The following is a 56,266-nucleotide window of genomic DNA, read 5'->3' as shown; positions in this document are numbered from 1 at the left end:
TCGCCAGGCCGGGAAACGTGGTGATCCACCACGCGGTAGTGATAAAACTTTGCCCCTCGGCGACCATCACGCCCCACTCGGCCACCGGCGGCTGAACGCCCAGCCCGAGATAACTTACCGACGCACCGCTCAGCAAAACCAGCACACAGTCGGACATCGAAAACACCAGCGAACTGGTCAGGGCGTTCGGTAACAGATGCAAAAGCAAAATGCGCGGATGGCTGTAGCCCAGGCTGCGAGCCGCCAGAATGAAATCGCGGTGTTTGAGGGTCAGCACCTGCGAGCGAACCAGACGTGCGTACGACACCCAGCCGACCATCGCCATCGCGATGTAAAAACTGCCCAGACCCGGCCCGAGAATGGCGATGATCGACAACATCAGCACCAGAAACGGAAATGCCAGCACCACATCAATTATCCGCATAAACAGCGTATCGACCGCGCCGCCGAGATAGCCGGAGAATGCGCCGATGAGCGTGCCAAAGATGAACGGAAAAATGACGCCAATCAGGCAGATTTGTAGATCAACCCGCGCCCCCCACATCACCCGTGAGAGAATGTCGCGGCCAAAATTATCAGTGCCGAAAGGATGCGCCAGATTTGGCGGCAGGAGCGTCGCGGCGGCGTCCTGCGTAATCGGGTCGTAAGGCGCAATCCACGGGCTAAGCAGCGCCACCAAAACCCACACCAGCAACATCAGGATCCCCAGTCGCAATGCCTGCTGACGCGGCAGCCAGCGCAGATGAAAGGTTGGCAGACGCTGTGTGGGAGCTTTATCGGTCATACTCATTTTCATAGTTTCACCCTCGGATCCAGCGCGACCGTCACCAGATCCGCAATCAGATTCACGCCCACCGTCGCCAATGCAAACACCAGCACCACGCCCTGCACCACCATGTAATCCCGGCTGATGATCGCTTTGACCAGCAACTGGCCCATGCCGGGAATGGCAAAGACGCTTTCTATTACAACCGTGCTACCAATCAGCCAGCCAATGTTTACCGCCAGCAGATTGACGGTCGGCACCAGCGAATTGGGCATCACGTGCCGCCAGAAAATGCGGTTTTCGTTTTGTCCGCGCGCCCTGGCGGCGGTGACATAATCATTTTGTAATTCCATCAGCAGGCTGGCGCGCAGATTACGAGTCAGCACCGCCGAGAGCGCCAACGCCACCGTCAGACACGGCAAAAACAGATGGTGCAGCCGTTCCCCCGCATCGCTGCCGTAGCCTGAGACCGGAAACCAGCCCAGCGACAAGCTGAACAGCAAAATCATCATGATCGCCAGCCAGAACGCGGGCAAACCCAGGCCGATGGTGGATAAAAGGCGGATCATCTGATCGGCCAGCCGTCCGCGATGTCGGGCGGCAGTGGCGGCCAGCGGCACGGTAAACAGTATCGCCAGCAGCACGCTGCCGAGCACCAGATACAGCGTGGGTTCGATGCGCGTCATGATGAGTTTCAGCGTATCGACACGGTAAATCAGCGATTTACCCATTTCCCCGTGCATCAGGTTGCGCAGGAAATAGAGATATTGCTGCCACATCGGTTCATCCAGCCCGTACTGCGCCCGGATGCGGGCAATCGCTTCCGGCGAACTGCGCACACCGAGCAGGATCCTCGCCGGATCGCCGGGTATGGCACGCACCATGATAAAAGTGAGAATACTGATCCCCAGCAGCACCGGCAGCAGTTGCAGCGGTCGCCAGAGCAGAAATCGATAACGGTGCATGGCAATCCTCTAAATGGCAGTTTCTGGTGCAATGTGAGCGTCTGTTTGCCAGTGGTTCTACGTTAGCCCCCGCACAACCTCGCCGGTAGTTAGCAAAAATACTAGGTTTGCACCCGCCGTGATGTGGCACTGCGATTGCATAACTTTTATTCAACAAATCAAGTTGAGCAAAATCGGTGCCCGATCAGCCAATTCATGCGGCAAAGAAGCCAGACGAGGATAAATTCATGAAACTCGCAGTGAAAGACAGTGCGCAATTGATGCGGGAAACCACGGTGGAAGGCGCGTTCAGTCAGCTTTTCGCACAGACATCGCGTCTGGGCTTCGATGCCCTGATCTACGATTACACGCCGGTTCCCCGTTCTCTGGAAGGAGAGTTGATCACTCCGTCGTTGCTGCACATGTGCAACGTGCCGGGGGACATGCAGAGGTTGTGGCTGGAGAGCGGGTATTATCAGGTCGATCCGGTGCAGCATTACGCGCTGGAGAGCTGCGCGCCGTTCGTCTGGTCATATCAGCGTCCGGACAATACCTCGCTGCACAACCGTCTGAGCGATCTCAATAAACCGGTCACCCATTACATGTGTGATAACAATATGCCGAGCGGCGCAACGGTTCCGCTGCATCTGCCCAACGGCGGGTTTGTCACCGTTACCGGTATCCATACCAGCGCCGGGCACGAGCTGGATATTCACGACGCGCTGGCCGATCTGAGCCTGCTGGCGATGACCTTTCAGGAGTGCGTATTGCCGCTTTTCGACAGCAGCGTTCTGACCTGTCAGCACGTGCGTTTAAGCAAACGCGAGCGCGAATGTCTGGCATGGGCGGCACAAGGGCTGACCGCGAAAGAAATCGCGCGCAAACTATGCCGTTCGGTTGCCACAGTGACGCTGCATCTCAACACTGCCACCCGTAAACTCGGTGCCAGCAACCGCGTACAGGCGGTGGTTCGCGCGATGCATTACCGCCTGCTCGACAGCTGAGCCTTGCCCTTTTCTATCTTTTTTACTAGCTGTGTAGCCCCGTCGCGATGTTTACCCTGAAAAGATTATTCACCGGCAGGGGAAACAACATGATTAACGTCACTGAAGGTTTTGCGCCATTTCAGGAATACCAAACCTGGTACCGCGTTTGCGGCGATTTGCACAACGGCGTCACGCCGCTGGTGGTCGCACACGGCGGGCCGGGCTGCACACACGATTACGTCGATGCCTTCCGTGATATCGCCCTCACCGGACGCGCCGTCATTCATTACGATCAGATTGGTAACGGGCGCTCGACGCACCTGCCCGACAAACCGGCAGAGTTCTGGCAACCTGCGCTGTTTCTGGCCGAGTTGGACAATTTGCTACGCCATCTCGGTATCGAAAAGGATTACGCGCTGCTCGGGCAATCCTGGGGCGGAATGCTGGGTGCCGAACATGCGGTGACACAGCCCGCAGGCCTGAAAGCGCTGGTCATCGCCAATTCCCCCGCCTCGATGACGCTCTGGCTACAGGCCGCCGCCCGATTGCGCAGCGAGCTGCCCGCCGACGTACAGCACACCCTGCTGGCGCATGAAACCGCCGGAACCCTTGAGAGCGATGACTACAAAGCAGCATCGCAGGTGTTCTATCAGCGCCATGTCTGCCGCGTCGACCCATGGCCGGAAGAGGTCCTGCGAACCTTCGCCGCGATGGACGCCGATCCGACCGTCTATCACGCCATGAACGGCCCAACCGAGTTTCACGTGATCGGCAGCATGAAAGACTGGACAATTATCGACCGCCTTCCCACCATCAATGTGCCGGTACTCTTGATATCAGGCCGCTACGACGAAGCCGCCCCGGAGGTTGTGCAGCCGTTTTACGATCTGATCCCGAAGGTAGAATGGGTGATTTTCGAGAGTTCCAGTCACATGCCGCACGTGGAAGAGCGCGAAGCGTGTATGACGTGTGTGGGAGAGTTTTTGGTCAGAATAGAGGGGTTTAAGGGCTAACACCTTGTCAAAAAATACTTCAACTTATTGATTTTACTTTAATACCCCACCCGCTCCCACCCCTTTACACGGGAGGGAGCGGAGCGAGTCATCATTAAAAGCCATCACAGGTGGCAACCCACCGGTTCTACCCCTGCCCAAAGATCTTGATCACTGCATCCAGATGATCTTTCATGGCTTTTTTAGCCGCGCGACCATCGCGCGCTTCCAGCGCGGTCAGGATTTCGAGATGTTCAATCTCGGAACGGTGCGGCATGTCCTGCGGCGTGTAATGCATTTGCAGGCTGCGAAACATCGTGCCGTAACGGTGGCCGAGAAGGTGAGCGATGATAAACGCGTAAGCAGGGTTGCCGCTGGCCTGCGCGATGCGGATATGAAATAAACGGTCACCGGGATGAGTCGCAGAACCCTGCCGGTTATCGCGACAGTTCTGCTCATATGCCAGCCGAATCGCCGCAAGTTCCTCATCTGTTGCATGTCGTGCTGCCAGCGCGGCGGTTTCCGGTTCGATTAATCGCCGTGTTTGTAGCAGAGAAAATGGTGGTAACTCGGCGGTAAAATCCAGCTCGATATTCAGCTCATCATCCACGTCTGCCCACTGATTGCGCCCTGCCTGAGACATCACCGGCTCCTTCGACGGAATCACCGCCGAGGCTGGCGGATGACAGACAATCACACCGTTGCCGACGCGGACATCCACCAGCCCGATGACTTCCAGCGCAATCAGCGCCTCACGTACCGACGCACGGCTAACCTGTAACTGACTGGCCAACTCTCGCTCTGCGGGAAGGCGGCTGCCGGGCGGAAATTCCTTACTCTCAATTAACGTTTTTAGCTGGTCAGCTATCTGCCTGTATATTCTGGGATTTTCTAATTTTTTTATCGGCATCGGACACCTGAGGTCAATTCTCATTAAGTGATTCAGCTAGCAACTTTAGGATAAAAATCTTGCTGAATTGTTTTATGCATGTAAAAAATTGGTTAATCGAAATCGTGTTTTTGGGTTGAGCTTGCCGAATATCTTAGCAAAAAGCATCTCCTATCACGCGTTTTTTTCACCCCCAATGGCCTGACCATTAGACCTATAACCGTAATTTTCTCAGGAGTTGCTATGAACCTGGCAGGGAAAAAAGTTCTGATTACCGCCGCCGGACAAGGCATCGGATTTAACACCGCGACGCTGTTCGCCAGTCAGGGCGCAGAGGTCATTGCCACCGACATCAATATCGATGCGCTGCAAGATATTCAGGGCATCCGTCCCCGCATTCTGGATGTGACTGATCCGCAGGCCATCGCCGCAGCCGCAGAAGAGATCGGCCCGGTCGATGTGCTGTTCAACTGCGCGGGCGTGGTACACAGCGGCGATATTCTGACGTGCAGCGAACGCGAATGGCAGTTTGCGCTCGACCTCAACGTGACGGCGATGTTCCACATGATCCGCGCCTTTCTGCCCGCCATGCTCGAACGCAGCAGCGGTTCCATCATCAATATGTCGTCTGTGGCATCGAGCATCAAAGGCGTGCCTAACCGCTTTGCCTACAGCGCATCAAAAGCTGCCGTCATTGGGCTGACCCGATCAGTCGCCGCCGATTATGTTACCCGGGGTATCCGCTGCAACGCCATCTGTCCGGGCACGGTGGAATCCCCTTCTCTGCGCCAGCGCATAGCCGCACAGGCTGAAGCGGAAGGCCGAAGCGAAACCGAGGTTTATCAGGCATTTGTTTCACGCCAGCCCATCGGGCGTATCGGGAAAACTGAAGAAATTGCCCAGCTGGCGCTGTATCTGGCTTCCGATGCCAGCTCCTACACCACCGGCACGGTACAAATTATTGATGGCGGCTGGAGTAACTGAGTCCTGACCGCCAAATTTAATACATTGAAGAGGGAGATTTGAATGAAATTATTACGTTACGGTAAAGCAGGATCTGAACGCCCCGGCCTGCTGGACAGCAAAGGTAATTTGCGCGATCTCTCTGCGCACATTGCCGATGTTCGCGGCGAATTTCTGCACCCGGAAACGCTGGAAAAACTGCGCCGTCTGGATCCGGAAAGCCTGCCTCTGGTGAGCGGTGAGCCACGCCTCGGCGCCTGCGTCGCTCAGGTCGGCAAGTTTATCTGTATCGGCCTCAATTATGCCGACCATGCGGCAGAAACCGGCGCGGAGATCCCGAAAGAACCGGTCATTTTCAGTAAATGGACCAGCGCGATTGTCGGGCCGAATGACGATGTGGAGATCCCGCGTGATTCAGTCAAAACCGACTGGGAAGTGGAGCTCGGCGTGGTGATCGGCACCGGCGGGCGCTATATCAGCGAAGCTGACGCAATGTCGCACGTTGCCGGCTATTGCGTGATCAACGACGTCTCGGAACGTGAGTTCCAGATTGAACGCGGCGGCACCTGGGACAAGGGCAAAGGCTGCGATACGTTCGGCCCGACCGGCCCGTGGCTGGTCACGGCGGATGAAATCCCCGATCCGCATCAGCTGAACTTATGGCTGGAGGTCGACGGCAAACGCTTCCAGAACGGCAATACCCGCACGATGATTTTTCAGATCCCCGAAATCATCAGTTATCTGAGCCGTTTTATGAGCCTGCAAGCCGGGGACATCATTTCTACCGGCACCCCGCCGGGCGTCGGATTAGGGCAAAAACCGCCGCAGTATCTGAAAGCCGGTCAGGTTATGCGTTTGGGTATCGAAGGTCTGGGCGAACAGCGCCAGAAGACGGTACAGGCGTAGTCCCCTAATTTCTGCTGATGGAAGATGAAATGACAAAGATTACGGCTTTACGGGTCGAAGATGTGCGTTTCCCCACGTCACTCTCGCTGGACGGTTCGGATGCGATGAATCCTGACCCCGACTACTCCGCTGCTTATGTGATTTTAGAGACGGACAATCCTGACCTGCGCGGTCATGGGCTGACGTTCACCATCGGGCGCGGCAATGAAATCTGCTGTGCGGCCATTAATGCGCTGGAACATCTGATCGTCGGTCGCGAACTGGCGGGCATTACCGCCGATATGGGGCAATTCTGGCATGAATTTACCAGTGACAGCCAGCTGCGCTGGATTGGCCCGGATAAAGGTGCCATCCATCTGGCGACGGGCGCGGTGGTCAATGCAGTGTGGGATTTATGGAGTAAAGCCGCCGGAAAGCCGCTGTGGCAGTTAGTGGCCGATATGTCGCCGGAAGAGCTGGTTCGTTGCATCGATTTTCGTTACATCACCGACTGCATTACGCCGCAGGAAGCGCTGACGCTACTGCAACAACGGGCGGACAACAAACCACAAAGACGGGAAAAGCTGCTGGCTGAAGGTTACCCCTGTTACACCACGTCGGCGGGCTGGCTGGGGTATCCGGACGACAAACTACGCCGTCTGTGTCAGGAAGCGGTCGACGCCGGTTTTGACTATCTCAAGCTCAAAGTTGGCCGCGATCTGGAAGACGATATCCGCCGCGTGCGTATCGCCCGTGAAGTAATCGGCCCCGACCGCAAGTTGATGATCGACGCCAATCAGGTGTGGGAAACCGACGAGGCCATTCCGTGGGTGAACGCCCTCGCCTTTGCCAAACCGTGGTTTATCGAGGAGCCGACCAGTCCGGATGACATCGAAGGCCATCGCAAAATCCGCCACGGCGTCGCACCGGTAAAAGTGGCGACCGGCGAAATGTGCCAGAACCGTATCATGTTCAAGCAATTCATCATGCGTGAGGCCATCGACGTGGTGCAGATTGATGCCTGCCGTATGGGCGGCGTGAACGAAGTCCTGGCAGTGATGCTGATGGCCGCCAAATACAACCTGCCAGTGTGCCCGCATGCGGGCGGCGTCGGCCTGTGCGAATACGTGCAGCATCTGTCGATGATTGATTATCTGTGCATCGCCGGAACCCATGAAGGCCGGGTGATTGAATATGTCGACCATCTCCACGAGCATTTTGTCCATCCGTGTGACATTCGCGGCGCAGCCTATATGCCGCCGAAAGCGCCGGGTTTCTCGATCGAAATGCATCAGGCTTCCATCGACAAATACCGTCATCACGCCTGAGCCTGAAAACACGCGGAGAACCTGAAGGATGCGAATCGACAGCCATCAGCATTTCTGGCACTACACACCGCGAGATTACCGCTGGATTAGCGACACCATGGCGGTATTAAAGCAGGATTTTTTGCCGGAAACGTTGCGAAACACGTTACAACGTCACGATATGCAAGGCACGATCCTGGTTCAGGCGTGTTCAGACAGCCGCGAAACACAGTGGCTGCTTGAAATCGCTGAAAAAACTGACTTTGTGTGCGCCGTCACCGGCTGGATAGATCTGCTGCCCCCTCAGCTGGAACAGCAACTGGAGGCGCTTTCTCATCCGCTGCTGCGCGGCTTCCGGCATCAGGTTCAGGATGAAGTCGCACCCGCACAGTGGCTCAGCAATACCGGCATCAACAGGGGGATCAGGCAGTTACAGCAGCGAGATTATGTGTACGAAATTCTGGTGACGCACCAGCATCTGGCCGACGCCGTGCAATTCGCCAAACGTCACGATAACTATTTTCTGGTGCTGGATCATTTTGGCAAACCCGACCTGAGCCTCGGCGCGGCGCACTGGGCAAAACATGTTGCGCCGCTGGCAGCAATGCCGCACGTCAGTTGCAAACTCTCAGGTTTGCTGACTGAACCGCGTCCGGCTGGCGTCACGCTTAATGACCTGTTGCCCTATTTCGACGCCGCGCTGGAGATTTTTGGCACTGAACGGCTGATGTTTGGCTCCGACTGGCCGGTGTGTCTGCTGGGGGAGAGTGACGAAGATCCCTGGTCGCTCTGCGAGCAGGCCATCGCGACGCTCAGTTCTGACGAGCAGGCAGCCATTTTTGGCGGCAATGCCTGCGCAGTTTACCGATTACAGGAAACGAGCAATGAATCTGCATTTGCAAAATAAAGTGGTGATAGTCACTGGCGGCGGTTCAGGCATTGGCGCAGCCATTTCACTGACACTGGCCGGAGAAGGCGCGATCCCGGTCATTATCAGCAACACGGAACCGGCGAATGAATTGATGCATCAGCTGCAGCAGCAGGTTCCACAGGCCAGTTTTATCCTCACCGAGTTGCGTGAGGAAGCCAGCTGCGCGGCGGCGGTAAGCGAAGTGATGTCCCGCTATGGCCGCATCGACGGGCTGGTGAATAACGCCGGTGCCAATGACAGCGTCGGGCTGGACGCCGGACGCGAAGCTTTTGTCCGCTCACTGGAGCAGAACCTCATTCATTACTATCTGATGGCGCATCTGAGCCTCGACGCCCTGCGCGCCAGCCGGGGTGCCATCGTCAATATCAGCTCTAAAACCGCGCTGACCGGCCAGGGAAACACCAGCGGTTACGCCTCGGCAAAAGGCGGCATTCTGGCGCTGACCCGCGAATGGGCAGCGGCGCTGCTTAAGGATGGAATTCGGGTTAACGCGGTTATTCCGGCAGAGGTGATGACGCCGTTGTACGAGCGCTGGATCAAAGGCTTCGAGAATCCTGAAGAAAAATTGCACCAGATAACTTCACATATTCCACTGGGGCAACGCATGACCACGCCGCAGGAAATCGCCGATACCGTGGCGTTTCTGCTTTCATCACGCACCTCTCATACCACCGGCCAGTGGCTGACGGTGGACGGTGGCTACATGCATCTTGACCGGGCGTTAACATGAGCCGCCGTTACGTTCAGGCACTGGATCTGGCCGACGATCCGCTGCTTATCGAAGAATATCAGCGTTATCACCAGCAAATCTGGCCGGAAATTTCTGCACACCTGAGACGTTACGGCGTCACGGAAATGGAAATTTATCGGCTCGGAAACCGGCTGATGATGGTGATGGAAACCACGGAAGATTTTGACGACGACCTGTTTGAACGCCGCAGTCTGGAAGACCCCAAAGTCTGTGAATGGGAAGCGCTAATGTGGAAATATCAGCGCCCCACGCCCTGGACACCTGCCGGTGAGAAATGGGTGGAAATGGAGAGGATTTTCTCCCTGAAGGATCAGCCGTAGTTTTCACCTCCCCTTCGCCGGGAAGGTGCGCCGAACACGTTTTTTCACGTTATCTGACATAAAAAAATTAGCCACCTGAGCTGAACCCCTACATGCTTCACCAGATACTGAGGAATACACTATGCTCGCTGACAAAACCGCTTCACCTGCCTATGCGGAGCGCAAAACAACGTCCGGTTTCCGGCTCGCGTTTATTCTGGTCACCACGCTGTTTTTCCTGTGGGGCTTATCCTACGGGTTGCTGGACGTGCTGAATAAGCATTTTCAGGAAGTGTTACACGTCAATAAAGCCCAATCGGGTTTACTTCAGGCAGCGTACTTTGGCGCCTATTTTATCATCGCTCTGCCTGCCGGTTTCTTTATGGACAGGTTCGGCTATAAGGCCGGGATCCTGGTGGGATTATGCCTGTATGCGCTGGGCGCTTTGTTATTCGTTCCCGCTGCCAGCGCGGGCAGTTTCGGCATGTTTCTGCTGGCGCTGTTTGTGATAGCACTCGGTCTGGGTTGTCTGGAAACCGCTGCTAATCCATTTGCTACCGTGCTGGGTGACCCTGCCGGTGCGGAACGCCGTCTGAACCTTTCCCAGTCATTCAACGGCTTAGGCCAGTTCATCGGCCCGGTTATCGGCGGCTCGCTGTTCTTCAGCGCCACGCAGGGAACGACCGCCGAGGGTCTCTCGTCAGTGAAAATGACCTATGTGGCCATCGCGGTGTTAGTGCTGCTGATCGCCTTTGTGTTTGGCCGGACAAAACTGCCGGATATTCGCGAACAGAGCACATCCGAAGCTCACGGGCTGGAAAAAGGTTTGTGGCAACACGGTCATTTCACCGGCGGAGTTATCGCGCAGTTTTTCTATGTCGCGGCGCAGGTCGGCGTCGGGGCATTCTTCATCAACTACACCACTGAGCACTGGCATACGCTGTCGAATCAGAACGCTTCTTATCTGCTTTCCGTCGGCATGATCAGTTTCATGGTCGGACGTTTTTTCAGTACCTGGCTGATGGGCTTCGTACGCCCGGCCACCCTGCTGGTGATTTACGCGATCATCAATATCGTTTTATGCGCAGTAGTGGTTGCGGGGATTGATAACGTCTCGGTCATTGCATTAGTGGCGATTTTCTTCTTTATGTCGATCATGTTCCCGACCATTTTTGCGATGGGTGTCAAGAACATGGGCAAACAGACCAAACGCGCCAGTTCTGTGATGATCATGGCCATAGTCGGTGGCGCGATCATGCCCTACCTGATGGGCGCAATTGCCGACCGCTACACAACGGCGGTGTCCTATGCGCTGCCGATGATCTGCTTCGCCGTCGTCTTGACGTACGCATTACGTCAGCGGGCGAAGTAAATCGTCAGCCGGGAGCCTTCCGCTCCCGGTTTTCCCTACTCTTTAACCAGCACCGGCTGTTCGCGGTAATTCGCCGGGAAATAATGTTGTAAGTCTTTAATCTTCGGCAAATCGTTCACCACGATGTACGGATAGTCGGGATTATCATTCAAAAAGTTCTGATGGTAGGCTTCAGCCGGATAAAAGTGCCCGTTGTTTTCGACCGTCGTGACCATAGGTTCGCTGTAACTTTTACTGGCGTTGAGTTGCACGATGTACGCTTTGGCGACCTCAGTTTGGGCGGCATTTTGCGGGAAAACCGCCGATCGATACTGGCTGCCAGTGTCCGGCCCTTGCCGGTTTAGCTGCGTCGGGTTATGGCCGACGGAGAAAAAGATGTGCAGCAGTTCGCCGTAGGTCACCTGAGTTGGGTCAAACGTCACCTTCACTGACTCCGCATGACCGGTTTCGCCGGTACTCACTTCCTCATAACTCGCCGTCCCCGCCGCGCCGCCGGTATATCCGGATACCGCGCTGGTCACGCCTTTCACATGCTGGAACACCCCCTGGATCCCCCAGAAGCACCCACCCGCAAACAGCGCGGTTTCACTGTGTGACGTACCTGCGGGCTCATCCTTTGCAGGCGCGGCAATCACCACGGCCTGTTCAGCGCCGCCCCATGACCACGCGTTATTCTGGAAAACGAACGCGGATGCCAGCACCAGACCGGCGATCAGACTGTAATTACGTAACGACTTCACTCTTTTATCGGTCATTTTCATAGTGGTCTCGCAGATGATTACGTGTTGGGAGTAAACGTCATTGCCAGCCCGTTCATGCAATAACGCAGGCCGGTCGGCTGTGGTCCATCGTCAAAGACATGGCCAAGATGCCCGCCGCAGCGGCGGCAATGTACTTCATCGCGCACCATCCCGAGCGTGGTGTCCCGGCGCGTCAGGGCGGCGTTGGGCAATGATTTCCAGAAGCTTGGCCACCCGGTGCGGCTGTCGAATTTAGTCGCAGAGGAAAACAGCGACAGGCTGCAACCGGCACAGGCGAATTTACCGTCCCGGTGTTCTTTGTTTAACGGGCTGGAATAAGGACGTTCGGTGCCAGCTTCGCGCAAGATGTAATACTGCGCATCACTGAGGCGCTGGTGCCACTGGTCATCGGTGAGTGTCACTTCGAAGTGTTCTGCGATTGCCTGCGCGTCCGCCTTACGGGCGAAAATCGCCGGAAAAAGTCCCATGGCCGCTGCGGCGGAAACTGCACCGCTGCCGAGCAGGAAATTGCGTCTGTTGATCATAGTTGCCACCGTGCCGGTTGGTATCGATGGAAACAGATTACAGGCAGGGGTGTTACGGAATCCTCGCGGAGAGTTAACGATTTTGTGATAAATCCGTTATCGCTGAGGGGGTTTGCTTTGCACCTCCCCCTGCGAAGGGGGAGGTCGGGAGGGGGGTTTAAGGACTGACACCTTGTCAAAGCACACTTCAACGTATTGATTTTATTCAATACCCCAGCCCAGCCCTCCCCTTCGCAGGGGAGGGAGCGGATCGAGTTATTTTGACGTTAAAAGCGGGGTTTTGCGGCAATAGCTGCGGATACTGGAACATATCCGGGATGTAGGGCACCTGCTAGTTCAAAACAATCTCCCCCTGCACCTGCGCCCCTTCCCTCACAAATACCGGTATACCTTCCAGCGGAGCGGCCACCGTTATCGTCGATCCCCCCGGATAACGCTCACCGTTAAGCGCGACCCACACCTCTGCGGCGGGAAGCCATACCGTGCGCTCTCGTTGCCCTGCATAGAGCACCGGCGCAACCAGGATATCTGCGCCCAGCATGTACTGGTCCTCCACCTGCCAGCTTTCAGCCTGATCCGGATATTGATAGAACATCGTGCGCATGACCGGATCGCCCTTCTCATGGGCTTCCTGCATTACGCGGCTGATGTAAGGCCGCAGTTTTTCTCGCAGGAATAACCCGTTTTTCATCAGCTCATAATTCTCTTCGCCATAGCTCCAGACTTCATTCGGAGCGCCGCTGTTGCACTGGGCGATGCCGTCGCGCCACGGTTCTGACGGCTGGATCTGCGGTTCGCGGTAGCCGTGTAAACGCATCACAGGACAGAAGACTCCCCACTGGAACCAGCGGATCAACAGCTCCTGAAACGCCGGATCGTTGACATTACCGCCCTGGAATCCGCCGATATCCGTCGTCCACCATGGAATACCGGCCAGCCCCATGTTCAGACCGGCGGCAATCTGGTTACGCAGCGCGTGAAAGGAAGAATGGATATCGCCCGACCACGCCAGTACACCATACCGCTGGCTGCCAGCCCAGGCGCAACGGACCAGATTGACGATCTCCGTCTCGCCTTCCTGTTGCAGCCCGTCGTAAAAGCCTTGCGCGAACTTCTGCGGATAGATGTTACCCACTTCCAGCACCGGCCCGAGATGATAGCGATAATTATCGAAATCATAAGCGCGGTATTCGGGTTCGGCTTCATCCAGCCAGAAGGTGCGAATACCCAGATCGTAATAATTTTGCTTCACCTTCTCCCAGACAAACTTACGGGCGTCAGGATGCGTGGCATCGAAGAACGTACAGTTGCCGAGAAAATCAAGATTCACCGAAACGCCGCGATCGGTATTCACCAGATACCCTTTGGATTTCATCTCTTTGTAATTGTCGGTGCGGCTGTCTACCGTTGGCCAGACAGAAACCATGGTTTCGATACCGAGAGATTTCAGCTCCGCGACCATTGCTTTGGGATCCGGCCAGTCCAGCGGATCAAAACACCAGGTTCCCTGATTCGGCCAGTGGAAGAAATCAATCACTATCACCGAAATCGGCAACTCACGGCGCTTGTATTCACGTGCGACCTCCAGCACTTCCTGCTGAGTACGGTAACGCAATTTACACTGCCAGAAACCGGTGGCGTACTCCGGCATCAGCGGCGCGGTGCCGGTCGTGCGACCATACTGATGCATGATCTCGGCAGGCGTGTCACCGGCGGTGATCCAGTAATCCATCTGCTCGGTCACCTGCGCTCCCCAGCGGGTAATGTTCTTGCCGAACGTGGCTTCGCCAATCGCCGGATTGTTCCACAACAAACCATACCCCAGACTGGAAAGCATAAACGGTACGCTGGCCTGTGAATTACGTTGCGCCAGTTCCAGCGTGCAGCCTTTCAAATCCAGACAGCTTTGCTGATACTGCCCCATCCCGTAGATTTTCTCATCGGGACGCGATTCGAATCGCACTGTCAGCTGATGCTTGCCGCCAGGGATGGCCTTAAACTCGCGGGCATCCATTTTCAGCGCGCTAATGTATTTGTCCTGACTCTTTTCCGTCGCGCCAATTCCCACGGTGGAGCGTTGCCGCCAATACTCTTCGAGAATCAGCTCACCGTGCTGATTGTAAAAGGCCAGCTGCCCTTTGATGTTAACAGTCGCACTGATGTTGCCGTTGCTGATGGTCAGCGTTTCTGTCCCATGGCTGATTTCCGTTTGCGGCTGTTCGCTCAGTGGCATCAACGCCCAAAGATGATCATTTAGCGCCGGACGACAGGTGGCGCGCACGCGCAGGCTGTGGACTCCCCAGGGTTCAATCACCAGCGTTTGCTGATCGAAATGCCAAAGGATACGGTTTTTCTCGGCGATTAATTCGCTCATGCAGACTCCTGTGTATGCAAGGTGGCCTGAGGTTCAGGCACGCGTTCAGGGGTAATTTTGGATTGGTTAATCTTTTTCATCGTGGCGTCGTTGAGTTTGTACCACCGCATCGACAGCGCACTGAACATCGACAACACGCCCGGCACCAGCGAGAACAGCGCGATAATCGACAACATCGCTGCCGGGTTTTGCTGGGTTGCATGCGGAACATAACCGCTCAGGCCAAGCGTCCAGCCGACCACCGCGCCGCTGACTGCCATCCCCATTTTGAGGATCGCCAGCAGCGTGGAAAACACGGTGCCGTCCATGCGTTTGCCCTGTTTGTATTCACCGTAATCGACCACGTCGGACATCATCACCCACATTAATGTGGTCGTGACCTGATAGAAGGTCGAGACCAGCAGCGTCATGCCGACCAGCAGTGAAATCCAGGCGGGAAGGAAGAAAATGGCCATGCTTAGCGCACCGGTTAACACGGCACACAGACTGAACGCGGAGAGTTTGCTGCGGTTTCGGGTCAGCGGTTTGACCAGCATACTGCCGAGACTTTTACCGATAATATGCGCCGCCAGCAGCCACATAAAGTAGCTGGCATGCCCGAGATAATAAGTGACGTAATACATCATCGCGCCGAGGCGGACGACGCCGAAAGAGATGTTAAAGAAGATCAGCGCCGCGACGACGCGCCACTGGTCGTTACGCACTAAATCACGCAGATCCGAGAGGAAATTCTCATGCGTCGGCGGCGCGCTAATACGTTCTTTAGTATTGAGGAAACACAATAAAAACATCACCACGGCGATTGACGCCATAATTGCCATCGCGCCGAAATACCCGTCCAGCTTATTTCCTCCACCCATCATTTCCGCCAAAGGCATCATTAAGAATGTGGACATCGCCCCACCGAGCGTGGCAAGGAAAAAACGGTAGGATTGCAGGGAAATACGCTGGGTATTATCCGGGGTAATAATTGCGCCCATCGAGCAATACGGAATATTGATGGCGGTATACATCAGCATCATCACGCAATAGGTCACGCTGGCGTACACCATTTTGCCGGTCAGCGAGAGGGATTCTGGTACGGCGTACACCAGTAAGCAACTGATCCCAAAGGGCAGCGCCAGCCAGAGAATATAAGGCCGGAATTTACCGAAGCGCGTTTGGGTTCGGTCGGCGATAAGCCCCATCGCCGGATCCACAATAGCATCCGCGATGCGTGCGACCAGAAACATTGTCCCGACGAATACCGCCGGTAATCCCACAACATCGGTGTAATAAAAGGTTAAAAATATAATGACGTTGTCCAGGCCAATATGGCTCGCCATATCGCCAAGACCGTAACTCACTTTTTCTTTTACGGATAATTTTCCACTCATAACTCGATCTGCCTTTTTCCGGTTAAACAAAAAAGTCAGTCCGTCCGATGGGCTGAGGATCTGTTATAGAGAGGTTAAAAGGCCGCTACAATTACGAGATATAATAATTTTCTTACGATATTTAGCTTCTGTGATACCGGTAACATCGAAAGGGAACATCTTGCAGGTTGTTGCGGGAAACTCCGGAAGATGTGATGGAAAATGTATTGCCGGTAACCGTGGCAACAAAACGGCTTCATGGCCGTATTTCAGGGCGGGATCCGGCATCGGATAAAAACGCGTTTTACCGCACCAGCCGCACAAAAAACCCTGTTTCAGCGACTCTCGCGGGTATTTCCCCCCATTAACGACTACACTGGTTGCCACTTTCCTCACAGGATGCGTTTCAAATGAAAAGACTGACACAACAAGATATGACGGAAAGCGAACAGCGGGAACTGAAAACCCAGCTGGATCGGGCTCGTAAAGCACAGGGCCGCGAGTTGACCAACTCTGAAAATAACCGCATCAAAGATGATTACATCGACAAACTGATGGAAGAAAAGGAAAAAGTGGCTGCGAAAGCCCGTGCGGAAAAACGCCGTAATAAAGCCGTTCCTAGTACTTCTGCGACCTACGACTGGACTGCACGCACCCATCCGCGCGGCCGCCGTTAAGCATTAACTGATCCTCTGCGTGCTTCACGCAGAGGCGTCAGCCTTCGTTCTGTATCTTATTTTAATAATGTAAAACCGTGCGAGCCGTCTTTTTCCAGCTGCGCCACCAGACCATATTCCCAGTCCAGATAATCCTGCATCGCCTGCGCACTGACATCCGTTCCTTCGTACGGACGGAGATATCTGTCCTGTGGATGGTCCAGATACGTGCTATCGCCCCGCTCAAGCGGCAGTCCTGCATCAATCCAGCCAACCGTGCCTTTCTCCAGCAAATAGGTATTTTTAGCCGTTAATGACGCCACTTCCGTGACGGCGTAACGTGCCAGTAAACCACTGGTGCAGGTCACCACCCACTGCTGTTTCTCAGGCTGAGAAGCTATTATCTGTGGAATATTGCCGCGCGTTGTCCACACTGCACCCGGAATACGCCGGTTGCGGAAATTCGCACTGGTGGTGAGATCAATGACACCGGTCTCGCCGTCGTCCAGCCAGCGTTGCAGCTGTTGTGGCGTCACGGATTCCACCGCCGGAGCCGGAGCGACCTGTGCTTTCCAGTCACCCTGTTCGGCGAAATCCTCTGCCGTCACATCAGCCACATACACTTCCCATTTCATCTGCGCCAGCCAAGACGCCGCCATGTTGGCTCGCACGCCGTCATCATCCACCAGCACAATTCGCCCACCACGCACCGTCGCGTAGTGATCCGTTTCCTGAACCAACTGACCACCTGCCACGTGGCGCGCACCCGGTAAATGACCAGCCCGGAACTCCTCCGCTGTGCGTACATCAAAGAGATATAAAGTCCGAGAATCATCCTGCTGCCAGTCGTGAATTTGTGACAACGTCACTGAACGCACGCCCGCACGAATAGCCAGAGCCTGCGCGCCTTTCAACGCTGCCTGACGGGATTTTTCGCTCAGTTCCGGGAAGGTTGCATCCTGCTGATGCGCCAAAGTCTGACCCGCCAGTGTCCAGCCGATTGTCCCGTTACGCAATGCCGCGACCGGTTGTTTGAAACCGGCGTTAATCAGCGACTGCGTACCGATAATACTGCGCGTACGCCCGGCACAATTGACGATCACCTGCGTATTTTTATCGGGAACCGCATCACGCAACCGCAGCGCCAGTTCGCCACCCGGCACACTGACGCCGCCGGGAATGCTCATCGCCTGATATTCATCAAAACGACGGACGTCCAGCACTGCAATGTTTGCGCCCTGCTGTTGCAGCGCCAACACTTGTTCAGCGGTCAGCGACGGGGTCTGGTAATGGTGTTCCACCCATTCGCCGAAGGCTTTGCTTGGCGCATTCACATCAATAAAGATCTCGCCGCCCGCCTCTTTCCAGCCAGCCAGATCGCCTGCCAGCACACCCACATTTTTATAGCCCAGCGAATGCAGCAAAGCCGCCGCCCGCGTAGTTTTACGCTCGCCGTGCTGCACATCATAGAACTCGCCGTTGTCATACAGCGTCACTGCTGTCTGGCGGTTGGGAATGCGATCCAGCACTTCAAGTTCGAGCTTGGACAGCGCCAGATTGGCGGCAAATAAAGGATGACCGGTAGCAAATGCGGCTTCCTCACGGACATCAATCAGCGCCAGTTCCTGTCCCTCGTGCAGGGACTGATGTAGCCGGGAGAAATGACGCAGCGGTAATGCATGAGAGTCAGACATGAGTTTTCTCTTTTGACAGGTCCCAGAGGTTGGGAAGACTGGAATTGGAATAGCCAGAAATAAAGGTTTTCTCGCGCCCGTCAGGGAGATACACAGCGCGTGAGACGGCGCCGATATTGCCGCCGTAGACGTGAATACTGACGGATACCCGGTCGCTGTAGAAATTGCTGACCTGATGAATATCCTGCACGTCCGGGGCGATCTTCTCGACGTCACCGGGTTGCAGCGTGACAGGTTCGCCTTCCGCTTGCAGTGTTCCGTCACCGTGGCGAGCAAAGTTTTGACTGATTTCCGCGCCGCGCAGCATACCGATCAGCCCCCAGACGCGGTGATCGTGAACCGGCGTGGTTTGCCCAGGCCCCCAAACGAAACTGACGACGGAAAATCGCGACAGCGGATCGGCATACAATAAATACTGCTGATAATGTTCAGCATGCGGCTGAGCGAATTCCTCCGCCAGCCAGTTATCCTCGCGGATCAGCGTCGCCAGCAGTTCACTGCCCTGTGCAAGTACTTCGGTCTGGCCATGAGGTGCCTGAATCAGCCGCGTAAAATCGGCAAGAAATTGTCGCAACGGCGCATTATGAAACGCTGTCATCGCCTTCCCCTTTTAATGAACATTCATGACAGGCTAGCACCGGTCAAACTCAACCAAAATTCATTTTATGGATAAGCTAATATGCAATTCACACATAAAAATGTGCAGTGCGTTCCAGCGTCATTCTGAAAATTGACTTATGCTGCGTGAATTGATTTCTGACTATCTGGACGGACATTGAGTGCCATGAAAATTGAAGATTTAACCGCGTTTGTCGCGGTGATCCGCCTGCAATCCACGCGTCTCGCCGCCGATGAACTGGGTCTGACGCAGCCCGCTATCACCCGCCGTGTGCAGAATTTCGAAGAGTCTCTTGGCATTCCTTTGCTTAACCGGCAGACCAAACCGCTGAAACCCACCCTGATGGGTAAACGCGTTTATCAGCAATGCCGCCATATTCTGCGCGAAGTCGATGCACTCAGCGATCTGGTGGCCGCCGACAGCCCACCTTCCGGCCTGTTGCGTCTGGCGGTTCCGCAAAGCCTCAGTGAAAGCAGCCTGCTGCCTGCGCTGAAAATGCTTTCGGCACAGTTTCCTGAGATCCAGCCCCGGTTATCCAGCGGCTGGGGAGAAGAGTTATTGCTGCGCATTCAGCGCCAGGAGCTGGAGGCCGCAGTGGTGCTCTTTCCGGCCAGTAAACAGTTTCCGGCAGGTATTGAGAATCAGCCTCTCGGCGCGGTGGATTTAGTGGTAGTCGGCCCGAAAGCCCCGGCAGAACTGCCGCAACGGCTGGAGGAATGTTATCAGCATGGCTGGATCCTCAATCCCGAGGGCTGCGGTTTTCGCGCCGCGCTGCAACGGGCGCTGATCGAGCAAGGTTTGCCGCTGTTAATCAATCTTGAGGCTTTCGGAGTGACGTTACAGCTCTCACTTATCGCCGAAGGACGGGGTCTCGGGCTGATGCCGCGCGCGCTGGTGGAACATCACGCGCTGCGCCCCGAACTGGAACTGTATGCGCTGAAGGATTTCGCCCCGCGCAGCCAGCTGTGGCTGGTCTATCCAAATGTCCCGGCGAGTCAAATCCCTGCAATTGATGCCTTTGCGGCGGCGATTGCGCACGGACTGGATTTACCGGTTCATACCGGTATCGAATATTAATGCCCTCCTGTTGTGCATTTCTGGAATTATCTGGTTCTTACCTGTTCGCTGGAGAAACACGCATTTTCTGCCATGCTTTTGAATACAAGTGTTTTGAAAACAAACAATCAAGGCAGAGGATCTCGCTATGAAAACATGGACTCTTATATTATTGGGCGCGTTTGCGATGAGCAGTCAGGTCATGGCAGATACTGGCGGTGGTTTCAAAAATGATGACACGCCACCGCCGCAGCACAAGCAAGACAGCGGCCAGCGCGGGACCAAGGATGCTCACGAAAATACCATCGAGCGCATCAAAAAAACGCAGTCGTTAAACTGGGTCACGCTGGAAGGTTTCATCATCAAAAAGAACGGTGCTGACTCTTATACCTTCCGCGATAAAACCGGCACGATTGAAACGCATATTCCTGCCACTGCCTGGGATGGGCAGGAAATTAATCCTTCGGATTTGATCAGTATCAGCGGTCAGACGGTGAAGAAAGGCAAAGAAATAGTGCTCAACGCGAAGTATGTGAGAAAACAATAATATTCACGCCATTCGCAGGGATAGCTAAAGCAAGCCTGTAGACGGCTTTAACAGGGGTAAGTCACTGAGAAACGACTGAGTCTCTTTGGGTGACCGCAACCGCACAAACCGGACGTGCTGCCAGCGGGCATCCGTCAGCAACGTCTCATACTGGCGACGGTTGTTGCGATAAGTTTTCAGTGTCCACAAGATGATCGAATCTCTGCTGAAAAAGCTTTTACGAAACGTCTCGCGGTTGCCGGTTCCTGCCCAGATTTCGTCCTGCTGCCAGGCCCGCACCGCTGCCCGCCGTACAGCCTGATACAGCGTGCGCAAAAATGAGTAATCCACCCAGACAATCATATCCACGTCACGCCACTTGATGGATTGCGTCCTTTTGTAATTTCCGTCAATCACCCAGTCGTTTTTACCCGCCAGCGCCGCTTCAATTTTTGCAAAAAAAGGTCATCCGGGGTGCCCTGCCAGTCAGCACGCCAAAACAATGCATCCAGCTGGATATAAGGAATATTCAGTTTCTGAGTAATTCCGCGCGCTACAGTGGATTTACCGCTTCCGCTGGTTCCAATGACATTGATTTTCACCGTCCCGCTCCCTATAAGCTGTTTTTTTGGGCGGGCATTCTGACGCAGCAAATGCATTTTGTACAGCGGTTAAAATGCAACCAGAATGATCATTACAAACTGAACTAAATCACTGCGTGAATGTATCGATCGTAATTCGAACAGTACAATTCGTGCTGTTTACGATTGCTAGCAACCTGTTATTCAGATATTTCTCAGGCGAACCTGTACAAATCTGTAATCTTTGTATAACTTCTTTATACCCCTGCTTTATCATTAGTCCGTCATTTACGGGCATATTCAGCCTGGTCTTTGGAGGAGAACGTGGATTTCCCCTCCTCCAAAGACATTTTTTCATGGCTGGTTTTTTTAGATTTGTGCCATAGCGTTGAGATGAAACAGGGAGGTTTATTGTGAAGCGTTGCTACACAATTCTATGTTCTCTGACTGGCAACAGACACTTCCCATGTCACCCTTTACATGCGAAGTTTAAGGAGGTCTACATGCAATTCGAAGAAGAACAAACAGTTACAGAAATTAGTGAATACTTCAATCAGCAAGAAACTCAGACCTTAAGCGAAGTGGAGATCCTTGGCAGGGTCGTTTCCAGCCTTTTGTACAGCCGCTACCCGGTGACCAACAAAGCCATTATTGAAGGGCTGATCCGTCAGCTTGAGCAAGACAGCAATGTCAGTAATCAGCAGGGTTGTCGCAATCTGCTGGAATTAGTGCTGTTATCCACGCAAGACGACGTGATTTAAAATAGAAACGGCCTGTTAAGCACATTGCTAACAGGCCGGAAACAAACATTATAACAATGCGTTAAGCTTTAAGCGTGGCAGCTATCACTTCTTTCGCCGGCGTTGTCGGGCGACCAATTAGCTTGCTCAATGTATGAGAATCATCAAACAGTGCCCCCTTCGCAGCGGCTGCATCAGAATCTGCCAGCATCTCCGCCAGCCAGTCCGGTAATCCCGCACCTTTTAACGCGTTGGCGAAATCTGCCTGAGTCATGTTGATGTAATCTACTTTTTTGCCTGACTGCTGCGCAATTTCCGCCGTGAATTCCGCCAGCGAATAAGACTCATCACCCGCCAGTTCGTACACTTTACCAGCCTGATTATCCAGACTCAGTACCGCCGCAGCTGCTTCGGCATAGTCCTGACGTGCCGCAGAGGAAATACGCCCTTCGCCCACCGCACCGATAAACGCATTGTGCGCCAGCGCCGGAGCGATGCTCGCCGCATAATTTTCGGTGTACCAGCCGTTACGCAGTAACACAAACGGGACACCTGATTCGCTTAAGGCTTTTTCGGTTGCGCGATGTTCTACTCCCAGGCCCAGCGGGGTTTTATCAGCATGTAGCACGCTGGTGTAAGCCAGGAGTTTCACGCCTGCGCGTTTCGCCGCTGCGATCACCGCGCCATGTTGCGCTTCGCGCTGGCCCACTTCACTGGAGGAAATCAGCAACACTTTTTCTACGCCTTTAAAAGCGCTGTCGAGCGTTGCGGGCTGGCTGTAATCCGCCTGACGCAATTCAACACCTAAATCCGCTAAATCTTTCGCTTTTTCAGGGCTGCGAACGGCAGCAATAATCTGATTCGCCGGGATTTTCTTCAACAATTCAGCGATAACAAGGCGGCCAAGCTGGCCGGTGGCACCGGTAATTGCGATCATGTTTTTTCTCCAAAAGTTTAAGACACAAGATTTATGTTCTGAAAGGCGCTAAAAGCGTCGCCGTTGAAACATCCTATGCGATATACTTACCTTTCGTAAGTACGTACCAAAAGGTAAGTATGAAAATAATTTCGTCCGATAAATCCACTGAGAAATTACCGCTCACCGAACAAATCCGTCGCGGAGAAGTACTGGATCCTAACTGCCCGTCACGCGAGATTTTGCGCCATATCACCAGCCGATGGGGTTTGCTGGTGCTGATAGCCCTGAGCGAAGAAACGCTGCGGTTCAGCGAACTGCGCCGCAAAGTGGGTGGCATTAGTGAGAAAATGCTGGCACAGACGTTACAGTCATTTGAAGAAGATGGGTTTGTCGATCGTCGTTCATTTCCGGTGGTACCGCCACATGTTGAGTATCGCCTGACGCCACTTGGCATTGAGGTGAAAGATCAAATCTCCGGGCTCGCCAACTGGCTTGAATCCAATCTTCACCGCGTGATGAAACAGCGGAGTCTGCGGGTGGTGGGAGAGAAATGATTCACAAAGGCCCGAATGTTCCTTCAGGCCTTTGTCGTTTTTCGTACTGATAACTCAGAGATCCTTAAAGGTTCCGAGCCGGAATCCGCGTTCCGCAATCGCCTCTTTAAGCGTCGGAGAGGTCAGTACATCAAGCTCGGCGAGGCGGGGATAACAGTATTTACTCGCCAGAATCGTATTATCGATAAACGAGGGATGGGTCATGATTTCCAGTGAGGAATCGCCACGTTTCAGCGCGCTGTCCAGCGTTTCCAGAAAGAGTGTTTGCGAAATCGCATCGCCATAAAATCCGCTTTCAAAACCTTGCGTACTTTGTGCACCGTTTAGCGCGATCTCACCTTTGCGGAGATCCTCGCGGTCAATGCGCACAGGAATGCCCTGCTCCTTTGCAAAGGCTTCCACAATCGGGAAGATTTTCGGGATCATATGCACGTGGTGGTGGCTATCAATGTGCGTCGGCATGCGGCCAAAAATTTCGGTAAAGCGTACAAACTGGCACTTCAGTTCCTGAGCAATTTCATCAAGTGGCAACGCCCCCTGCTCCGCCACTTCCCAGATCCACTTGCCCAGCTCGCCGTTTCGCGCCAGATTTGGCATTGGCGATAAAGGTTTTCCGAGCGTCAGTACAAAGTGCATTCCTACCGCAAGAGCCGGGTTCTCAGTGCTCAGTGCGGCGGCATGTTCAACACCGCCAGCATTCATCATTGCCGTGGTAGAAGTGACAACACCGTTTCTGAATGCTTCGATAATGCCGTAGTTTTGCGCTTTGCAAAGCCCGAAATCATCGGCGTTGACTATCAGTAATTTATCCATTTTTCCCCCTTGGCATTGCCTTCCCTTTCGGGAAGGCAGACGGGTTATTTCAGTGCTGCGATAGCTTCTGCGAAGTTGGGCAGATGTTTTTCATGCGCCAGCAGCAGTTCACGCGCCAGAATTTCGGCATCTTTGTCGGAATGGATCAGTGGGCTGAGGTTAAGCGCCAGCAACACGTCGTTGAATTTGCCGCTGAGCGCCGCTTCGCTGGCTGCGATTTCAAAGCCTTTGATGGTATGGATTAGCCCAAGGACTTTATCATCAAAGTGGGTCAGCCGCGGATGAGGCGTCGCGCCGTTGCGCCCGATGGTGCAGGTCATTTCGATAGCCCATTCCGCCGGAATATTGTCAATATGCCCGTTGTGCGGGAAATTAACGTACTGCTCAGTTTGTTTATCGTTGTAAATCGCGCTGATCACTTCGCACGCGGCGTCGGAGTAATACGCGCCGCCGCGCAGTTCCAGTTCTTTCGGTTTTACGCTCAGTTCCGGGTCTTTATAGAGATCAAACAGCTGCTTCTCAACCTTTTGCACCACGGTTGCGCGCGCGCCGCCTTTGTAGAATTCACCCATTTCAATCGCCAGCATTTCTTTCTGTTTGAAGTAATACAGCAGATACGAGCACGGCAGCAGGTTCAGGGAGCGGATCAGCCCTTCGCTGAACGGTAAATCAAAGATATTTTTGACCGAACCGGCGGTAAGCCGGCCAGACGCCACGCCGTCGAGCAATTCAGCAAAGCGCGATTCGCCGTTAACGATGACATCTTTGATAAACACCATGTGATTAAGACCGAACAGGTCGATGGATAAATCGTCCTGCGGCGCGAGTTTAAGTACGTCCTGAATGAACATTTTCATGCCAACAGGGATGTTACATACGCCGATGAATTTTTTGAATTTTGTTTGACGGAAGACCGCTTCCGTAACCATGCCCGCCGGATTGGTGAAGTTAATCACCCAGGCATTCGGGCAGATTTCTTCGACGTCTTTGATGATATCGAAAATGACCGGAATAGTGCGCAGCCCTTTGAATAAGCCGCCTGCGCCGTTAGTCTCCTGCCCCAGATAGCCGTGGCTCAGCGGGATCCGCTCATCCAGTTCGCGTGCTTTTAATTGACCTACGCGCAGCTGCGTAGTGACGAAATCGGCATCCGCTAAGGCTTCGCGGCGGTTCAGTGTTTTATGTATTTCAATAGGAACGCCCGCGCGTTTTACCATGCGCACGCAGAGGTCAAAAATAATGTCCTGCTTGTCTTTTCCGCCTTCGACATCCACCAGCCATAATTCGGAAATTGGCAATTCATCATAACGCTTAATAAAGCCTTCCAGTAATTCCGGGGTATAGCTGCTCCCGCCACCAATAGTGACGACTTTCAGTTTTTTGCTCATAGGAACTCCCGTGCAATCTATTGCACTGCAAATGAAAACAGAAATTTATTTAAGGTTAAGAGTTAATTAATACTGCATAATTTCTTTCGATAATGATTCGGTGTGAATGAGGTTAGCTTTTTAAAGTTCTTGATAAACATACTCGGGCTGCTATATCCGGAATCAAATGCAATATCTGCGACCGAGTAGTTGGTTATTTCAAGCTGCTTTTTCGCAAAATCAATCCGGATTTCATTGATAATCTGCATGGGCGTCATGCCGTAATGTCGCTGCGTGGCGCGGGTGAGATATTCCTGCGACTTACCGGACAATTCCACCATGTTCGATAATGCTTTTTCACCGAACTGCGCTTTATCATGCATTTTTTCAATGGCCGTCTTCAGCCAGACTGGCGCATCCGTTGTAGCTTCAGATTCCCGGTGGTGACGTAACCGGTTGACGATATAAAACGTCACCATTTCCAGAAACTCATTGAACTCCCCATTGCGGAAATTCAGAGAAGCTATCACCGACTCAATATAGGTCAGAAACTCAGTCTTAATTTTATACACTTGTGATGCGACAAAATGTGAAGGTAATAAAGATAAATAGTGCTGTTCAAAAAATGCTTTGCTGATCCCGACGTTTAATATCCGCGTCGCGCCAAATTCATAAAAGCTTTGATGATTGGAACCCAGCGGAATAAAAACGAAATCGCCGCGTTCTAAAAGCACCCTTTTCCCGTTCACATTCTGATAATACCGGCCAGTCAGTACGACCGTAAATTCGTAGTAGTCATGCTCATGCAGTCCGGAAATGCTTTCTACTTTGTTGTAGATAAACATATGGAAATTCTGACCGTCGAAAAGTTGATTCTCGCGTGCTGTCTTGATTTCCATACTCAGTACCGGTGGCTGCATTATGGCTTCCTACGTTATTTTATTTTCTCGTGAAGCTCAATGAGTTCCGTAATTAACTCTCGCGCCAGCATGGATGTCATCAGGTGATCCTGCGCGTGAACCAGAATCAGGCTGACTTTCATTTTGCCTTCGCCCATGTCGTCTTCAATCAGTTTGGTTTGCACCAGATGCGCTTCATTGAGCGAGAGACGGGACTGATCCATTAACGCTTTGGCCTGCTCAAAATCGCCTTCTTTGGCTTTTTTCAGTGCGCCATAAGCCAGACTGCGAGCCTGTCCGGAGTTAATTATCAACCCCATCACCACTTCTTCGAGTTCCTGCATGTCGTCTTGCGTATCAGTGATGCTGTCTAAATCAATCATCTTTATCTCTCCATGATTGCGGAAAAAACGCAGGGCCGGAGGCCCGCCCTGCACCGGTTCAGATTAGAATTTCAGTGCTGCAGCGATATCCTCTTCGCTCTCTTCTTCCTCAATAATCGCCTGCGCCTTGTTAGACAATATGACGAAAGGCATATACACCAGCGTGGCGATCCCGAGGTTGAACAACGCAACTAACAATGCAGCGATGCTGCCGTTACTGTTAAAGAAGGCACCGAGACCGGTTGGCATCGTCCAGGGCGCGAGGTTGGTCACCGGCGGAATAATCCCCATGGAATAAGCCGCCAGCGTGATAGCCGCCAGAATCGGCTGCACCAGAACGAACGGAATAAACATCACCGGGTTCATGATAATCGGCAGACCAAACAGAATCGGTTCGTTAATTTGGAAGATGCCAGAAGGCAGCGCCAGTTTCGCCACCTGGCGATGATCCGCGCGGCGTGACGCGATGAAAATCGCGATAATCAGACCCAGCGTCGCACCGGAACCGCCCAGCAGGATGTAGGAATCAAGCATAGGTTTGGCCCAGAAGTGGAAGGTTTTACCCGCTTCAATCGCCGCACTCACTGACCCGTATTCGGTGTAGAGAGCAATGTTTTCCAGTGCCCAGGGTGTCATGATGCCGTTGTCCAGCGCAGTCAGCGCCAGTGAACCGTGCACACCAAAGAACCACAGCAGGGAGTTGAATATGACGTAAGCCCAGCCCACGACGCTGCCCATCGAAGCCAGAGGCTTAGAGATGGAGTCCATAATAATCTGGTGGAAGTTATGACCGTATAATCCCAGCAGCCAGGAAATTACCCCGAAAATAAACAGGATAATAAAGCCCGGAATTAATGCGGAGAATGAACGTGCGACAGATTCGGGGACGCTTGCCGGTAAAGTAATCACCCAGTTTCTGCGAATAATAAAAGCGAACATTTCAGCGACGACGATACCGATAAGCATACCGGATATGATATTCGCACCGCCTAACCAGTTCGCGCCTACCGCGTAAGCTTCACCGACGCTATAAGGTGTAACAGTCATAAAGGCAGCGACCGCCAGCAGACCTGCTGACAACGAGTCTACTTTGCGTTCCTCCGCCATGGCCATGCCGATAAAGAACGGCGCCATCAGTGACATTATGCCTAATGTCCCGTTGTAGACATTCACACCGATCGTTTTTAAACCGTTCAGTGTTTGAATCGTAGAGGCATCTAAACGCACACCTAAAGAATAAAAGAAAGAACCGTCGCCAAAATTAAGGAAGACGTTATTAATTAAAACGAACATGGCCCCGGCAAGGGTCAGTGGCATTAATTTGATGAAACCATTTTTAATGGCGTTTATATGGGGTTGCTTACCAATTTTGACGGCAAAAGGAAGTAATATCTTTTCCAGGGAATCAATAGCTTTACTCATTCGATTTTTCCTTTAATGCCGCCATCCGGCGGCCAGGGTATGAAATTCGCTCTTTGACTGGATTTCTCTTTGACTTAAATAAACGCTAATACAAAAATTTAAAACAAAATAAAGCAAGGTCGTACATTATGCAGTTGCAGCTTTCTTGATCGACGCGACGGCAGCTTTCAGCACGCCCAGCCCATCAATTTTTCCGTACATGACTGAATCAATCACTTCGACAGGTTTACCCGGTAATACTTTTTGAATTTCTGGCAGCATATAAGCAATTTGCGGACCGAGCAGCACCAGATCAGCCGCACCGCCTTTTTCCCCCGCCAGCGTTTCCGGGAATGCTTCAATAATGACCGGCACTTCGTATTTCTCAGCCACGACTTTCATTTTCGAAACCAGCAATGAGGTAGACATTCCTGCGGAACAAAACAAATAGATGACTTTCTTATCCATAACGAAACCCTCATATCCTAAGTGATTGCAGGTCCGATAAGAGATCCTGCTTCGCCGACAATAGCGGGTACAAAAATGATGTAGATAGAATGCTGATTGTCTCTGCTTGAAGGGAGTATACGGCATGACTTCAGAGGGGGATAATTTTACGAACCAGAAAATTGTCTCTCCTTGACCATCGCTTATGACTCCCTTCACATTTTGGGCAAATAATTCGCGATGGGAAATAAGATAGCGCCCTGCAAAAGGGGCAGGGCCTGGGAGATGGATTGACGTTATGATGCAGAAAGATTGAGTTTAACTGTCACGCCGCCGCCGTCTCATGCAAATGCCGCCACAACAGGTTCCCCTGTGCGTCCACCTCAAACACAACTGTTGAATATCGTAACGTTGCCGCCTGCCCCGGTAATTGCTGGCGCTCCTGATAGGTCACCACGCCATGTTGTGCGCTTTCCGCGATTAAAACCGGCTGCCCGACGTCAATGTGTAAACCGGCTTTGGCTCCACGCTGTGCGGCGAAAAATCCACACAGTTTCGGATAATCAAGCAGGTGGCCAGTCAGTGTCACCATGGAATACGCAGGGCTAAAACGTGCCAGTAATTCGTCACAAACGCTTTGCGGCGCTGCGGCATCAGTAAACCAGCGCTGGATCAGCTCGTGGGCGTCGAACACTTCTTTGATATAACGATTCATCTTTTTTCCTTCAGATTGAATGCCTGGACAATTTCACGACCCGGCAATTTCAGGCATAACATCACCGGTAACAACACGCTGGCAGCGGCGATAATAAAGCTCAGCCGGTAAGCGTGCTGCGGGATATAAACCTGCAAAACGTTGAGCATGACGCTGACAACTGTCACGCCGAGACAAAAACTGAGCTGGCGGTTGATATTCCACAGCGCGCTGGCATCCGCCAGCGCATTCTGCCGAACCTGCAGGAATGCACAACTTTGCGCAGTACTGCTGCACAAACTGCTGCCAAATCCCATTAGCGAGAAAGCGGTAACGGCCAGCCACGGCTGCTGTGTCACGCTCAGCGCCGCCAGAAAACCTATACCCATGCCCTGAATCAGACATCCGGGAATGAATAATGCACGCGGCCCCGCGCGGTTAAACATCTTGCAGGTCACGCTGATGGCGACAAACGAGGCCAGCGACCACGGCACCATCAGTCCGCCCGCCTGCGCGGCAGAAAAATGCAGTTCCTGTTGCAGGTAAAGCATGGCAATCAGACTGATACCGGTAAAAATGCCGGGAATACACTGATAGATAAGCATAGCGGTTCGCAACAGCGGATCCTTTATCAGCGTTAACTCCAGCAGAGGTCGCGACTGTTGTAATGATTTGCGCACAAAAATCGTCATCAGGATCAGCCCGCAAAGCAATAAAACGACGCCCGTCGCAACATCCCCGGTTTCACCGAGCAGCGTCAGTCCGGGTAATACCAGTGCCAGCGCCGCTCCGGCCAGCAGAAAACCTGACAGTTCAAAACGTCCGGCGGGTTCCTTAACCTCTTCATCACGTAACCAGAAAAGGGCCAGAATCCACGTCAGCATCGCCAGTGGCAGGCTGGCAACGAACACCCAGCGCCAGCTGAAACTGTCGACAATCATACCGCCGAACGCCGGTGATAATGCAGGAGCCAGCAGACCGACCAGCATGATCATCGCCGAAAGTCTGGCGCGCTCATGGCTGCGAAAGAGTGAATAAGTGAGCGTCTGTCCGACCGGAATCAGTAATCCGCCGCCCAGCCCCTGCACAATTCGCCACACGATAAGTGACATCAGACTTCCGGCGGTGCCAGCCCCCAGTGAGGCGAGCATAAAGATGACCACAGAAACGATGAATATTCTGCGTGCGCCGAACCTCGCGGTAAGCCAGCGGCTGAGCGGGATAACCAGCGTCAGCCCGAGAATGTACCCGGTGCTGACCCACGCCAGCGCACTGACCGGCGCCTGAAAATGCCGCGCGATACCGGGATACGCCACGTTGGCGATAAACATATTGATCAAATCGACAAAGAAACCGAGCAGATACACCACGGCAACGCGCGTCCGATAATTCATACTTATAAATTCCACTTTCACCAGTCAGGCCGGGAATGTAGCGGATAATTTTTGCGGGATATACGCCCGGCACAGCGTTACACTGTCAAAATTAGTTTGACAATCAGGTTCCCGACTATGCTGAATTTGCAACGACTGGAGATTTTTGTCGCCGTCGCTACTGCAGGAAGTTTCACCGGCGCGGCTGCGTCACTGGGGCTCACTAAAGCGGTGGTGAGTTTCAATGTGAAATTGCTGGAAAGTGAAACTGGCGTTGCGCTGCTGACCCGCAGCACGCGGCGAGTGGCGCTGACCGATGCCGGTGAGCGCTTCTTTCAGCGCTGTCAGTTGTTGTTGCAGGAAGCCGAAGCCGTACTCGACGACGTGCGGCGCGATCACGGCGGCCTGAGCGGTCAGTTACGCATCACCAGTACGCCAGAGTATGGCGCGCGGGTGGTCGTACCGGCGCTGTCGGCTTTTGCCGCATTGCATCCGCAACTGCGGGTCCAGCATGTTGCCTCTTCTCATCATGATGATCTGATCAGCGGACGGTTTGATCTGGCTGTCCGTCTGGGACATCTGGAGGATTCCAGCCATCACGCCGCCACGCTCGGCCAGTTCGGCATTTTGCCGGTCGCCTCACCCGCCTTTCTCCGGCAAACAGGCACGATCACCACGCCTAAAAGACTGGCGCAGTTGAAATGGATTGCCCACAGTCGCCTGCCCCTGCCGATGAGCTGGAGGATAACCGACAATCAGGGCGTTACCCTCCCCTTTCGGGTCGATACGCCACCGGTCATTGCCGCTGACAGCGCCTCCGCGTTGCTCGCTTTTGCGCTGCATGATGCCGGTGTCGCGCTGCTGCCCGACTGGCTGGTACAGCCGGAAATCGACGCCGGTCGCTTGTGCCATTTGCTGCCCGATCACCATTTTCCGCCCCAGGGCATTTTTGCGCTCTATCCCAATACCCGCCACGTGCCGGAAAAGGTGCGACGCTTTATTGATTTTTTGCGTGAGAGGATGGCGGACTCAACCACTCAGGCTAAGATTTAACTCAGGTAACAGGAGGAAAACGTTCATTATGATCATTGAAACATCGCGGCTATTGCTTCGTCCGGTTGCGGACACTGACGTACATTCACTCTTTGCTATCTACGGCGATCCGCAGACCAATGAGTTTAATCCGCGTGGCCCCTATCCGAATCTGGAATTCGCGCGGGACAAGCTCAACGGCTGGTTGCTGGAATGGCCAACTTATGGCCACGGGCATTGGGCGGTCGCGTTGCACAGTCATCCGGAAGAGATCATTGGGTTTGGCGGGCTGGGTATCCGCGAAGGTTACGATAATCACCGGGTATTTCTCGGCTACCGGCTGGCGAAAGCAGTCTGGGGAAAGGGACTTGCGACTGAGTTTGCCAGCGCGGCGCTTAATGCAGGCTTTGAACGGTTAGGACTGGCGCAGATTTCCGCCACCGTGCGCGAAAATCATCTGGCCTCACAGCGCGTTCTGGAGAAAATCGGGATGCAGAAGATCGGTTTTCAGGGCGATCCGGTTCACGGCGTCGGCAGTTATCTTTACCGGCAAACGGACAGAAGAGCTTACCGGTAAAGCGGATTTATGCGCATGAAACCAGCGCGTCAATATCCCCGGAAACGATCAGCGACAGATTGCGGGAAATCTTCTCCACGGGCCAGTTCCACCACGCGATGTCTTCCAGCTTAGCAATGGTTTCAGCATCAAAGCGATAGCGGATCACTTTAGCCGGATTGCCGCCGACGATGGCATAAGCGGGAACATCGCCGGTCACAACCGACCGCGAAGAGATAATGGCACCGTGGCCGATTTTCACGCCGGGCATAAACAACGCTTCATACCCGATCCACACGTCGTTTCCGATTTCGGTATCACCTTTGTACGGAAGCTCTTCTGCGGCAGGCATGACGTTCTCCCAGCCTTGACCGAAGATATAAAACGGATAGGTCGATATACCCGATATCTTGTGGTTCGCACCGTTCATGATGAACTTCACACCGCGTGCCAGCGCGCAGAATTTGCCGATAATCAACTTGTCGCCGATAAAAGGGAAGTGATACAGAACGTTGCGCTCGAAGTTTTCTGAATCTTCAGGGTCATCATAATAGGTGTAATCCCCAATGATGATGTTCGGATTATCGACAGTATTCTTGATAAAGCACACCTGCGGAAAACCTGCCATCGGATGCTTATTTTTCGGATCAGGACCAAACATGGTATCTCCCTCTTGGCTATCAACAGATTCATCATTTCCTTCTGATTTCATCATGTAACATACAAGCCTGGTTCTCAACACTGCCCGTCGCGTTCTTTGAGTTACCACTAAGAGTTTGAATTACCATTAAGAGTTTGAATTACCACTAAGAGTAATAGCGCCCCCGGCAATTAGGAGGATAATCACGCGCATTCGATACAACTTATGAGGAAAACAGGGAATGACTCAGCAGCCCGCACCAGAAGATTACTATGCCGACAAATACGGCCTGTCCCGCACCCATTCAGAAATCATCAACGCAGCCAACTACGTTCAGCCCGGAAAGGCGCTGGATCTGGGATGCGGCAGCGGCCGAAATTCGCTGTATCTGAACCTTAAAGGGTTTGATGTGACGGGCTGGGACAACAATCCGCTCAGCGTCGCCAAAGTGCAGGAGATTATTGCGGCAGAGTCTCTGCACAATATTGACATCAGCGAGCAGGATCTCAACGCGCACCGTTTCAGTGGCGACTATGATTTCATCTTTTCTACCGTGGTGATGATGTTTCTCGAGCGAGACAGCATCCCCCACATCCTCGAAGACATGCACGCGGCAACGAAAACCGGCGGTTACAATCTGATCGTCGCGGCGATGGATAGCCCGGATTATCCTTGTCCGCTGCCCTTCCCGTTCACCTTCAGACCGGAAGAACTGCGTGACTACTATCGCGGATGGGAAATCGTGAAATACAATGAAGATGTCGGCGAATTGCATAAACGCGATGAAAACGGTGACCGTTACAAACTGAGATTTGCGACGCTTTTAGCCAGGAAGATCTAACGTTATCAGGGCTGACGACATCGCCGCCAGCCCTGCGAATTGCATTCGCACATTCCCTTCCGCGTCCCCCGGCCCACTCGGTCTTTCCTTCATGCTAAATTTACTCTGCCGTCAGTGTCATCATTCTTGCCAGAATGTTAGCGGAGTGTGATAATACAGCGCGTTATTTCAGGAAAAAACCAAATAAAATCAGTTTATTAGTATTTTGGTGACCATGTTCATCCCTCGCCCGAAGGGCGTCAGAGCATCGTTTAATATTTTATTCTTCAATGCCGGCAGCGGCAGCATTCAGAGAGTCGTATGAACTGGGACATCATGAAGTGGTTAATTGGTATTTATCTGGGGTGTTTTTTAGGCCTGCTTAAAATGGCGTATTCAGATCCTAAATTTTACCTTGAATATATTGATAGAAAATTCAGCTATGTTTGTTATACCTGCCTGATCGGCTTTAGCGCATTCTGGTGCGGCATTTATGTTGCCAGAGGTTACGTCATTGACAACATTGATTTAATTTCCGAACAGCTCACATTAATTGATAAAGAATATAATTATCTCACCTCGTATCTGCTCACCATTATAATTGGTGCAGGGATATCTTTTGCTGCCAGCATTCTCTTTATCGATATTGCACGCAAGAAAATTGCCACGTCAGCGACGGCATAAAACATCGCATTCTAAGAATACAGGGAGCATAAGGCTCCCTGTTTCATTTCAAAGAATACCGCGTAAAAAAACCGTTCTGATTAGGTGTGCTTAAACATCACATGGCGGATTGCCGTGTAATCCTCCAGCCCGTACATCGACATATCTTTTCCGTAGCCGGATTGTTTTTGGCCACCGTGCGGCATTTCGCTCACCAACATAAAGTGTGTATTCACCCAGGTACAGCCGTATTGCAGGCGGGCGCTGAGACGATGGGCGCGGCCAATGTTTTGCGTCCAGACGGAAGATGCCAGACCGTAATTCGATTCATTTGCCCAGGTCAGAACCTGTTCTTCGGTATCGAATTCCGTGACGCTGACCACCGGACCAAACACTTCGCGCTGCACGATTTCATCCTCCTGGCGCGCACCGGCAAGTAACGTCGGCTGGAAATAATAGCCCTCGCCGCTGACGCGCTCCCCGCCGGTAACAACCTGAATATGTGCGAGCTCTTTTGCCCGGCGCACAAATCCTTCAACCCGCTCCAGATGCGCAGCCGAAACCAATGGCCCCATTTCACTGCTTTCATCGGTACCGAGCGTGATCGTAGAAACCGCATCGCCAAGCGCCTCGACCAGCCGTGCATACACGCCTTTTTGCGCGTAGATACGGCAGGCGGCGGTGCAGTCTTGTCCGGCGTTGTAGAAACCGAAGGTGCGCACCCCTTCCACTACCTGAGCGATATCCGCATCATCGAAAACAATCACCGGTGCCTTGCCGCCGAGTTCCATGTGCGTGCGCTTGATACCGCTGGTGGCCTGCGCGACAATTTTTTCACCCGTGGCCACGGAGCCGGTCAGGGAAATCATTCGCACTTTATCGTGATGCGTCAGTGCGTTACCGACCGTTTTCCCCTCGCCAAACAGTACGTTGAGAACGCCCGCCGGGAAAAGATCGCGCGCCAGTTCGCCGAGCTTCAGGGCGGTCAGCGGCGTGATTTCGGAGGGTTTGATCACTACGCAGTTGCCCGCCGCCAGCGCCGGAGCAATTTTCCAAGCGGCCATCATCAGCGGATAATTCCACGGCGCAATAGAGGCCACCACGCCCAGCGGATCGCGACGCACCATGGACGTATGTCCGGCGAGATATTCCCCGCCCGCTAAGCCGTTCAGACAGCGGCTGGCGCCCGCAAAGAAGCGGAAGACATCCACCACCGCCGGCAGCTCATCATTGAGTACCAGATGATACGGTTTGCCGCAGTTGAGCGATTCCAGTTTGGCCAGCGCTTCGGCGTTTTCTTCGATGCGATCCGCCAGCGCCAGCAGCAGCTCGGCGCGGGTTTTCGGTGTGGTCTGGCCCCATTCTGTAAAGGCGTGATGCGCCAAATCGACGGTCTGCGTGGTTTGTTCTTCGCTGGCCTGCGCCAGACGTACAATTTCCTGTCCCGTATGCGGGTTGAAAACCGGCAATGACGCGCCTGCACCGGCAACCAGCTCACCATTGATCAACATGTTCGTTTGCATCAGTTTTTCCTTATTATTATTTGCCGTCACCGGCCACATCCGACCCATTTCTTGTGAGATACCACGCGCCCAGAATCGGGATCATGGTGAGCACCATCAGGCACAGCGCAACCACGTTGGTCACCGGCACTTCGCGCGGTCTGCCCAGCTGATTGAGCAGCCAGATCGGCAAAGTACGTTCGTGTCCGGCGGTAAACGTCGTAACAATGATTTCATCGAAAGACAGCGCAAACGCCAGCATTCCGCCCGCCAGCAGCGCGGTGCTGAGGTTCGGCAAAATGATGTAGCGGAAGGTCTGCCAGCCGTCAGCGCCTAAATCCATAGAAGCTTCAATCAGGCTGTGCGTGATGCGGCGAAAGCGGGCGATCACGTTGTTGTAGACAATCACCATACAAAAGGTGGCATGCCCGATGATGATGGTCAGCATCCCCGGCTCTATCTGCGCGGCGTGAAACGCATTAAGCAGCGCCAGCCCGGTGATGATCCCCGGCAGGGCAATCGGCAACATAAACAATAATGTGATGCTGTTTTTGCCGTAGAAGTTACGCCGATACAGCGCCGCCGCCGCCAGCGTGCCGAGCACCATCGCAATAAGGGTGGCGCAACAGGCTATCTGCACCGAAAGCCAGATGGCGTCGAGGATGTCGTGGCGCCTGGCCGCCACTGCAAACCAGTGCAGCGTGAAGCCCTTTGGCGGGAAACTGAACGCCGCGTCCTCGGTGTTGAAGGCGTAGACCGCGATAATCAGCAGCGGAAAGTGGAGAAAAACCAGCCCGCCCCACGCGGAGAGTTTGAGTAACCAGGGTGCGCGTTTAGAGTGCATCGAAAGCTCCCAGTCGTTTAACCATCGACAAGTACAGGGCAATCAACACGATAGGCACCAGCGTGAACGCGGCGGCCATCGGCATGTTGCCGATCGAACCCTGCTGCGAATAGACCATATTGCCGATGTAATACCCCGGCGGCCCCACCAGCTGCGGAATGATGTAATCGCCCAGCGTCAGAGAGAAAGTAAAAATAGAACCGGCAGCAATACCGGGGACCGCCAGCGGGAAGATGACGTAGCGCAGCGTCTGCCACGGCTTCGCACCCAGATCTTCAGAAGCCTGCAAAAGCGAGGGCGGCAGGCGTTCCAGCGCGGCCTGGATCGGCAGGATCATAAACGGCAGCCAGATGTAAACAAACACCCAGAAGCGCCCGATCCCCGAGGTCGACAGCGTATTGCCACCAATGCCCGGCAGGCTCAGCATCGTCGAAAGCAGCGGTTCCAGCCCGAGATGTTCAAGGAACCATTGCAGCACGCCGCCTTTGGAAAGCAGCAACGTCCAGGCATAAGCCTTGACGATGTAACTCGCCCACATCGGCAACATGATCGCGACATAAAAGAACGCTTTTTTCTTGCCGGTAATGTAACGCGCCATGTAATAGGCGATCGGGAACGCCAGCACCGCGCTGAAAAACGATACCAGCAGCGCCATGGTCACCGTGCGCACAATAATGTCGGCATTCACCGGGTCAAACAGCGCGCGGATGTTGGCGGTGGTCAGCGTCGAAGACACCGTCATTGTGAAGTCATCGAAGGTGTATAAACCCTGCCACAGTAAGGCAAACAGCGAGCCTAAGTAGATAGCGCCGAACCAGAGCAGCGGCGGTACCAGCAGCAGTGCCAGATAAAAACCCGGTCGGTGATGCAGATACGTTATCAGCGCACGGCCACGGCGGGCGCGCTTCTCGTAAGGAGTCATACTGATATCCATCGTTTAGCCCTCAAGCAGCGCAACCATTGCATCTCTGTCCCAACACGCCACCACCGGCTGACCCTGCCGGTATGTGGTCTGTGCGCTGGCCGCAAGATTGTTGGGTTCGCTGACGAACAGCTTTTCGCCCCCTTCCAAAGCCAGTTCGTAGCGGGTCGCCGCGCCCTGAAAATGGATGTCTTTGAGTATGGCGTTGACCTGCACCGCATGACTTCCTGCCAGCAGCTGCGGGGCAAGACGAATATGCTCGGGGCGAATAGAGCGGCTACCGGATACGCCGGTAATTTTGAGAGAGAGATCTGAAGTCAGCACGTTTGCCGTACCGACAAACTGCGCCACAAACGCGGTGCGCGGGTTGAGATAAAGCTCTCGCGGTGTATCGACCTGTTCGATGCGGCCATTGTTGAATACCGCGACGCGGTCGGACATCGAAAGCGCTTCACTCTGATCATGTGTCACGAAGATGAAGGTGATGCCCAGCTCGCGCTGCAGCTTTTTCAGTTCCCCCTGCATCTGCTCTCGTAACTTTAAATCCAGCGCACCGAGCGGCTCATCCAGCAATAACACGCTTGGCTGATTCACCAGCGCGCGCGCCAGGGCCACACGCTGACGTTGTCCGCCGGACAAAAATGCCGGTTTACGCGCTGCGGTAAAGCCGAGCGCAACCCGCTCCAGTGATTCCATCGCACGGATATTGCGTTCTTTTTTACCCACGCCTTTCACCATCAGGCCATACGCCACGTTTTCCAGCACGGTCATGTGCGGGAAGAGCGCGTAATCCTGAAACACGGTGTTTACATCGCGCTCATAGGGCGCGAGCTGTGAGGCTTCTTTACCGTGAATACGGACGGATCCTGACGTCAGCGTTTCAAAACCGGCGATCAACCGCAGGCAGGTCGTTTTTCCCGAGCCGGAAGGCCCCAGCATGGAAAAGAATTCGCCGTCCTGAATATCAATCGAGACATTATCGACGGCTTTTGTTTCTCCGTATAAACGGGAAACATTAATAAATTGCACGGCGGGCATAATATTCTCCTGAAAATAAATAAGGTATACGCTAATTCATTTGAGGCGTTTCAAGGCAGCCACTGAGGGAATGCCGAGAGCATACTTAAGTATGCGGCCGGCATTCCAGAAGGCAGCTAACGCAGAGACGGCTAAAAGGATAATGCGTATTTAGCGACCGCCCATTATTGCTATGTAGTCTTGCGTCCATTTACTGTATGGGACATATTTCCCGCCTTCAGATTGCGGTGTTTTCCAGAATGAAATTGCCGCGAATTTATTAAAGCCGTTGGTTTCACAACCTTCCGCGCCTAATAACGGGCTGGCTTTACAACCGGCCGGAACGCTTGGCACGGAACCGAACCACGCGGCGACGTCACCCTGCACTTTCGGCTCAAGCGACCAGTTCATCCACTGATAAGCGCAGTTGGGATGTTCAGCGTCGGCAGCCAGCATAGTGGTATCCGCCCAGCCGGTGACACCCTCTTTCGGGAAGACGGTAGCGATCGGTTGTTTCTCACCTTTCAGCGCGTTGGCCTGATACGGCCAGGAGCTGCTGGCCACCACGCCTTCATTTTTGAAGTCACTCATCTGCACCGAAGCGTCGTGCCAGTAACGGTGGATCAGCGGATGCTGGCCGCGCAGCAGTTTCAGCACGGCCTGATACTGCGTTTCGTTGAGCTGATACGGGTCTTCGATTTTGAGGTCAGGCTGCGTACTTTTCAGATACAGCGCAGCGTCGGCGATGGCGATCGGTCCGTCGTACGCCTGCACGCGACCCTGATTAGGTTTACCGTCAGGCAGATTTTGCGGAACGAAAATTACCGACCAACTGTCAGGTGCGGTCGGGAACGTTTTGGTGTTGTACATCAGCAGATTAGGCCCCCACTGATACGGCGTGCCGTACACTTTTCCGGCGACGTTAAACCATTCACCCTTGAGTAAACGCGGGTCGATACTCTTCCAGTTGGCGATCAGCGCCGGATTAATCGGCTGTACGCGCTTGCCGTAAATCAGACGCAGCGAGGCATCGCCCGACGCCGTCACCAGGTCGTAACCGCCCTTCGCCATCAGGCTGACCATTTCATCAGAGGTCGCCGCTGTTTTGACATTCACTTTGCAACTGGTCTGTTTTTCGAACTGCGTCACCCAGTCATAATTCTTGTCACTTTCGCCGCGCTCGATATATCCCGGCCAGGCGACAATATTTAACTGATCTTCGCCTTTACCGATACTTGTGAGGGTTTCTGCGGCGATGGCCGTATTTAAAAAACTGAGCAGTCCCAAACAAACAGCAGAAAACTTTCTGTTACGCGATAATATTTTCATGAGTTACCCCTGTCCTGTCGTCGTATTTTTCTGTTATTAGAATTGTGGTTTGAACTTCGCCATGATGTGTCTGACTACGCTGTAATCCTGTAACGAATAACTGGAAAGATCGTTGCCGTACCCGGAGCGTTTTAATCCGCCGTGGGGCATTTCACTGACTAAAGAAAAATGCGTATTAATCCAGGTGGTGCCGTATTGCAGATGAGTGGAAATTTGCATCGCTAAATCGATATTTTGCGTCCAGACCGATGACGCCAGGCCGTATTCGGATTCGTTGGCCCAGTTCACCACCTGTTCAATGGTGTCAAAACGGGTCACGCTGACCACAGGCCCGAAGACTTCGCGCTGCACGATTTCATCGCTTTGCAGACAGCCCGCCAGCAGCGTTGGCTGATAAAAGAATCCGGGGCCAGAGTGCGAGGCCGCGCCGGTGATGCGTTCGATATGTGGCTGGCTCAGTGCGCGTTCGACAAAGCTGGAGACGCGATCCCGTTGCCGGGCGCTTATCAGCGGCCCCATAAAGTTGTCGCTGTCATTCTTTCTGGCGAAGGACAGCTGCGAAACCGCCTCGCCCAGTTTTTCCACCAGCCGCTCGTAGATCCCGGCCTGCGCATAAACGCGGCAGGCAGAGGTGCAATCCTGCCCGGCGTTGTAATAGCCCCAGGTACTGACAGCCTGAACCACGTCATCAATATCGGCGTCATTGCACACGATAACCGGCGCTTTGCCGCCGAGCTCCAGATGCGTGCGTTTCACCGTTTTGACGGCGGCCTGCAAAATACGCTGCCCGGTGACAATATCGCCGGTCAGGGAAATCAGGCGCACATGAGGATGACTGACCAGCGCGTTGCCAACACCTTCGCCGCTGCCGGTAATCACGTTCAAAACGCCGGGCGGCAGGATATCCTGCAAGGCAGGCAGCAACGCCAGAATGGTCAGCGGGGTATGTTCGGAAGGTTTGAACACCACGGTATTGCCCGCTGCCAGTGCTGGCGCGATTTTCCACGCTGACATCATTAACGGGTAATTCCATGGCGCAATGGACGCCACCACGCCCAGCGCATCGCGGCGCACCATGGAGGTGTGACCGGGCAGATATTCACCGGAGAGTTGCCCCTGCTGACAGCGCACCGCACCGGCGAAAAAGCGAAAGACATCAATCGCCGCCGGAAGATCATCTTTCAATGCCTGATGCAGCGGTTTGCCGCAGTTAATCGCCTCCAGTTGCGCCAGCGACTGCGCCTGTTTTTCGATGGCGTCAGCGATACGTAAAAGCACGGTGGCGCGTTGAGCGGGCGTCGTGCGCGACCAGCGGGAGAAAGCAGAATTGGCGGCGTTAACCGCCTGAGCGACCTGAGCCAGTGAGGTTTCGGCGACTTCGGCAATCACTTCGCCGGTCGCAGGATTGAAAATATTCTGCGTTGCGCCCTCACCGTGCAAGAGGTCGCCATTGATCACGTGTTTTTCAGAGAAACCGGCAACGAACTCAGCATCCGACATCACACAACCCTCAGTTTTGAGAATCATCCTTAATTCATGTAATTGTTATCGGGACGTAACAAGAAAGTACATTACATTCACATTAGGTAATTTCACTGAGGGCAACAAATAGCAATTACTGAAGGCAGCGTTCGGATAAACCGAATGCCCGGCTATCAGGGTTTTCGTTTGGCGCTGTTTTCACGCGCGATGGTCAGAAACGGAGTCACCAGTTCAGGCCGCGCGCTGCCGCGACGCCATGCCAGCCCGATATCCAGGGGTTCGATGGAGTCTTCCAGCTTGCTGGCTTCGATCATATTGCCTTCCAGTGACCACGCGCGGTAGGCCATGTCCGGCTGTACCGAGACACCCAGACCGGCGGCGACCAGGCTTCGCACCGCTTCGGTCGACGCGGTTTTCATTGCGATATTCGGCTTCAGTCCGGCCCGTGCCCATAACCGCTGGGCGTGCTTCTCCATTTCATCAACGTTCAGCTGAATCAGCGGCTCATTAGCGATATCCGCCAGAGAAATGCTTTCGCGCTCGAGCAACGGATGCAATGGCGGCAGCCACAGGCGATAGGACGAATGGGTCAGGACTTCTGTCTGCAACGCGTCGCGGTCTTCAAGATTGGAGAGGATCAACACACCGATGTCGATTTCGCCACTGACCAGCAAATGCTCGATGTACTGACGCTCATCCTCGACGACTTTGACTTCCACATTCGGGTAGTAGGCGTTGAATTGTTTGAGTAAATCCACCAAAAAATACCCGGCCACCAGACTGGTTACACCAAGCGTAATCTGCCCGGTGACGCTTTCGGTGCCCATTTGCAGGCTGCGCTTGGCGTTATCCACCGTGGCGAGGATCAAATATGACTGGCGTAAAAACTGATGTCCCTGATGGGTCAACGTCATGCCTTTGGCGTGGCGGTCAAACAGCCGCGCTTCGGTTTCAACCTCCAGTTGCTGAATGGCCTGCGTCAGCGAGGACTGGGAGACAAACGAAGCTTGCGCCGCAGCGGAAATCGAACCGGTTTCAGCAACGGCAATAAAATGGCGGATCTGGCGGAGCGTCAGCATAAGATCATCTCATCATCTCAACAAAAAACCGAACTCATGCGGGCAGCATTCGGTTTAGGGGAATGATTGAGTTAAGGCATACGGGGATTTTTTGTCAAACCGGCGGAATAAAGGATTGAATATTTGGGAGCAGAAACACAAAAGCCATGCAAACTTTGCATGGCTTTATAGTCACTCAAACTCATTCAGACAAAGCGGATCAGTTTTCCAGCTTATAAGTCAGAGTGATTTCTGCGTTAAGCACTTTGGAAACCGGACATCCGGCTTTCGCCGCTTTGATGATTTCATCAAACTTGTCTTTATCGATCCCTGGCAGTTTAACGGTGCTGTCGAGCGCGATCTTAGTGATAGCAAAGCCGCCATCCACTTTATCGAGCGAAACGTCTGCGACGGTATCGATGCTTTCAGGGGTGTGCCCTGCTTCGCCGAGCATCAATGACAGTGCCATTGAGAAGCAGGCGGAATGTGCTGCGCCGAGAAGCTCTTCCGGGTTAGTACCGGGTTTGCCTTCAAAGCGGGTGTTGAAACCGTACGGCTGATCTTTGAGTGCGCCACTTTCAGAAGAGATGTAACCTTTTCCGTGTTTGATGTCGCCTTCCCAATGTGCCTGGCCTTTTTTATGAATGGTCATGTATTTCCTCCGATTTGTTTTACATTCGGGTTAAGTATAGACGCTGACGAGGGTTACGCGAGTTCTGCCAGCAAAGCAGGAACTTTCTTAAATGAGGCTTTACCAGACAGCACCACATGAATTATTATGCGTTTAATTCACATATAAATTCAAAGAAGGTAAGCTCATGAATGCAGCCACGCCCGTTGAAAAGCAGTTCGACGCCTATAACGCCCACGATCTGGAGGCTTTCGCCGCCTGCTATAGCGAAGATTTCACAGCCTATCGTATGCCCACGATGACGCCGTCTTTACAGGGTAAGGACGCATTAGTCACGTTTTACAGGAACCATCGTTTCAACAATAAAGCGCTGCGCGCCGAACTGCTGTCGAGAACCGTGCTGGGCAACAAAGTGTTTGATCACGAACTGATTCACGGCATCTACGATCAGCCAGTAAACAGCATCGCGGTGTTCGAAGTAGAAAATAGCCTGATTAAAACCGCGTGGTTCTATTTCGAGTGAGACCATAGTTTTAAAACCCCCGCTCAAAATATATCCTGAGATCATATGATCTCAGGATTGTATGATCTTTTGTCTTTTCAGTATTCATTTCCGCTTATTCAAAACATCAGGTGATGGCATAACCTGATGTTTATTCTGGCATCTGTATGACACAAAAAGAGTGATAAACGTATCTTGAGAATGGATAACAACAATGAAAAGAAGGCCGGGAGATACCCCCGACCTTCCAAAACAGTGATAACGGTTTGAAGGAAATTTGAGTTTAGTTTATATCCAGTTCAACCGCCCACTCTGATACCATCTCTCGTGATATATAATTTACTTCGTGCATACAACCACTTGAAGATAAAGTTAAATACCCTATACAAGGGAACGACTCAGGATGCAATTCATTAAGTACCTCCCTGATCTCTGCATCACTCATTAAAGGCGACACGGTAGCCTTAGACAGCTGAAAGTAGTTGTCGAACATCCAGGAAATATAGTCTGTTTCATTTTTCAGCACTTTCATTTAACGCCCTCCCGTCGGTTGTTTGCTAGTTCTTAGAAAGTAGCAGCGGACTTCAATTCAGGCGAATAATAAAATTAATAAAAGCACTTCGTCCTTGCTTTGTATCAAATTTAACCGGCGCTCTGACCGGTTAAATAACACCACAATGTATACGTGGAAACATTTCCTGTTCACAAATCACGTTATGCGTCGGATCCGCGCAACTGTGCAGGCTGCGGACGCGACAGAAAAATGGTGATGGTTGCCAGTAGGGTCAGCGCGCCGCCGAGCAGGAAAGCGCTGCTGACTCCGGCGTTATCTGCCAGTACGCCGCCGAACAGGGCGCCCAACGCCAGAGACGTCTGGAATACGCAGACCAGCAGCGCAGAACCGGTTTCGAACAAGGCGGGCGACGCCTGATAAGTCCAGATGTTCAGGCACACAGGCAATGCACCAAACGCCAGCCCCCACAGGATCACCAGCGCGCTGGCCACCGCCAGCGGCACAGGGAACAGTGATAACACCAGCACCGACACGCTGAGCAATAACATGTTCAACATAAACGCCCGCTTTACGCCAAACTCACGCACGGTGAATTCGGAAGTTAACGTGCCGAATAACCCGGCAATGCCGTATCCCATCAGCAATAACGAAATATCACTGGCCGACAGATCCAGGTCGAAACGCAGCCACGGCTCCAGATAGGTGTAGGCCGCAAAATGGCCACCGGCCATAAACACGCCGATGATTAACGCATAGCGGATACCGGGCACTTTTATCACGCCGAGCATGGCGCGCAGCCCGATTGATTGCTGAGCAGGAAGCGGCGGTAAGGCAATCCACTGCAATACGAAGAATACCAGCGCCAGCACCGAATTCAGGGTGAACGCCATACGCCAGCCGTACAGATCGCCGATAAATGCCCCCGCTGGCACACCAGCAACCGTGCCGACGGCGACACCGGCGGTGATCAACGAAATCGCCCGCGCGCCCTGCTCTTCCGGCACCAGCCTGCGCCCGGAAGGGATGGCGAATGACCAGAATCCGCCGACACCCACGCCAAGAATAATGCGTCCGATCAGCAAAACGTTGAAGGATTCCGCCATCACAGCAATACCATTAGCAATAATCACCGTCGCGGAGAGCAATAACAGCAGCTTACGGCGATCCATACGTTTGGCGAACAGCATGATCAGTGGTGCAGAAATTGCGGCAATCAGTCCCGGCAGCATCACCGCCAGACCCGCGTGCCCCTCGGTAACGCCCAGCGAACGGGCGATGGGTGAAAGCAAACCAATCGGCAGAAATTCGGTATTGACCAGCACGAAGGTGCCGCAGGCGAGTGAAAAGACCGCCAGCCATCGGCGGAAAGCAGAAGTATGTGGCCGGGTGTCCAGCGATGCGCACTCAGTCATTATTATTATCCTTTGCAGGTAAATTAGGGGATTGTCCGGTTGCCATAAAACGTGATCGCCGTCACCTGGTCAAGATGTTTACTCATGACCGTTATGTTATGACTCATGGCGAATTGAACTAAGCCAGTTCCCGCCTGCGATGCGGCTTACAGAGGGATCCGCGCCGCAAATTTGCAGGGCACATCCTGATAACTCGATCAGGAAATCTTTCCACGTTTAAAGTATGTTGTAACTAAGCGAATGCTATGACCCATTTAGCGAGAAAACGGGCGGGAATCAGGGGATTTGTACGAAGTGCCCGTCGCTGACTTCGCGATAATGGCGGACAGGTGGCTGATACGTGGCCGGGCGCAGCGGGCTGGCGAGTTCTTCCGGAACGACGGCGCGCTTGCGGCGAATAGTAGGATCCGGCACCGGTACGGCGGCCAGCAGTTTGCGGGTATAGACATGTTGCGGGTTTTCAAAAATATCTGCGCGGGAGCCGATTTCGACGATTTCCCCCAGATACATCACGGCAACGCGATGGCTGATGCGTTCGACCACGGCCATATCGTGGGAGATAAACAGGTACGCCAGACCCAGCTGTTGCTGGAGATCGAGCATCAGATTAATGACCTGCGCTTTCACCGACACATCCAGCGCCGACACCGCTTCGTCGGCAATAATAAGTTTGGGTTCCAGCGCCAGCGCGCGAGCGATGCAGATCCGCTGACGTTGCCCGCCGGAAAACTGATGCGGAAAACGCGTTGCCATATTGCTTTGCAGCCCGACCTGTTCGAGCAACTGCGCCACACGAATTTTTGCGCTGGCGGCATCATGCAGCCCGAGGCTTATCATCGGTTCAGCAATTGCCTGCCCGATGCGCATGCGCGGATTCAGGCTCTCAAACGGATCCTGAAAAATCATCTGTGCCTGCGAGCGGATCTCTGCAAGATGCGCCCGATCGGCGCGGCGTATATCCTGCCCGGTAATCAACACGTCACCGGAGGTGGCTTCGGTCAGCCGTAAAATCGTGCGGCCCGTGGTGGATTTTCCGCAGCCGGATTCCCCGACCAGCGAGAGCGTTTCGCCTGGTTGCAGGCTGAAAGAGAGATCTTCCACCGCATGGACGCGCGCAGACACACGGCGCAACAGGCCGGACTTCACATCAAATCGTGTGACGAGATTTTTGACATCCAGCACCGGCTGACCCGGACGCAGGGTATCGACAGACTCTGCCACCGGCTGCGGAACGCCAGTTTCGATATCCATCAGTGGAAATCGTTTGGGCAAGGCGATGCCGGTCATCGCGCCGAGACGCGGTACCGCCGCCAGCAGCGCACGCGTATAGGCGTGCTGCGGAAGCTGGAAAATTTCCCGCGTGGTCGCCTGTTCCACCGCTTCGCCCCTGTGCATCACCAGCGTGCGGTCAGCCACTTCGGCCACCACGCCCATATCATGGGTGATGAACAGCACAGACATCCCCTCTTCTTCCTGCAAAGATTTTATCAGCGCAAGAATCTGCGCCTGGATGGTGACATCCAGCGCAGTGGTCGGTTCGTCGGCAATCAGCAATCGTGGATTACAGGCCAGCGCGATGGCGATCACCACCCGCTGACGCATGCCGCCGGAAAAGCTCAGCGGATATTCATTCAGCCGTGATGCAGCAGCCGGGATCCGTACTTTTTCCAGCAGGCGGACGGCTTCGGTACGCGCGGTGGCGTCGTCCATGCCGCGATGCCGCTTGAGCACTTCGGTGATTTGCACGCCAATTTTTAATACCGGATTCAGGCTGGTCATCGGTTCCTGAAAGATCATACCGATGCGGTTGCCGCGAATGCTTTGCATTTGTTTGCCGTTGAGAGCCAGTAAATTCTGACCGTCGAACATCACGCTGCCGGAGTAACGCGTTTGCCTGGCGTCCAGCAGCTGCATCACTGACATGGCAGTCACGCTTTTACCAGAACCGGATTCTCCCACCAGCGCCAGCGTTTCTTTCGGGCCAATCGAAAAGGAAAGATCGCGCACCACGTTCAGCCATTCTCCTTCCACCGAAAACGCCGTGTTGAGTTTTTCGACCTGTAACACCGGATCGCGCATCATCATTCCTTATTCCTCGGGTTGAGAATGTCGCGCAAGGCATCACCGACTAAGTTGATTGCCACGATCAGCACCAGCAACGTGATGCCAGGGAAAACGCTGATCCAGTAATCGCCAGACATCAGGTAGTCGAACCCGTTGGCGATAAGTAATCCCAGCGAAGGTTCGGTGACAGGCAAGCCAATGCCGAGAAATGACAGCGTGGCCTCGAGCATAATCGCGTAGGCAATGCGCATGGTGGCGACGACGATCAGCGGCGGCAGGCAGTTAGGCAAAATATGGCGCAGGAGGATTCGCGGATTCGACAGCGCCATGCTGCGCGCGGCATCCACATAACTGCGGCGACGTTCCAGCAGCGCCGAGCCGCGCACGGTGCGTGCGTAGTACGCCCACTGCGTGACCACCAACGCCAGAATAATTTTATCGACGCCCTGCCCAAGCACGGCGAGCAGGATAAGCGCGATGAGGATCGGCGGAAAGCTCAGCTGAATATCGACGATACGCATAATCAGCGCGTCGGTTTTGCCGCCCGCCCAGGCGCTGATAAGCCCAAGCACCGCGCCAATCGTCAGCGCAATCACCGCACTGGACACACCCACCAGCAGGCTGGTGCGCATGCCGTAAAGCATGGCACTCAGTAAATCGCGCCCCTGATCGTCGGTCCCCAGCCAGTAAATCATGCCGCTCATGCTGGCAGAGCCCGGTTTCAGGCGGCCATCCATAATATCGAGTTGCGATAAATCGTAGGGATTTTGCGGGGAGATCCACGGCGCAAGTACCGAAAGCAAAATGGCGATACCCAAAATAATCAGGCCGCACAGCGAAAATTTATTGCGCATAAGCGCCATCAGCGTGTTGTAAAAGGCCGAGTGCGCCGTCTGCCGCAGGGTATTGCGGGAATGAACCGAATTCGACGGCATCAGTCTTCGCCCCCCAGCCGCACGCGCGGATCGACCAGCACGTAGAGGACATCCACCAGCAGGTTGATCAGGCTGAACATCACCACGGTGATCATCAGGTACGCCAGAATTACCGGGCGATCGAGCACCGCGATGGAATCAATAATCAGCTTGCCCATGCCCGGCCACGCATAAATGGTTTCGGTGACGACGGCAAAGGCAATCAGCGAGCCAAGCTCCAGTCCTATGACGGTAATCAGCGGAATCAGCGTGTTTTTCAGAACATGAACCAGCACGATGCGGCTTTCGGACAAACCTTTCGCGCGGGCAAAACGGATGAAATCCTGTTGCAGGCATTCAAGCACGCCCGCACGTGTCAGGCGGATAATCAGTGAAATTTTGAACAGCGCCAGATTGAACGCGGGAAGGATCAAATGCGCGAGTCCGTCGGCGGTAAAGAGACTGACGGGAACGCCGAAAACGTCCATCGTTTCGCCGCGCCCGGACGCCGGAAGCACACCGAGCTTGACGCTGAACAGCATGATCATCATCAGCCCAATCCAGAACGTGGGCAGGCTGAAGCCGAAAATGGAGAGGGTCATGATGGTTTTCGACAGCCAGCCGTCCGGGCGCAAACCGGCGTAAACGCCCAGCGGAATACCAATCATCAGTGCCAGAACAAACGCCACCAGCGCCAGTTCAAGTGTGGCGGGCATTCGCTGGAAAATCAGGTGCAGCGCGGGCTGGTTGTAGATAAAAGAGTTGCCCATATCGCCGTGCAGGGCATTGACCACGAACAGGCCGTATTGCTCCCACACCGGTTTATCAAGGCCGAAAGACTGGATCACGCCGAGGCGTTCAGCGGGAGTGGCCGTGGTGCTGAGCAGGAGATCGACCGGATTTCCCACCAGATAAACGCCTCCAAAAACCAGCAGCGACATCACGAACAGCGTCAGTAACGTTTGTCCGAAACGCCCCAGCAGGTAACGGCTCATGCCTGCTGTTCGCCATGATGTGCGCCGTAGCGGGAAAGTACACGGCGCAGCAAACTGAAGAAGCCGTATTCATCCACTTTTTGCATCACCAGCGCGTTCGGCGGCGTCGGTAATTTGTTGTAGAAATCAGCATAGGTATAACCGGCTGTGTTGCCGGAAACCGCCACGCCGACGCGCGCTTTCTGGCCGGAGAACAGGCCGGATTGCAGCAGATACGCGATGGTCGTTGCATCGTGAACCGGCCCGCCCTCGCGGCCAAAGCGGGTGAGATCGCTGCGATCAAACGCACTCAGCAGCGCGGCGATGGATTCACCCGGCTTGCCGCCGTCCTGTCTTATCGCATCGATATCATCAGCACCGATCAGCGCCTGAAAAGTCATATCGAGCGGCATCACCACCAGCGGGACGCCGCTAGTGAACACTTTTTCGGCGGCGTGCGGATCGGCATACACGTTGAATTCTGCCCACGGCACGCGATGTCCGAGCGCGGTAAATGCGCAGCTCATGGTGACGATTTGTCTGATGCCGCGGGCAACGTCCGGGTGCATACCCAGCGCCAGTGCGAGATTGGTCATCGGGCCGATAGCGCAAATCGTGATCGGATCGTTATCCTGCGCCGCTTTTCTCAGCGTTCGCACCAGAAAATCAACGGCGTGTTCCGCCTGAGGTTGCAGTTCGCTGTCCGGCACCAGTTCGTTGCTGAAGGCACCGATGTGGGCATATTTGCCGTAAACCTGATCACGCACCAGCGGGCCAGGCGCACCGGCATAAATTGGCGTTGAAGTTTTGCCCGACAGCGCGACGATTTTGCAGGCATTGCGCACGGTATCTTTCAGCGCCACATTTCCGGCGACCACCGTCACGCCCAGCACCTCAAGTTCCGGTGAGGCTAACGCCAGCCACAGAGCGATGGCGTCATCCACGCCGGGATCGGTATCAATAATGATGCGCTGGCTCATAGGGTCAGTTCCCGGCATAACGTGAAAGTAGCTCATAAAACAGCATGAACACCTTTGGGGCGTCCACGCGCGTGACGATATCAACATTCGCTGTCTGTCCGGACTTGCCGTACCAGTCCGCCACGGTTTGTCCCATACATAACTCGCTGTTGTATTCGACAAACACCCGCGCTTTCTCGCTACCAAACAGTTCCGGCGCAAGGACGTAGGCAATCACCAGCGGATCGTGCAAGGGTCCGCCTCGTGAGCCGTAACGGCGAATATCATTGCGATCCCAGAAGGCCATCAGTTCGCCCAATGGTTGGGAAATCCGACCGGAAACATTGATGAATTTCCCCACGTGTTCCGGCGTGAGAATGACCTGATGCGTCGCGTCCAGCGGCAGAACCGTGATATTCAGCTCACTGGAAAAAACCACATGCGCGGCATGAGGATCGGCCAGCATGTTGAATTCGGAGGTCATGGTGCGGTTACCGGCTTCATGGTATGCGCCGCCCATCAGTACCACGCGGGCAATCCCGGCGGCGATCTGCGGTTTCATGCGCAGCGCTGTCGCCAGATTGGTCAGCGGCCCGAGCACACAAAGAGTCACCGGCTGATTATCGCGGATCGCCTGCTCGCAGCTGTTAATCAGAAAATTGACGGCGTGGAGCGTTTCGGGCTGTTTTTGCGGTGCGGGAAAGGCGGTATTGCCGAGGCCGTTTTCGCCATGAAACTGGCCGTGGATCGGTTCGCGAAACATCGGCTGATGGCATCCGGCAAAAACCGGAATATCGGTTCTTTGGCCGAGTTCTGTGATTTGCAGCGCGTTACGCAAGGTATTGGGCAACGGCTGATTACCGCACACGGTGCAGATACCGAGGATATTGAGCTGCGGCGCAACGAACGCGCAGAGCAACGCAATGGCGTCATCAATACCGGGATCGCAATCAATAATAACGGGCAGCGTTTTCACAAGGCACCTACCGAACGTAAAACTTCAGCGATTTCCAGACGCGCGGTGGCGTCGAGCGGAACCTGCGGCGGCAGCGGATCGCCCACGGCAAAACCCTGCAACTGCAATGCCGCTTTGATGCATCCGGCAATCGAATACTTAGCGAAGATTTCATTGATGCGCCACAGGGGACGCTGCAACGCCATCGCCTTTGTCCAGTCGCCTTGCTTCGCCGCTTCGTACAGCGCCAGACTTTGCTTTGGCACGATACAGGCCGGGCCCGCCATCCAGCCGACGCCGCCAATCATCATCACACATACCGGAATGTGCGCCGATGCAGCAAAGACCTGCATCCGCCCCTGTGTACGTTCGATGATCGACAACAGCCTGCCGGTGTTGGTGGAGGCATCTTTAATATAGTTGATGTTTTCAACGTGGCTCAGCCGCTCAATGACCGGCAGGCTGAGATCGGAACGCTGAAACTGCGGATTGGTGTACAGCACGACCGGCAGCGTACCGGCTGCGGTCGCGATGGCACGAAAATAGTCCTCGACGCCCTGATCGGGCACCGGGAAATAGGCTTCAAGAATAGCCAGAATACCGTCGACACCCAGAGCGACATAACGAGCGGTTTGCGCTACGGCGTCCTGAATGGTGGTGGCTGCGACCCCGGCAATCACCGGTACCCGTCCCCGGGCGGCTTCGACTACTGTTTTGACCACCTCGGTGCGCTGTTCTGCACTGAGGTAAGCGAACTCACCTGTACTGCCCAGCGGCGTCAGACCCTGCACACCGCTGTTGATGAGATGCTCGACCAGTGCAGTTAACACCGGTTTGTCTATCTGACCACCGTCGGTGACGGGGGAAACCAGATAGGGAAAAACACCGCTAAAAGAAGTCATAGCTTCTCTCTCTTTGCTTAGAACAACCCTGGTGTTGGTGCTCTATTCCCGCGTGGGTTCGGTATGCACTTCTGTTCATGACGTCCCGCAGGACTTATTTTTCGTGAACAAAGTACGGCAACGTATAACCGTCGGAACGGCCAACGTAGGTATAAGGTGTTTTCATCGCCCAGGTATACGAGAGGAACAGCAGCGGAATCGTGCCTTCGTCCTTCATCGCTATTTCTGTAGCCTGTTGTAATAATTTCTCGCGTTTGCCGTCATCAAGTGTCGAACGCGCTTCGGCCAGCGTTTTATCAAACTCCGGATTCGAATAGCGGCCGCGGTTACCCTGCCCGCCATTCGGCCCGAAGGTTTCGAGCAACGGCCCCAGCACCCCGGAAGCCTCACCGGTTTCAATCGCCGCGCCGCCCATGATCAGGCTGAAATCACGCTTTGACGCCCGTGAGAAATAGACGCTGCCCGGCATGGTCACCACGTCGGTTTTGATTCCCACACGGCTGAACATCTGGCCCAGCGCCTGGGCGATTTTCGAATCATTCGGATAACGGTCATTTGACGCGTGGAACGTCAGGGTAAATCCGTCCGGATAACCCGCCTGCGCCAGCAGCTGCTTCGCTTTGGCTGGATCATAAACCGGTGTGGCGATCGACGGCGTATAGCCGAAGTACCCTTTTGGTACCAGCTGCGAGGCCGGAACGCCCTGCCCGTCCATGATCCGGTCAACAATCGCCTGACGGTTGATCGCCAGCGACATGGCTTCACGCACTTCACGTTTTTTCAGCGGATTACTGCCGTCAGGCCCTTTGGCAAACGGCGAGGCGTCGCGATCCTGATCCGGGTGTAAATAGAGAATGCGGTTACCGGCAACGGATTCCATATGCAGGCTGGCCTGTTTTGCCAGGTCGCGACCATCGGCTGTCGGTACGCTTTCTATCACGTCCACGTCGCCGGAACGGATCGCGGCCACGCGGGCACTTGGGTTTTTAAAAACTCGCAGCGTAACGTTGTCCCACTGCGCTTTGCCGCCCCAATACTGGTCGTTGCGCGCCAGTACGACATTGTCATCCGGTGTCCAGCTGACAAATTTGAATGGCCCGGTGCCGATCACGTCTTTCCCTTCATTGAGGGTTTGCGACGGCACGTTCTCAAGCCGTGCCGGTAAAATGGCAACGCGGCTCAGGTTGTTGAGTAAGAGTGGTGTTGGCGTTTTGGTGACAATTCTCACCGTTAAAGGATTCACTTCGGTGACATCCGCGATGTCATTGACGTACGGCGTGTACGCGCTCGGGCTATTCTTCGAGGCCAGTGGCACGCGTTTGATGCTGGCGATCACGTCTTTTGCCGTGAAATCGCTGCCGTCGTGAAATTTTACACCCGGACGCAGACTGAATTCCCAGGTGGTATCGTTGATGATTTTCCACGATACCGCCAGCGCAGGCGTAATATGTTGTTTTTCGTCCTGATTAACCAGTCCGTCAAAAATGCTGCGCGCCATGGCGCTGTTGGCACCGCCCACGTAAAACTGCGGATCCATTGACGTGGTTGATGCGGCCAGACCGATTTTAAGATCGGCAGCCTGTACAGAAGATGTGTGTAACACAAAAAGTGTGGCCAGTGCTGAGGAGAACACGACTGCCGGAACGGACTTTCTCATGCATTTAACCCTTAATTATTTTAGATTTTCAGGCTATGTGTGTCAGATCGTAAACTGGAGTCTAGGGGGTGGACATCTGAATTGAAAATTGTATTTTGTGTTACATCCATAAACAAATGTTATGGATCATGAGGACATATGACGAAAATTAATCCCCGACAGGTTGAAGCTTTTCACAAGGTGATCCTCACCGGTAGCATTACAGCAGCAGCCAATATGATGAATATCACTCAGCCCGCGGTCAGCAGGCTTATCCGTGACTTTGAATATGCCGTCGATCTGAAGCTGTTTGACCGTGATGGCCGCGGGCTTATCCCGCGTGACGACGCCATTAAGCTGTACCGCGAGGTGGAGCGTTTGTACCTCGGGCTTGAACATATTTCACGCATTGCGGAAGAGATCCGTCATTCCAAAGGCAGTGTGCTGCGGATCGGTACGGTTGCTGCGTTGTCTGCGCTGTGCGTCGAACACATTTTGCCGCCGCTGATTGAAACCATCGACGATATCTCTCTTTTTCTGGATATCGAAAGTACCACGCACATCACTGATGTGGTCACCAGCAATCAGTACGACGTCGGGTTTATTTTCGGCAAGCCAGATGTGAAAGGGCTGGAAGCAGAAATGCTGGCACGGGCGAATGCGGTAGCGGTAATGTCGCCGCGCCATCCGCTGGCCAAAAAGGACGTGGTGACGGCGGCCGACCTCACCCACTACCGCCCTATCATTCCCGGCCGCAAGACGCCGCTGCGTGAGCAACTGGACCATGTGATGAGCCGTCAGGATCTCTATATGAACAATCCTATCGAAACATCGCTGAATAACTGCTGCATCATGGCGGGGAATAATCTTGGGGTCGGCGTTGTGGATTTCATTACAGCACGCAGCCACAAAAGCGATCTGGTGATCAAGCCTTTCACGCCGGACATCAGCATTGCCTATCTCGCCGTTTTCCCGCCGCAGATCCCCAAAAGTCGTCTGGTGGAACAAATCACGTTGGAAATGAAGATGCTGATTGAAGGTTATTTGTAACTTTACCGCGCCATAAACTCACCAACGGGTTCACACCGGCAGTGAAAAATGTGAGAAATCTGTCACAAATCCCTTTTTGTGGCAGAAAAACCGGCACCGTTCGTGCTGTTACATAGACCAAAAACGAATACTTAACTTACTAAACATTTGTTATTTGCATATGTAATAAATAATTACACATTAAAATCAGCAACATACAAACACGACCCTTCCATCCTAATTCTCGCACTATTTCTTTACCGAAATTCAAACTCTCCGTTACACATTCACAACCACGTTGAGAAGTATTACTATTTGCGCGAAATTGTTCTGTCTGGTTCATTTGGTAGCGAAAGGTCATCAGATGTACCCCTTTTCAGCGCAGCTTTCTTTTACCCATCTTTCCTACTATCTATTTCTATAACACATGTGCAGTGAGATAAATCATGCCAACTATTAAGAGTAAATGGACCTGGCTCCTCTGGCTACTGAGCGCGCTGATGGTCGTCATTGGTCTGACGCTGGGCATCGGCGGCGCGTATCTGGCCACGTTGGGAGGAAGCCTTTACTTCCTGCTGATGGGTCTGGCGCTGATCGTGTCAGCCGTTCTGATCTTCAAGGGCAAGCCTTCGGGTGCCTGGCTTTACGCCGTGGCCTTCGTGCTTTCAATTATCTGGGCCGTCTGGGATGCAGGTCTGGCATTCTGGCCGCTCTTCTCCCGCCTGTTCACCTTCGGCGTTCTGGCCTTCCTGACCGCGCTGGCATATCCGCTGCTGAAAACACGCGCGGGGCTGGTCGCCCGTAAAGGCCCAAGCTTCTCGCTGGCAGCCGTGCTGGCCGTTGCGCTGATTGCCGCTTTCGGTAACACCTTCGTGCCGACGCCAATCATCAGCGCCGACAACGATCAGGCACCGGTAAAACCGGTCGCGCCGGGTGCAGAACAGAAAAACTGGGAAAGCTGGGGTAACACCACCGCCGGTGACCGTTTCGCTGCACTGGATCAAATCAATAAAACCAACATCGACAAACTTCAGGTCGCGTGGATTGCCCATACTGGCGATATCCCACAGAGCAACGGCTCCGGCGCT

At 53.8% G+C, this 56,266-nt stretch carries 57 protein-coding genes and 1 pseudogene (2 of these 58 only partly in view); 21 read left to right on the top strand and 37 right to left on the bottom strand.

Annotation, left to right across the window (positions count from 1 at the left end; all coding sequences use genetic code 11):
- On the bottom strand, nucleotides 1-790 hold the 5' portion of the coding sequence (locus tag TU92_RS00525) for an ABC transporter permease (protein ID WP_112164083.1). Its footprint begins 71 nt before the window's first position; only the first 790 of its 861 coding nucleotides appear in the window; its start codon is at nucleotides 788-790; its stop codon lies beyond the left edge, outside the window.
- Nucleotides 791-792: 2 nt separating this feature from the next.
- Nucleotides 793-1,731, bottom strand: coding sequence for an ABC transporter permease (locus TU92_RS00520; protein ID WP_112164022.1), 939 nt, complete (start codon nucleotides 1,729-1,731; stop codon nucleotides 793-795).
- 227 nt (nucleotides 1,732-1,958) lie between these two features.
- On the opposite strand from TU92_RS00520, the gene TU92_RS00515 reads away from it, so the two are divergent.
- Both TU92_RS00515 and TU92_RS00510 read left to right on the top strand, forming a co-directional pair.
- Complete coding sequence (locus TU92_RS00515) at nucleotides 1,959-2,714, top strand: LuxR family transcriptional regulator (RefSeq protein ID WP_112164021.1); 756 nt, start codon at nucleotides 1,959-1,961, stop codon at nucleotides 2,712-2,714.
- An 89-nt stretch (nucleotides 2,715-2,803) separates the two neighbouring features.
- The gene (locus TU92_RS00510; RefSeq protein ID WP_112164020.1) at nucleotides 2,804-3,709 is read left to right on the top strand and encodes a proline iminopeptidase-family hydrolase; all 906 of its coding nucleotides are present in this window, start codon (nucleotides 2,804-2,806) and stop codon (nucleotides 3,707-3,709) included.
- 127 nt (nucleotides 3,710-3,836) lie between these two features.
- On the opposite strand, the gene TU92_RS00505 is transcribed toward TU92_RS00510, so the two are convergent.
- The gene (locus TU92_RS00505) at nucleotides 3,837-4,598 is read right to left on the bottom strand and encodes a FadR/GntR family transcriptional regulator (protein ID WP_112164019.1); all 762 of its coding nucleotides are present in this window, start codon (nucleotides 4,596-4,598) and stop codon (nucleotides 3,837-3,839) included.
- Nucleotides 4,599-4,820: 222 nt separating this feature from the next.
- On the opposite strand from TU92_RS00505, the gene TU92_RS00500 reads away from it, so the two are divergent.
- The 7 genes from TU92_RS00500 (at nucleotide 4,821) to fucP (ending at nucleotide 11,085) form a co-directional block, all read left to right on the top strand.
- Nucleotides 4,821-5,561, top strand: a complete 741-nt coding sequence (locus TU92_RS00500) for an SDR family oxidoreductase (RefSeq protein ID WP_112164018.1) — start codon at nucleotides 4,821-4,823, stop codon at nucleotides 5,559-5,561.
- A gap of 42 nt (nucleotides 5,562-5,603) precedes the next feature.
- Nucleotides 5,604-6,446 carry a fumarylacetoacetate hydrolase family protein gene (locus TU92_RS00495; protein WP_112164017.1) on the top strand — a complete coding sequence of 281 codons (843 nt, stop codon included), beginning with the start codon at nucleotides 5,604-5,606 and terminating at the stop codon, nucleotides 6,444-6,446.
- A gap of 29 nt (nucleotides 6,447-6,475) precedes the next feature.
- Nucleotides 6,476-7,753, top strand: coding sequence for an L-fuconate dehydratase (locus tag TU92_RS00490; RefSeq protein WP_112164082.1), 1,278 nt, complete (start codon nucleotides 6,476-6,478; stop codon nucleotides 7,751-7,753).
- A gap of 28 nt (nucleotides 7,754-7,781) precedes the next feature.
- Nucleotides 7,782-8,639 (top strand): amidohydrolase family protein, encoded by an 858-nt coding sequence (locus tag TU92_RS00485; protein WP_112164016.1) that lies wholly within the window; start codon nucleotides 7,782-7,784, stop codon nucleotides 8,637-8,639.
- Entirely contained in the window at nucleotides 8,617-9,393 is a 777-nt protein-coding gene (locus tag TU92_RS00480; RefSeq protein WP_112164015.1) for an L-fucose dehydrogenase, read from the top strand. The genes TU92_RS00485 and TU92_RS00480 overlap by 23 nt, the downstream gene beginning before the upstream one ends.
- Nucleotides 9,390-9,734 (top strand): L-rhamnose mutarotase, encoded by a 345-nt coding sequence (locus tag TU92_RS00475; RefSeq protein WP_112164014.1) that lies wholly within the window; start codon nucleotides 9,390-9,392, stop codon nucleotides 9,732-9,734. The genes TU92_RS00480 and TU92_RS00475 overlap by 4 nt, the downstream gene beginning before the upstream one ends.
- Before the next feature lie 121 nt (nucleotides 9,735-9,855).
- Nucleotides 9,856-11,085 (top strand): L-fucose:H+ symporter permease, encoded by a 1,230-nt coding sequence (fucP, locus tag TU92_RS00470; protein ID WP_112164013.1) that lies wholly within the window; start codon nucleotides 9,856-9,858, stop codon nucleotides 11,083-11,085.
- A 35-nt stretch (nucleotides 11,086-11,120) separates the two neighbouring features.
- On the opposite strand, the gene msrA is transcribed toward fucP, so the two are convergent.
- The 4 genes from msrA to TU92_RS00450 form a co-directional block, all read right to left on the bottom strand.
- A complete protein-coding gene (msrA, locus tag TU92_RS00465) occupies nucleotides 11,121-11,846 on the bottom strand; it encodes a peptide-methionine (S)-S-oxide reductase MsrA (protein WP_112164012.1) in 726 nt (241 codons plus the stop codon).
- A 17-nt stretch (nucleotides 11,847-11,863) separates the two neighbouring features.
- Nucleotides 11,864-12,370: a peptide-methionine (R)-S-oxide reductase MsrB gene (gene msrB / locus TU92_RS00460; protein ID WP_112164011.1), complete on the bottom strand. Its 507-nt coding sequence runs from the start codon at nucleotides 12,368-12,370 to the stop codon at nucleotides 11,864-11,866.
- A 331-nt stretch (nucleotides 12,371-12,701) separates the two neighbouring features.
- A complete protein-coding gene (locus TU92_RS00455; protein ID WP_112164010.1) occupies nucleotides 12,702-14,744 on the bottom strand; it encodes a glycoside hydrolase family 31 protein in 2,043 nt (680 codons plus the stop codon).
- Nucleotides 14,741-16,120: a glycoside-pentoside-hexuronide (GPH):cation symporter gene (locus tag TU92_RS00450; protein WP_112164009.1), complete on the bottom strand. Its 1,380-nt coding sequence runs from the start codon at nucleotides 16,118-16,120 to the stop codon at nucleotides 14,741-14,743. The genes TU92_RS00455 and TU92_RS00450 overlap by 4 nt, the downstream gene beginning before the upstream one ends.
- A gap of 389 nt (nucleotides 16,121-16,509) precedes the next feature.
- On the opposite strand from TU92_RS00450, the gene TU92_RS00445 reads away from it, so the two are divergent.
- Nucleotides 16,510-16,776, top strand: a complete 267-nt coding sequence (locus tag TU92_RS00445; protein ID WP_112164008.1) for a YjbD family protein — start codon at nucleotides 16,510-16,512, stop codon at nucleotides 16,774-16,776.
- A 56-nt stretch (nucleotides 16,777-16,832) separates the two neighbouring features.
- Here TU92_RS00445 and TU92_RS00440 read toward each other — a convergent pair whose 3' ends face one another.
- Entirely contained in the window at nucleotides 16,833-18,449 is a 1,617-nt protein-coding gene (locus TU92_RS00440; RefSeq protein ID WP_112164007.1) for a rhodanese-like domain-containing protein, read from the bottom strand.
- On the bottom strand, nucleotides 18,442-19,047 hold the full coding sequence (locus TU92_RS00435) for a cysteine dioxygenase family protein (RefSeq protein ID WP_112164006.1): 606 nt from the start codon (nucleotides 19,045-19,047) through the stop codon (nucleotides 18,442-18,444). Before TU92_RS00435 ends, TU92_RS00440 begins: the two co-directional genes overlap by 8 nt.
- A 186-nt stretch (nucleotides 19,048-19,233) precedes the next feature.
- On the opposite strand from TU92_RS00435, the gene TU92_RS00430 reads away from it, so the two are divergent.
- Together TU92_RS00430 and TU92_RS00425 are read left to right on the top strand one after the other, a co-directional pair.
- Complete coding sequence (locus TU92_RS00430; RefSeq protein WP_112164005.1) at nucleotides 19,234-20,145, top strand: LysR family transcriptional regulator; 912 nt, start codon at nucleotides 19,234-19,236, stop codon at nucleotides 20,143-20,145.
- 127 nt (nucleotides 20,146-20,272) lie between these two features.
- Nucleotides 20,273-20,671, top strand: a complete 399-nt coding sequence (locus TU92_RS00425; protein ID WP_112164004.1) for a NirD/YgiW/YdeI family stress tolerance protein — start codon at nucleotides 20,273-20,275, stop codon at nucleotides 20,669-20,671.
- Between the two features lie 24 nt (nucleotides 20,672-20,695).
- Here TU92_RS00425 and TU92_RS00420 read toward each other — a convergent pair.
- Nucleotides 20,696-21,252, bottom strand: a pseudogene (locus tag TU92_RS00420) (P-loop NTPase family protein).
- Nucleotides 21,253-21,734: 482 nt separating this feature from the next.
- On the opposite strand from TU92_RS00420, the gene TU92_RS00415 reads away from it, so the two are divergent.
- A complete protein-coding gene (locus TU92_RS00415; RefSeq protein WP_112164003.1) occupies nucleotides 21,735-21,992 on the top strand; it encodes a biofilm development regulator YmgB/AriR family protein in 258 nt (85 codons plus the stop codon).
- A 61-nt stretch (nucleotides 21,993-22,053) separates the two neighbouring features.
- Here the strand turns inward: TU92_RS00415 and TU92_RS00410 are convergent, their stop codons facing one another.
- Nucleotides 22,054-22,908: an SDR family oxidoreductase gene (locus tag TU92_RS00410; RefSeq protein ID WP_112164002.1), complete on the bottom strand. Its 855-nt coding sequence runs from the start codon at nucleotides 22,906-22,908 to the stop codon at nucleotides 22,054-22,056.
- A 119-nt stretch (nucleotides 22,909-23,027) separates the two neighbouring features.
- On the opposite strand from TU92_RS00410, the gene TU92_RS00405 reads away from it, so the two are divergent.
- Nucleotides 23,028-23,444 (top strand): winged helix-turn-helix transcriptional regulator, encoded by a 417-nt coding sequence (locus TU92_RS00405; RefSeq protein WP_112164001.1) that lies wholly within the window; start codon nucleotides 23,028-23,030, stop codon nucleotides 23,442-23,444.
- A 54-nt stretch (nucleotides 23,445-23,498) separates the two neighbouring features.
- Here the strand turns inward: TU92_RS00405 and chbG are convergent, their stop codons facing one another.
- The 8 genes from chbG to TU92_RS00365 all read right to left on the bottom strand — a co-directional run bounded on the left by chbG (nucleotide 23,499) and on the right by TU92_RS00365 (nucleotide 30,842).
- The gene (chbG, locus tag TU92_RS00400) at nucleotides 23,499-24,257 is read right to left on the bottom strand and encodes a chitin disaccharide deacetylase (protein ID WP_112164000.1); all 759 of its coding nucleotides are present in this window, start codon (nucleotides 24,255-24,257) and stop codon (nucleotides 23,499-23,501) included.
- Between the two features lie 44 nt (nucleotides 24,258-24,301).
- Entirely contained in the window at nucleotides 24,302-25,645 is a 1,344-nt protein-coding gene (locus TU92_RS00395; RefSeq protein WP_112163999.1) for a 6-phospho-beta-glucosidase, read from the bottom strand.
- A 62-nt stretch (nucleotides 25,646-25,707) separates the two neighbouring features.
- A complete protein-coding gene (gene chbR, locus TU92_RS00390; RefSeq protein WP_136627571.1) occupies nucleotides 25,708-26,544 on the bottom strand; it encodes a transcriptional regulator ChbR in 837 nt (278 codons plus the stop codon).
- A 14-nt stretch (nucleotides 26,545-26,558) separates the two neighbouring features.
- Nucleotides 26,559-26,906: a PTS N,N'-diacetylchitobiose transporter subunit IIA gene (gene chbA / locus TU92_RS00385; RefSeq protein WP_112163997.1), complete on the bottom strand. Its 348-nt coding sequence runs from the start codon at nucleotides 26,904-26,906 to the stop codon at nucleotides 26,559-26,561.
- A 63-nt stretch (nucleotides 26,907-26,969) separates the two neighbouring features.
- A complete protein-coding gene (chbC, locus tag TU92_RS00380; protein ID WP_112163996.1) occupies nucleotides 26,970-28,328 on the bottom strand; it encodes a PTS N,N'-diacetylchitobiose transporter subunit IIC in 1,359 nt (452 codons plus the stop codon).
- A gap of 126 nt (nucleotides 28,329-28,454) precedes the next feature.
- On the bottom strand, nucleotides 28,455-28,775 hold the full coding sequence (locus TU92_RS00375) for a PTS sugar transporter subunit IIB (protein WP_112163995.1): 321 nt from the start codon (nucleotides 28,773-28,775) through the stop codon (nucleotides 28,455-28,457).
- 304 nt (nucleotides 28,776-29,079) lie between these two features.
- Entirely contained in the window at nucleotides 29,080-29,469 is a 390-nt protein-coding gene (locus TU92_RS00370; protein ID WP_112163994.1) for a DUF4440 domain-containing protein, read from the bottom strand.
- On the bottom strand, nucleotides 29,466-30,842 hold the full coding sequence (locus tag TU92_RS00365) for an MFS transporter (RefSeq protein WP_112163993.1): 1,377 nt from the start codon (nucleotides 30,840-30,842) through the stop codon (nucleotides 29,466-29,468). Before TU92_RS00365 ends, TU92_RS00370 begins: the two co-directional genes overlap by 4 nt.
- A 117-nt stretch (nucleotides 30,843-30,959) precedes the next feature.
- Between TU92_RS00365 and TU92_RS00360 the strand changes: the two genes are divergently transcribed.
- Complete coding sequence (locus TU92_RS00360) at nucleotides 30,960-31,874, top strand: LysR family transcriptional regulator (protein ID WP_112163992.1); 915 nt, start codon at nucleotides 30,960-30,962, stop codon at nucleotides 31,872-31,874.
- A 28-nt stretch (nucleotides 31,875-31,902) separates the two neighbouring features.
- Nucleotides 31,903-32,430 carry a GNAT family N-acetyltransferase gene (locus TU92_RS00355; protein WP_112163991.1) on the top strand — a complete coding sequence of 176 codons (528 nt, stop codon included), beginning with the start codon at nucleotides 31,903-31,905 and terminating at the stop codon, nucleotides 32,428-32,430.
- Nucleotides 32,431-32,437: 7 nt separating this feature from the next.
- Here TU92_RS00355 and TU92_RS00350 read toward each other — a convergent pair whose 3' ends face one another.
- The gene (locus TU92_RS00350; protein WP_112163990.1) at nucleotides 32,438-33,070 is read right to left on the bottom strand and encodes a Vat family streptogramin A O-acetyltransferase; all 633 of its coding nucleotides are present in this window, start codon (nucleotides 33,068-33,070) and stop codon (nucleotides 32,438-32,440) included.
- Nucleotides 33,071-33,290: 220 nt separating this feature from the next.
- Here TU92_RS00350 and tehB point away from each other — a divergent pair, with 220 nt between their 5' ends.
- Both tehB and TU92_RS00340 read left to right on the top strand, forming a co-directional pair.
- Nucleotides 33,291-33,890 carry a tellurite resistance methyltransferase TehB gene (gene tehB, locus TU92_RS00345; protein WP_112163989.1) on the top strand — a complete coding sequence of 200 codons (600 nt, stop codon included), beginning with the start codon at nucleotides 33,291-33,293 and terminating at the stop codon, nucleotides 33,888-33,890.
- A gap of 300 nt (nucleotides 33,891-34,190) precedes the next feature.
- Nucleotides 34,191-34,553, top strand: coding sequence for a hypothetical protein (locus TU92_RS00340; protein ID WP_112163988.1), 363 nt, complete (start codon nucleotides 34,191-34,193; stop codon nucleotides 34,551-34,553).
- An 80-nt stretch (nucleotides 34,554-34,633) separates the two neighbouring features.
- On the opposite strand, the gene TU92_RS00335 is transcribed toward TU92_RS00340, so the two are convergent.
- The 8 genes from TU92_RS00335 to TU92_RS00300 form a co-directional block, all read right to left on the bottom strand.
- Entirely contained in the window at nucleotides 34,634-36,055 is a 1,422-nt protein-coding gene (locus tag TU92_RS00335) for a gamma-aminobutyraldehyde dehydrogenase (protein ID WP_112164081.1), read from the bottom strand.
- 16 nt (nucleotides 36,056-36,071) lie between these two features.
- Nucleotides 36,072-36,878 (bottom strand): ABC transporter permease, encoded by an 807-nt coding sequence (locus TU92_RS00330; protein ID WP_112163987.1) that lies wholly within the window; start codon nucleotides 36,876-36,878, stop codon nucleotides 36,072-36,074.
- On the bottom strand, nucleotides 36,868-37,800 hold the full coding sequence (locus TU92_RS00325; protein ID WP_112164080.1) for an ABC transporter permease: 933 nt from the start codon (nucleotides 37,798-37,800) through the stop codon (nucleotides 36,868-36,870). Before TU92_RS00325 ends, TU92_RS00330 begins: the two co-directional genes overlap by 11 nt.
- 15 nt (nucleotides 37,801-37,815) lie before the next feature.
- A complete protein-coding gene (locus TU92_RS00320) occupies nucleotides 37,816-38,841 on the bottom strand; it encodes an ABC transporter ATP-binding protein (RefSeq protein WP_112163986.1) in 1,026 nt (341 codons plus the stop codon).
- Nucleotides 38,842-38,988: 147 nt separating this feature from the next.
- Entirely contained in the window at nucleotides 38,989-40,146 is a 1,158-nt protein-coding gene (ydcS, locus tag TU92_RS00315) for a putative ABC transporter substrate-binding protein YdcS (RefSeq protein ID WP_112163985.1), read from the bottom strand.
- A 36-nt stretch (nucleotides 40,147-40,182) separates the two neighbouring features.
- Nucleotides 40,183-41,646, bottom strand: a complete 1,464-nt coding sequence (locus tag TU92_RS00310; protein ID WP_112163984.1) for a gamma-aminobutyraldehyde dehydrogenase — start codon at nucleotides 41,644-41,646, stop codon at nucleotides 40,183-40,185.
- 155 nt (nucleotides 41,647-41,801) lie between these two features.
- Nucleotides 41,802-42,707, bottom strand: a complete 906-nt coding sequence (locus TU92_RS00305; RefSeq protein ID WP_112163983.1) for a LysR substrate-binding domain-containing protein — start codon at nucleotides 42,705-42,707, stop codon at nucleotides 41,802-41,804.
- A 199-nt stretch (nucleotides 42,708-42,906) separates the two neighbouring features.
- On the bottom strand, nucleotides 42,907-43,338 hold the full coding sequence (locus TU92_RS00300) for an OsmC family protein (protein WP_112163982.1): 432 nt from the start codon (nucleotides 43,336-43,338) through the stop codon (nucleotides 42,907-42,909).
- Between the two features lie 166 nt (nucleotides 43,339-43,504).
- Here TU92_RS00300 and TU92_RS00295 point away from each other — a divergent pair, with 166 nt between their 5' ends.
- Nucleotides 43,505-43,840: a nuclear transport factor 2 family protein gene (locus tag TU92_RS00295; RefSeq protein WP_112163981.1), complete on the top strand. Its 336-nt coding sequence runs from the start codon at nucleotides 43,505-43,507 to the stop codon at nucleotides 43,838-43,840.
- A 262-nt stretch (nucleotides 43,841-44,102) separates the two neighbouring features.
- Here TU92_RS00295 and TU92_RS00290 read toward each other — a convergent pair whose 3' ends face one another.
- From TU92_RS00290 to TU92_RS00250, 9 genes are all read right to left on the bottom strand, one after another.
- Entirely contained in the window at nucleotides 44,103-44,351 is a 249-nt protein-coding gene (locus TU92_RS00290; protein ID WP_112163980.1) for a hypothetical protein, read from the bottom strand.
- 182 nt (nucleotides 44,352-44,533) lie between these two features.
- Nucleotides 44,534-45,745 (bottom strand): MFS transporter, encoded by a 1,212-nt coding sequence (locus TU92_RS00285; RefSeq protein WP_112163979.1) that lies wholly within the window; start codon nucleotides 45,743-45,745, stop codon nucleotides 44,534-44,536.
- A 276-nt stretch (nucleotides 45,746-46,021) separates the two neighbouring features.
- Nucleotides 46,022-47,824, bottom strand: a complete 1,803-nt coding sequence (locus TU92_RS00280; protein WP_112164079.1) for an ABC transporter ATP-binding protein — start codon at nucleotides 47,822-47,824, stop codon at nucleotides 46,022-46,024.
- Between the two features lie 2 nt (nucleotides 47,825-47,826).
- Nucleotides 47,827-48,744: an ABC transporter permease gene (locus TU92_RS00275; protein WP_112163978.1), complete on the bottom strand. Its 918-nt coding sequence runs from the start codon at nucleotides 48,742-48,744 to the stop codon at nucleotides 47,827-47,829.
- Complete coding sequence (locus TU92_RS00270; protein WP_112163977.1) at nucleotides 48,744-49,718, bottom strand: ABC transporter permease; 975 nt, start codon at nucleotides 49,716-49,718, stop codon at nucleotides 48,744-48,746. Before TU92_RS00270 ends, TU92_RS00275 begins: the two co-directional genes overlap by 1 nt.
- Nucleotides 49,715-50,677 (bottom strand): nucleoside hydrolase, encoded by a 963-nt coding sequence (locus TU92_RS00265; protein WP_112163976.1) that lies wholly within the window; start codon nucleotides 50,675-50,677, stop codon nucleotides 49,715-49,717. The genes TU92_RS00270 and TU92_RS00265 overlap by 4 nt, the downstream gene beginning before the upstream one ends.
- A 4-nt stretch (nucleotides 50,678-50,681) precedes the next feature.
- A complete protein-coding gene (locus TU92_RS00260) occupies nucleotides 50,682-51,632 on the bottom strand; it encodes a nucleoside hydrolase (protein WP_112163975.1) in 951 nt (316 codons plus the stop codon).
- Nucleotides 51,629-52,513, bottom strand: coding sequence for a dihydrodipicolinate synthase family protein (locus TU92_RS00255; protein WP_112163974.1), 885 nt, complete (start codon nucleotides 52,511-52,513; stop codon nucleotides 51,629-51,631). Before TU92_RS00255 ends, TU92_RS00260 begins: the two co-directional genes overlap by 4 nt.
- Before the next feature lie 94 nt (nucleotides 52,514-52,607).
- On the bottom strand, nucleotides 52,608-54,170 hold the full coding sequence (locus TU92_RS00250) for an ABC transporter substrate-binding protein (protein WP_112163973.1): 1,563 nt from the start codon (nucleotides 54,168-54,170) through the stop codon (nucleotides 52,608-52,610).
- 138 nt (nucleotides 54,171-54,308) lie between these two features.
- Here TU92_RS00250 and TU92_RS00245 point away from each other — a divergent pair, with 138 nt between their 5' ends.
- Together TU92_RS00245 and TU92_RS00240 are read left to right on the top strand one after the other, a co-directional pair.
- Nucleotides 54,309-55,199, top strand: coding sequence for a LysR family transcriptional regulator (locus TU92_RS00245; protein WP_112163972.1), 891 nt, complete (start codon nucleotides 54,309-54,311; stop codon nucleotides 55,197-55,199).
- A 425-nt stretch (nucleotides 55,200-55,624) separates the two neighbouring features.
- Nucleotides 55,625-56,266, top strand: the beginning of a protein-coding gene (locus TU92_RS00240) for a membrane-bound PQQ-dependent dehydrogenase, glucose/quinate/shikimate family (protein ID WP_112163971.1). The gene runs 1,839 nt beyond the window's last position; only the first 642 of its 2,481 coding nucleotides appear in the window; the start codon lies at nucleotides 55,625-55,627; the stop codon falls past the right edge of the window.

It is taken from the genome of Rahnella inusitata (assembly GCF_003263515.1).
Taxonomy (GTDB): Bacteria; Pseudomonadota; Gammaproteobacteria; order Enterobacterales; family Enterobacteriaceae; genus Rahnella; species Rahnella inusitata.
The sequence above is the reverse complement of the archived record's forward strand: the minus strand, read 5'-3'. Positions and strand labels throughout refer to the sequence as shown.

Bases quoted from the DNA above. Each gene is read 5' to 3' on its own strand.
- TU92_RS00520 (WP_112164022.1), bottom strand. From the start codon at position 1,731: ATGCACCGTTATCGATTTCTGCTCTGGCGACCGCTGCAACTGCTGCCG.
- TU92_RS00515 (WP_112164021.1), top strand. From the start codon at position 1,959: ATGAAACTCGCAGTGAAAGACAGTGCGCAATTGATGCGGGAAACCACG.
- TU92_RS00510 (WP_112164020.1), top strand. From the start codon at position 2,804: ATGATTAACGTCACTGAAGGTTTTGCGCCATTTCAGGAATACCAAACC.
- TU92_RS00505 (WP_112164019.1), bottom strand. From the start codon at position 4,598: ATGCCGATAAAAAAATTAGAAAATCCCAGAATATACAGGCAGATAGCT.
- TU92_RS00500 (WP_112164018.1), top strand. From the start codon at position 4,821: ATGAACCTGGCAGGGAAAAAAGTTCTGATTACCGCCGCCGGACAAGGC.
- TU92_RS00495 (WP_112164017.1), top strand. From the start codon at position 5,604: ATGAAATTATTACGTTACGGTAAAGCAGGATCTGAACGCCCCGGCCTG.
- TU92_RS00490 (WP_112164082.1), top strand. From the start codon at position 6,476: ATGACAAAGATTACGGCTTTACGGGTCGAAGATGTGCGTTTCCCCACG.
- TU92_RS00485 (WP_112164016.1), top strand. From the start codon at position 7,782: ATGCGAATCGACAGCCATCAGCATTTCTGGCACTACACACCGCGAGAT.
- TU92_RS00480 (WP_112164015.1), top strand. From the start codon at position 8,617: ATGAATCTGCATTTGCAAAATAAAGTGGTGATAGTCACTGGCGGCGGT.
- TU92_RS00475 (WP_112164014.1), top strand. From the start codon at position 9,390: ATGAGCCGCCGTTACGTTCAGGCACTGGATCTGGCCGACGATCCGCTG.
- fucP (WP_112164013.1), top strand. From the start codon at position 9,856: ATGCTCGCTGACAAAACCGCTTCACCTGCCTATGCGGAGCGCAAAACA.
- msrA (WP_112164012.1), bottom strand. From the start codon at position 11,846: ATGAAAATGACCGATAAAAGAGTGAAGTCGTTACGTAATTACAGTCTG.
- msrB (WP_112164011.1), bottom strand. From the start codon at position 12,370: ATGATCAACAGACGCAATTTCCTGCTCGGCAGCGGTGCAGTTTCCGCC.
- TU92_RS00455 (WP_112164010.1), bottom strand. From the start codon at position 14,744: ATGAGCGAATTAATCGCCGAGAAAAACCGTATCCTTTGGCATTTCGAT.
- TU92_RS00450 (WP_112164009.1), bottom strand. From the start codon at position 16,120: ATGAGTGGAAAATTATCCGTAAAAGAAAAAGTGAGTTACGGTCTTGGC.
- TU92_RS00445 (WP_112164008.1), top strand. From the start codon at position 16,510: ATGAAAAGACTGACACAACAAGATATGACGGAAAGCGAACAGCGGGAA.
- TU92_RS00440 (WP_112164007.1), bottom strand. From the start codon at position 18,449: ATGTCTGACTCTCATGCATTACCGCTGCGTCATTTCTCCCGGCTACAT.
- TU92_RS00435 (WP_112164006.1), bottom strand. From the start codon at position 19,047: ATGACAGCGTTTCATAATGCGCCGTTGCGACAATTTCTTGCCGATTTT.
- TU92_RS00430 (WP_112164005.1), top strand. From the start codon at position 19,234: ATGAAAATTGAAGATTTAACCGCGTTTGTCGCGGTGATCCGCCTGCAA.
- TU92_RS00425 (WP_112164004.1), top strand. From the start codon at position 20,273: ATGAAAACATGGACTCTTATATTATTGGGCGCGTTTGCGATGAGCAGT.
- TU92_RS00415 (WP_112164003.1), top strand. From the start codon at position 21,735: ATGCAATTCGAAGAAGAACAAACAGTTACAGAAATTAGTGAATACTTC.
- TU92_RS00410 (WP_112164002.1), bottom strand. From the start codon at position 22,908: ATGATCGCAATTACCGGTGCCACCGGCCAGCTTGGCCGCCTTGTTATC.
- TU92_RS00405 (WP_112164001.1), top strand. From the start codon at position 23,028: ATGAAAATAATTTCGTCCGATAAATCCACTGAGAAATTACCGCTCACC.
- chbG (WP_112164000.1), bottom strand. From the start codon at position 24,257: ATGGATAAATTACTGATAGTCAACGCCGATGATTTCGGGCTTTGCAAA.
- TU92_RS00395 (WP_112163999.1), bottom strand. From the start codon at position 25,645: ATGAGCAAAAAACTGAAAGTCGTCACTATTGGTGGCGGGAGCAGCTAT.
- chbR (WP_136627571.1), bottom strand. From the start codon at position 26,544: ATGCAGCCACCGGTACTGAGTATGGAAATCAAGACAGCACGCGAGAAT.
- chbA (WP_112163997.1), bottom strand. From the start codon at position 26,906: ATGATTGATTTAGACAGCATCACTGATACGCAAGACGACATGCAGGAA.
- chbC (WP_112163996.1), bottom strand. From the start codon at position 28,328: ATGAGTAAAGCTATTGATTCCCTGGAAAAGATATTACTTCCTTTTGCC.
- TU92_RS00375 (WP_112163995.1), bottom strand. From the start codon at position 28,775: ATGGATAAGAAAGTCATCTATTTGTTTTGTTCCGCAGGAATGTCTACC.
- TU92_RS00370 (WP_112163994.1), bottom strand. From the start codon at position 29,469: ATGAATCGTTATATCAAAGAAGTGTTCGACGCCCACGAGCTGATCCAG.
- TU92_RS00365 (WP_112163993.1), bottom strand. From the start codon at position 30,842: ATGAATTATCGGACGCGCGTTGCCGTGGTGTATCTGCTCGGTTTCTTT.
- TU92_RS00360 (WP_112163992.1), top strand. From the start codon at position 30,960: ATGCTGAATTTGCAACGACTGGAGATTTTTGTCGCCGTCGCTACTGCA.
- TU92_RS00355 (WP_112163991.1), top strand. From the start codon at position 31,903: ATGATCATTGAAACATCGCGGCTATTGCTTCGTCCGGTTGCGGACACT.
- TU92_RS00350 (WP_112163990.1), bottom strand. From the start codon at position 33,070: ATGTTTGGTCCTGATCCGAAAAATAAGCATCCGATGGCAGGTTTTCCG.
- tehB (WP_112163989.1), top strand. From the start codon at position 33,291: ATGACTCAGCAGCCCGCACCAGAAGATTACTATGCCGACAAATACGGC.
- TU92_RS00340 (WP_112163988.1), top strand. From the start codon at position 34,191: ATGAACTGGGACATCATGAAGTGGTTAATTGGTATTTATCTGGGGTGT.
- TU92_RS00335 (WP_112164081.1), bottom strand. From the start codon at position 36,055: ATGCAAACGAACATGTTGATCAATGGTGAGCTGGTTGCCGGTGCAGGC.
- TU92_RS00330 (WP_112163987.1), bottom strand. From the start codon at position 36,878: ATGCACTCTAAACGCGCACCCTGGTTACTCAAACTCTCCGCGTGGGGC.
- TU92_RS00325 (WP_112164080.1), bottom strand. From the start codon at position 37,800: ATGACTCCTTACGAGAAGCGCGCCCGCCGTGGCCGTGCGCTGATAACG.
- ydcS (WP_112163985.1), bottom strand. From the start codon at position 40,146: ATGAAAATATTATCGCGTAACAGAAAGTTTTCTGCTGTTTGTTTGGGA.
- TU92_RS00310 (WP_112163984.1), bottom strand. From the start codon at position 41,646: ATGTCGGATGCTGAGTTCGTTGCCGGTTTCTCTGAAAAACACGTGATC.
- TU92_RS00305 (WP_112163983.1), bottom strand. From the start codon at position 42,707: ATGCTGACGCTCCGCCAGATCCGCCATTTTATTGCCGTTGCTGAAACC.
- TU92_RS00300 (WP_112163982.1), bottom strand. From the start codon at position 43,338: ATGACCATTCATAAAAAAGGCCAGGCACATTGGGAAGGCGACATCAAA.
- TU92_RS00295 (WP_112163981.1), top strand. From the start codon at position 43,505: ATGAATGCAGCCACGCCCGTTGAAAAGCAGTTCGACGCCTATAACGCC.
- TU92_RS00290 (WP_112163980.1), bottom strand. From the start codon at position 44,351: ATGAAAGTGCTGAAAAATGAAACAGACTATATTTCCTGGATGTTCGAC.
- TU92_RS00285 (WP_112163979.1), bottom strand. From the start codon at position 45,745: ATGACTGAGTGCGCATCGCTGGACACCCGGCCACATACTTCTGCTTTC.
- TU92_RS00280 (WP_112164079.1), bottom strand. From the start codon at position 47,824: ATGCGCGATCCGGTGTTACAGGTCGAAAAACTCAACACGGCGTTTTCG.
- TU92_RS00275 (WP_112163978.1), bottom strand. From the start codon at position 48,744: ATGCCGTCGAATTCGGTTCATTCCCGCAATACCCTGCGGCAGACGGCG.
- TU92_RS00270 (WP_112163977.1), bottom strand. From the start codon at position 49,718: ATGAGCCGTTACCTGCTGGGGCGTTTCGGACAAACGTTACTGACGCTG.
- TU92_RS00265 (WP_112163976.1), bottom strand. From the start codon at position 50,677: ATGAGCCAGCGCATCATTATTGATACCGATCCCGGCGTGGATGACGCC.
- TU92_RS00255 (WP_112163974.1), bottom strand. From the start codon at position 52,513: ATGACTTCTTTTAGCGGTGTTTTTCCCTATCTGGTTTCCCCCGTCACC.
- TU92_RS00250 (WP_112163973.1), bottom strand. From the start codon at position 54,170: ATGAGAAAGTCCGTTCCGGCAGTCGTGTTCTCCTCAGCACTGGCCACA.
- TU92_RS00245 (WP_112163972.1), top strand. From the start codon at position 54,309: ATGACGAAAATTAATCCCCGACAGGTTGAAGCTTTTCACAAGGTGATC.